The organism is Paraburkholderia sp. CNPSo 3281 (assembly GCF_024206515.1).
Lineage (GTDB): Bacteria > Pseudomonadota > Gammaproteobacteria > Burkholderiales > Burkholderiaceae > Paraburkholderia > Paraburkholderia nodosa.
Genome location: NZ_JAMBPS010000051.1, coordinates 1 through 56,148, shown reverse-complemented (window position 1 = coordinate 56,148; position 56,148 = coordinate 1). Strand labels below are relative to the sequence as shown.

The following is a 56,148-nucleotide window of genomic DNA, read 5'->3' as shown; positions in this document are numbered from 1 at the left end:
GGCGCCGTGGCCGGCGACGGCGTGAGTTTCTGGATCGGCCATCGCTACCGCGGCTCGCTGGCCCAGATGTGGCCGTTCAGCCGCCACCCCGCCATTCTCGAGCGCGCGCATGCCTACTTCGTGAGCCACGGCACGCGCAGCGTGATCCTCGCGCGCTTCATCGCGCCGCTGCGCGCCGTCGTGCCGATCGTCGCGGGCATGGCCGGCATGAAGCCCATGCGCTTCTTCATGATGAACGTGATTTCCGCGCTCGTCTGGGCGCCCGCGCATATCGTGCCGGGCGTCGTGTTCGGCGCCTCGCTCCAGCTCGCGGGCGCGGTGTCGTTCCGGCTGGTGGTCGTCATCGGCATCGTCGCGCTCGCGGTCTGGCTCATCTGGCGCTTCGTACGCATGCTGCTGCTGCACATCGACAACTGGGCGGGTGCGTCGCGGCGCAGCGCGGCACAGTGGGCGGCGCAGCATCCCGGGCTCGCCTCGAAGCGCATCGCCCGTCTGCTCGACCCGGCGCAGCCCGCGCTTGGCCCCGTCATCGTGATCACGGGCCTCGTGCCGGTCTGCGCGGCCGTATTTTCCTATGTGCTCGGCAACGTGCTGCGCGGCGCGCCGCTCGTGCAGATCGACCAGTCCGTGCGCCAGTTCCTGCAATCGATCCGCACCACCTGGGCCGACGCGGCCCTCGCGCGCGTCGAAACGCTCGGCAGCACCTGGACGCTCGCGGCGCTCGTCGCGACGGTTGGCATATGGATGGTGCTGGAGCGGCGTTGGCGCACAATCGCTTACTGGATGATCGCGGCGGCCGTTTCGCAGTTGCTCATCCTCATCCTGCGCTTCGCGATCCACCATACGACGCCGGGCGGCGGCCAGGCCGTCGAGGCCTATGTGTTCCCGAGCGACCGCGTATCGTCGATGGTGATCGTCTACGGCTTCGTGATGTTCCTGCTCGTGCGGCGCGCGAGCATGCTGGAGGCCGCGCTCGTCGCCGCGCTCGGCAACGGGATCATCGTCGCCGTGGCGTTCGCGGGGCTCTACTTCGACCGCTTCCTGTTCTCGGACGCCATCGGCGGCGTGGCCTTCGCCGCGATCTGGGTGGCGATCGTGGTGCTCACCTCGCTCTGGCGCTACCCCAAGCGGCCGCCGCAACGCGCATACGTGCCGCCCATCGTGCTGATCGTGCTGGTCGGCGCCGTTCTGCTGCAGACGGTGCCGGCCGGGCGCATGCCCGCGCCGCCCACGACCGCCGCGACGGCGCCTGTCGTCCTCTCGCAAATGCAGTGGAGCGATTCGCTGTGGAGGACGTTTGCCTGCTATCGCTTCGACATGAAAGGCGCGCGCCGCGAGCCGATGACGATCCAGTGGGCCGCGAGCGCCGACGACCTGCGCGCGGCGCTGCGCGACGCGGGCTGGGCCGAAGGTCCGCAGATTTCGGTGAGGAGCGTGCTATCGCTTGTCGCACCGAACGTGGACGTGATGTCGCTGCCGCTGTTGCCGAAGCTGAATAACGGCCTGCCCTCGCCGCTCGTGTTCGCCCGCGCGCGCCTCGCCGGGAAGCCGGGCGACGCGGGCGAGCCGGGCAGCCGCCGCGACGTGCTGCGCTTCTGGCCTTCGGGCTACGCGCTCGCGCCGCGGCGCAATGGAAACGGCAATGGCGATGGCCACGCGGGCGACGGCGAGCCCACGCCGATCTGGGTCGGCTCGCTCGTCCACGAGCGGCTGCGGCGCGGGTCATGGCCGTTCAACGTGGTCACGACCTATCCCGACGACGCTTCCGACCTCAGCGCCCCCGGCCAGCCGGCGGGCTGGCGCACGCTCGCGCTGCCGGGCGACGTGGGCTGCGAAGGGCGGCCCGTGAAGCTGATCGTGCAGGGCGGCCGCTGAAAGGGTAATTGAAGGCTCAGGCCGTGCTCTCGCCCCAGCTTCCCGTGGTATGGAAGCGGTCGATGCGCTTGCGCGCGTCCGCGTAGGCGGCGTCGAGCGCGGCGTCGGGGCCCGTGTAGTTGCGCATCATGTCGTGAAAGCGCACGCTGCGCCCTTCGACATGGGCGTCCGCGCCGTGGCGGCAGATGTAGCCGCTGTAGTGGAACAGCGGCTCGGGCGCGCGCGGCCCGAACGCCGGAATCGGTAGCACCCAGATCTCGAAGCCTTCATGCTCGGTGTGGTCCCACATGGTGTGTCTCCTGTCGATCCGGAGTTAGCGCTTCAGCGCTTACTCCGGTCCCATGCAAAGCTGTCGATCCGGAGTTAGCGCTTCAGCGCTTACTCCGGCCTGCCCGTCAGGGCACGTCGATATCATGGTGAGTATCCTCGCACGGCACCCCTCTCGCCTGCAAACGGCCGTTTTCCCCGAGTTTGGCTAAACTATGCGGGCACAGCAGAACCCAAACCCGACTCAGGACTCACGAGCGATACCCCACATCATGACGCCGGCCTCTCTCACGCAGGAACCGCAGTCCGTCTCCAGCGCCGTCACGCGCAACGCCTTCTTCATCGTCGCGACCGTCAACGACGACGCCGCGAGCCGCGCCACCGTGCGCGGCTGGTGCGCCGACGTCGCCAACCTCGTGCGCGCGGTCGGCAAGCGCGTGCCCGCCGGCAATCTGTCGTGCGTGGTCGGCTTTTCGTCCGACGCATGGGACAAGCTGTTCGGCGAACCGCGCCCAGCCGGCCTGCACCCGTTCCGCGAATTCGGCACGGGCGAGCGCAAGGCCATCGCAACGCCCGGCGACATCCTGCTGCACATTCGCGCCGACGAAACCGACCTGTGTTTCGAGCTGGCCACCCAGCTCATGACGCGCCTGGAAGGCGCGGTCACGACCGTGGACGAAGTGCACGGCTTTCGCAACTTCGACATGCGCGCGATGATCGGCTTCGTCGATGGCACCGAGAATCCGACGGGCAACGAAGCCGTCCATTTCACGGTGATCGGCGAAAGCGAAGATCCCGAATTCTGCGGCGGCAGCTACGTGCTCGTGCAGAAGTACATGCACGACATGAAAGGCTGGAACGCGCTTGCCGTGGAGGCCCAGGAGCACATCATCGGCCGCACCAAGCTCCAGGACATCGAACTGGACGAAGCCGTGAAGCCGAGCTGGTCGCACAGCTCGCTCACCACGCTCGAAGACGACGCGGGCAACGAGATCAAGATCCTGCGCGACAACATGCCGTTCGGCCGGCCCGGCTCGGCCGAATTCGGCACCTACTTCATCGGCTACGCGCGCTCGCCCGAGCCGATCGAACAGATGCTCGAAAACATGTTCGTCGGCCTGCCGCCCGGCAACTACGACCGGCTGCTCGACTTCAGCCGCGCCGTCACGGGGGGCCTCTTCTTCGTGCCGTCGCAGACGCTGCTCGAAGCGCTCGCCGAAGTCGACCCGGGCGCCGCGCCCACCATCGAGATGAGCGCCGACCATGCATCGGAAACAGAAACCGAGCCTGCCGCCGCGCCCAGCGCGGACGGCTCGCTCGCCATCGGATCCCTCAAAGGAGCACCCCGGTATGAATAACCTCCATCGCGAGCTGGCGCCCATTTCCACGGCCGCGTGGTCGCAAATCGAAGAAGAAGTTGCGCGCACCTTCAAGCGCTCGCTGGCGGGGCGCCGCGTCGTGGACGTCGAGGGCCCCGGCGGCCCGGCGCTCGCGGCAGTCGGCACCGGGCACCAGAACGGCATCGAAGCGCCGCTCGAAGGCATCCGTGCGCGCCAGCGCGAAGTGAAGGCGATCGTGGAATTGCGCGTGCCGTTCGAACTCTCGCGCGACGCCATCGACGACGTGGAGCGCGGCGCCGAAGACTCCGACTGGCAGCCGGCCAAGGACGCGGCCACGCACCTCGCGTTCGCGGAAGACCGCGCGATTTTTGACGGCTACACGGCCGCGCAGATCACGGGCATTCGCGAAGGCTCGTCGAACCCGATCCTGCCGATGCCGGCCGATATCGCCGACTATCCGACGATCATCGCCAAGGCGCTTGAACAACTGCGCCTGCAGGGCGTGGACGGCCCGTATGCGGTGCTGCTCGGCTCCGATGCGTACACGGCGGTGAGCGAAGCGAGCGACATGGGCTATCCGATTCTCGAGCACATTCGCCGCCTCGTGAACGGCGAGATCATCTGGGCGCCGGCCATCGAGGGCGGCGCGATCCTGAGCACGCGTGGCGGCGATTTCGCATTCCACCTCGGGCAGGATTTGTCGATCGGGTATTCGTCGCATGACGACAAGAGCGTGAAGCTGTATCTCCAGGAGAGCTTCACGTTCATGATGCTGACTTCCGAGGCGTCGGTGGCAGTGAAACCGGAGTGAGCCTGCGCTGATTCTTGCAGGCCACGAAAAAGGGGCGCTTCCTGGCGAGCGCCCCTTTTTTCATGCCTCGCCGCGAGCGGCGTTCGCGATCACTGATAGAAGTTCACCGTCACGACCGCCGAGCGGCCCGGCGCCCAGGTTGCGTAGATCGGGTACGCGCTCTGGTAGTACTCCTTGTCGAAGATGTTGTTCACGTTGAGCTGCAGATCGATCTTCTTCGACACACGCCACGTCGCCGCAGCGTCGAAGCGCGCATAGCCCGGCGTCCACTTGCGCGACGTCGCCGAAACCGATGCATACGTCAGGCTCGAAACCGTTGCGCCCGCACCCACCGTGAGCTTCGGAAGCACGTCGTAGCTCGTCCACAGCGTGAAGTTGTGCTTGGGCACCATCACCATCGGCAAGCCGGAGAGCGCGGGGCTGGCAGGGCCCGCATCGGTCGTGATCGCATCGAGGTACGAATAGCCGCCGAACACCGACCACTTGTTCGTCACGTTGCCCGCGAAACCAAATTCGAAGCCGCGCACGCGCTGCGAGCCCGCATTGATCGTGCCGCCCAGGCCGTCGCTCACGCGCGCGTTGGTCTTGTCGGTCTGGAACAACGCCGTGGTGAGCGAGAGGCGCTGATCGAGCACGTCCCACTTCGCGCCCACTTCGATATTGCGCGAGCGCTCGGGCGCGAGGTCCTTGTTCGTGGCCGTGATCTGGTCCGTGCCGCCGCCAAGACCCGAATTCGAGCCTGGCGGATTCGCCGAAGTGCCGTACGACGCATAGAGGCTCAAGGTCGGCACGGGCTTGAACACGAGGCCGAACTGGTAGCTGAAGAGATTCGACGTGTTCGACAGATCGGCCACGCCCGCCTGCTGCGCGCTCACGTCATAGCGGTCGAAGCGCAAGCCCGCGTTGAAGATCCAGCGCTCGGAAAGCTGCACGCTGTCGAACAGGTACGCCGACGCGATATTCGTCTGCGTATGCGTGGCAGGCCCCGGGAAGCCCTTGTCGCCATTGAGGACGATGCTGCCCGTCCACGGATTGTTCGGGTTCCAGTTGTTGATCGACGCGCAGTTGTACGCAACCGGGCACGGGCCGCCCGAGCGGATGTTGTTGCCCGCCGAATCGCTCACGAGATAGCCCTCGTACAGGTCCTGCTCGTGGCTGAATTCCACGCCTGCCGTGAACGTATGGCGCATGCCGTACAGGTCGAACTTGCCGTTCGCCTCGGTCTGGTTCGCGACGCTGTTGGTCGCGTACTTGCCGCTCTTGGCCTGCAGGCTGAGGATGTTCGAGGCCGCGCTCGTCAGCTGCGGATTGGTCGCCACGTAGTCGAGTGTCGAGCGGCCGAACATCGTCGTGTTCTTGATCTTCCACGCATCGTTGATGCGGTGCTCCACCTTCACTTCGCCCGTATCGGTCTGGCCGTAGCGGTAGTCGCGCGTGTTCAGGCCGTAGAACTGGCCGCGGTTGGACGACACCGGTGTGCCGCCCGTCGAGCGGAACGGCACGCTGAAGTCGGGCATGTCGTAGGTGTTCAGGTGGTAGTAGCTCACCGTGACCGTGGTCGGCGTGTTCAGGCCGAACGCGATCGAGGGCGCCACGCCCCAGCGTTTGCTGTACACGTCGGTGCGACCCGCCTGGTCGGCATCGTGGCCCATGGCGTTCAGGCGGAACGCGGTGGTGTCGTTGAGCGTCTGGTTCCAGTCGATGGTGGCGCGCCTGTAGCTATCGGTACCAAGGCCCACGCTGCCGTTGATGAAGTTGTCGGCCTGCGGCGTTTTCGTCGTGATGTCGATGCTGCCGCCGACCGACCCGCGCCCGGCATACACCGAGTCCGGACCCTTGATGACGCTGATGTTCTGCACGTCGAAGGTTTCGCGGTTCTGCACGCCCGAGTCGCGCATGCCGTCCACGAAGATCGAATTGCGCGACTCGAAGCCGCGGATCACGGGCCGGTCCGCAGACGGATTCGCCGCCGCGTCGCCGCCCAGGAACGTGATGCCGGGCACCGTGCGCAGCGCGTCCTGGAACGTCGTGACGTTCTTCTCCTTGAGCACTTGCTCCGGAATCACCGTGATGGAGCGCGGCGTGTCGATAAGCGGCGCGGTGAACTTGTACGAGTCGAGCGTTTTGGTCTGCATGTCGGAAGGCGCGGAAACGACCTTTACGGCGGGCAGCGTGCTTTCCGCGGCCGCGGTGGACGAGGCAGGCGTTGCCGCCGCTGCACTCGCGGCGGCGGGGCTATCGGCGGCGGGCGCGGTCTGCGCGTGTGCGAGAGGCGCTGCGAAGAAACCGGAGCAATAGAGCGCAGCGACGGAGGCGATGGCGCGCATCCGCGTCGGGAAATGGACGGACATGAGTAAGCGTGTTGGTCGGCGAATTGTCGTAGTTGCAAATGCGTATGATTCGCATTTGTGATAGCAATTGTAATAACTCGTCATTTTTTTGTAAACGTTCAATTCGCAATTCGTTTGGCGATGCCATGGGCCGCCGCGCCCGACTGCCGGTATCATGGCGGCCTCGCCCAGGACGATGTGTCGTCCGCGCGCCCGGTTCCATTCACGAAGACAGAGGAAGACCGCCATGACGGCAGCAGCACAATTCGACCAGGTTTCCGTAATCAAACGCGCCAACGTCTACTTCGACGGCAAGTGCGTGTCGCACACCGTGCTGTTCGCCGACGGCTCGCGCAAGACGCTCGGCGTGATCCTGCCGGGCACGCTGAACTTCGGCACCGACGCCGCCGAGCTGATGGAAGTGCAGGCCGGCCAGTGCCGCATCCGCCTCGAAGGCACCGACGAGTGGAAGACCTACAGCGCCGGCGAGTCGTTCTCGGTGCCGGGCAAGAGCCGTTTCGACATCGACGTGATCGAGACGCTCGACTACGTTTGCAGCTACCTGTAAGCGCGGCATCGATTCGAACGCCCGCCGCTTGATGCGCGGCGGGCGTTTTTGCTTTTGCCGGGCGCGCTGAACGTGCTGGACGCGCCGCCCTCATGCCTTCGCTAGAATGGGCGCCAGCCCGTCGCCTACGGCTACGGCGCGGGGCACATCATCGGTAGTGAGAGCTTTTTGCAGGGCGTGACGGATACCGCGCCCGGGCGGCGCGTGGCGGTGCTCGTGGCGTGCGGGCTGATCGGCGGAGGCGGATGGTGGGCGCTCTATCGTTACGCGCGCCCGCTCGTGAGCATCAGCGCGGCGATTAAGCCGGGCGGCAAGCGCACGCCCATTTTCGCGCCGACCGTGCACGCGCTGCTGCAGATCGTGACCGTCGCGATGGGTTCGCCGCTCGGGCGCGAAGTCGCGCCGCGCGAGATCGGCGCCGCGTTCGCGAGCTGGCTCGCGAAACGCACGGGCCTCACCGCCGCACTGCGCGAGCCGTCGGCGCGCGAATCCTCCGACTGAACCGCTAAACGCCCAGGTCCGCCAGTGGATGTGCCTCGCCGCGCCACGGCGACGCAAGAAAATGCTGCACGCGTTCGGTCCGCACTTCGACGAGCGTGGCGGGCGCCCAGCGCGGCTTGCGATCCTTGTCGACGAGATGCGCGCGCACGCCTTCGCAGAAGTCGCCTTCCTCGATCGCACGGCCAACGATGCCAAGCTCCATGCGAAAACACTCGGCGAGCGTCATCTGGCGGCCTCGCAACAGCGCTTCGCGCGTGACTTCGAGCATCGTGGGCGAATAGTGCGTGAGCGCTTCGAGTGTGGCTTCGAGCCACGCTTGTTCCGCTTGCGAGGGTTCGCGTTCGAGGTCGCCGCGCAGCGATGCGACGATCTGCTCGACACGCAGGCGGCGCTCGAAGTGCCGAACGATGAGCGGCGTGAACGCAGCGAGCGCGCCATCGTCAGCCTCGTGACACGGCGCGACGAATACTTCGCGCAACGAAGCATGCAGATCGCCTGACCACTGCGCGGCCAGCAGACGCGCCTCGTAGCCGTCGAGCCATTCATCCGGCACGCAGGCATCCGCAAGGCCGCAATGCAGCGCGTCCGCGCCGCTGAGCATTGCGCCGGTCAGTCCCGCGTAAAGCGCCATTTCCACCGGCATCTTCGCGAGGAAGTGCGTCGCGCCCACATCGGGCAAGAGCCCGATGCGCGTTTCCGGCATCGCGATCTTCGTGCGCGAAGTCGCCACGCGCAGCGCCGCCGCCTGGCCGAGACCCATGCCGCCCCCCATCGTCACGCCGTCGAGCAGCGCGACGAGCGGCTTGGAAAACGTGTGCAGCGCGTAGTCGAGACGATATTCGTCGACGAAGAATTGCTGCCAGCCGTTCGCGCCTTCGCGCGCTTTCTCGCGTGCGAGCCGATAAATCGCGCGCACGTCGCCGCCCGCGCAAAAGCCTTTCGGGCCCGCACCTTCCAGCACGAGTGCGACGATGTCGTCGTCCGTGCGCACGCGTTCCAGCAGCACGGCCAGCTCGCGCACCATGGCGTGCGAAAGCGCGTTGAGCGCACCCGGCCGGTTGAGCGTGACGATCGCCACGCGATTGACCACGCGAAACAGCACGTCCTGTTCGGCTTCCGTTACGGCCTGGGTGGAAGCGGGTGATGCATTCATTGCCTAGTTCTCCGTTTCAATATGCCAGCGCGGTTTGCGTTTTTCCAGAAACGCGTTGACGCCTTCGCGCTGGTTGGGCGAATCGAACAGATCGACGAAGCGCTCGCGCTCGACGGCGAGCGCGGCGCCGCGCGGCACGCCATTGCGCGCCTGATGGATCAACGACTTGCTGAAGGTGACCGCTTGCGGGCTCAAGCTCGCAACACGCGCTGCCATGGCGAGCGCGGCCTCTCGCGCGCCTCCGGTTGCGACGACTTCCTCCACCAGACCGATGCGCAGCGCCGTTTGCGCGTCCACGCGTTCGCCCGTGAGGATGATGCGCTTAGCCCAGCCTTCGCCCACGAGCCATGGCAAGGTCTGCGTGCCGCAGCCGGAGGGCAGCAGCCCCACGGCAGGCTCGGGCAGCGCGAGTTGCGCATGCGCTTCGGCAATGCGGATATCGCACGCGAGCGCACACTCCAGGCCGCCGCCCATCGCATAGCCGTTGATCGCCGCGATGACCACGGGCCGCGCCTTCTGCAGCGCCTCGAATGCCGCGCCGAACGCGCTCGCCGCCGTGCGCGCGACCTCGCGATCGCCACTGGCGAAGGCATTGAGGTCGGCGCCCGCGCTGAAAAATTTCGGCCCGCTGCCGGTGATGACGACCGCGCGCACCTGCGGCTCGCGGTCGAACGCTTCGACGACCTGCTGGAGCTGACGCAAACCATCGGTCGTAAAGGCGTTCGCCGGCGGCCGCGACAGCGTGAGCAGGGCCACCGCGCCTTCATGCGCGTACTCGAATTCGATCATTTCGGACTCCGTGTGGATATCAGCGCAACTCGGGGAAATCCTCTTCCCAATACTCGTCGGGCTGGCGCGCGGGTTCGGCGCTGCGCTCCATTTCGCGTCGGCGCAGCTCTACGCGGCGGATCTTGCCCGAGATGGTCTTGGGCAAGTCGCTGAACTGCAGGCGGCGAATGCGCTTGTACGGCGCGAGCTTTTCGCGCGAGAAGCGGAACACCTCGCGTGCGAGTTCGGGGCCCGCCTCAAAGCCCTGACGCACGATGACGAAGGCCTTCGGCACCGAGAGGCGCAGCTCGTCCGGGCTCGGCACGACCGCCGCCTCGGCGATCGCCTCGTGCTCGATCAGCACGCTTTCCAGCTCGAACGGGCTCAGACGGTAGTCGGACGACTTGAACACGTCGTCGGCGCGGCCCACGTAGACGTAAGAGCCGTCGTCGCGACGCAAGGCGACATCGGACGTGTGGTAGTAGCCGTTGCGCGTGGCGTATTCGCTCGCCTTCGCATTGTTCGCGTAGCCCGTCATCAGGCCGAGCGGACGGTGTGCCGAATCTCGCCCAACCGGTAGCGCGATTTCGCCCTCGCTCGCGGGATGATCGTCGGCATCGACGAGTTCCACGCGATAGCCCGGCAACGGCCGTCCCATCGAACCCGCCACCACGGGCTGGCCCGGCGAGTTGCCGATCTGGCAGGTGGTTTCGGTCTGGCCGTAACCGTCGCGGATCGTAATGCCCCACGCGTGACGCACGCGCTCGATGATCTCGGGATTGAGCGGCTCGCCCGCGCCGACGATCTCGCGCAGCTTCACTGCATACGTTGCGAGCGGCTCTTGCACGAGCATGCGCCACACCGTGGGCGGCGCGCACAGCGTGGTCACACCGCACTGCACGAGTGCGGCGAGCGTGTCTTTGGGCACGAAGCGCGCGTAGTTGTAGACGAACACGCAGGCCTGCGCGTTCCACGGTGCGAAGAAGCAGCTCCACGCGTGTTTGGCCCAGCCCGGCGAACTGATGTTCCAGTGGACGTCGCCGGGCATGAGGCCGATCCAGTACATCGTCGAGAGGTGGCCTACGGGGTAGCTCTCGTGCGTGTGTTCGACGAGCTTGGGCTTCGAGGTCGTGCCCGAGGTGAAATAAAGCAGCAGCGGGTCGCTGGCGCGCGTCGGGCCGTCGGGTTCGAACGCGGGGCTCGCTTCGTACGCACGCGACAGGTCGATCCAGCCTTCGCACGCATTGGGCGCCGCGCCTACCGCTATGCGCTTCACGCCCGGGTCGAGCGCATCGAATTTGCCGAGTTCGGCGGCATCCACGACGACGTAGCGCGCACCGCCCGTTTCCACGCGTTCGCGCACGTCGTCGGGCGAGAGCTGCGTCGTGGCGGGCAGCACGATGGCGCCCAGCTTCATCGCCGCCAGCATCACGTCCCAGAGTTCGACGCGATTGGGCAGCATCAACAGCAAGCGGTCGCCACGTGCAACCCCCTGCTCGCGCAGAAAATTCGCCATGCGCGACGAGCGGCCGGACATCTGCGCGAACGAATAGCGCGTGCCGCCGTTCGCGAGGTCGTCGACGATCCAGAGCGCCGGGTTGTCGTTGCCGCGCGCCATCACGTCGAAGTAGTCGAGCGCCCAGTTGAACGTGTCGAGCTTCGGCCACGCGAATTCTTCGTACGCGCGTGCGTAGTCGGTACGGTGACGCAGCAGCAGTTCGCGTGCGTCGATGAAGGCCTGCGCGGAAGGGGTGAACCCGGTCATCGTCGTCTCCTGTCGAGCCGGAGTTAGTGCTTTAGCTGTCGCCCGGAGTTAGTGCTTTAGCACTTACTCCGGGCCCATGCAAAGCACTTACTCCGGTCCCATGCATAGCTTTGGCGCATACGCGCTCGCTTATTATTGCTTCGTCTTCCTCATTTCTTTTCAAAGCTGCCGTGCAATCACCATCCGCTGCACTTCGCTCGTGCCTTCATAAATCTGCGTGATGCGTGCATCGCGATAGTGGCGCTCCACCGAATAGTCATTCAGAAAGCCGTAGCCGCCATGAATCTGAATAGCGTGGGAGCACACTTCCTCGGCCATTTCGGAAGCATAGAGCTTGGCCTGCGAAGCCTCGGAAAGACACGGCTTGCCAAGCGTGCGCAGCCGCGCCGCGTGGTGTACGAGAAGCCGCGCGGCGTTGATGCGCGTGTGCATGTCCGCGAGCATGTTAGCCACGCTCTGATGCTTGATGATGGGCTCGCCGAACTGCACGCGTTCGTGCGCATACGCACGCGCCGCGTCGAAGGCCGCGCGCGCGATGCCGAGCGCCTGCGCGGCAATGCCAATGCGTCCGCCTTCGAGATTCGCGAGCGCGATCTTCAACCCTTCGCCGCGCTGGCCGAGCAGATTCGCTTCGGGAATCGCGCAGTCCACCAACGAGATCGGGCAGGTGTCCGAAGCGCGAATGCCCATCTTCTTCTCGTGCGGCCCGACGGTGAAGCCCGGCGTCTCGGTCGGCACGATAAAGGCCGAAATGCCGCGCTTGCCGGCGTCGGGATCGGTCACGGCGAACACGATGGCAATGTTCGCGCGCGAGCCGTTGGTCACGAATTGCTTGTTGCCGTTGAGCACCCACTTGCCGTCGCGCAGCTCGGCGCGCGTGCGCAGGTTGTTCGCCTCGGAGCCCGCGTGCGGCTCGGTCAGGCAAAACGCGCCGATCAGCTCGCCGCTCGCGAGCTTGCCGAGCCAACGGTCCTTTTGCGCGGCGGTGCCGAACTGCAGGATCGGCCCGCAGCCCACCGAGTTGTGCACGCTCACGAGCGTCGCGCACGAGGCGCAGCCGGCCGCGATCTCCTCCATGGCGAGCGCATAGGCCACGTAATCGGTGTACGAGCCGCCCTGCTCCTGCGGCACGATCATGCCGAGAAAGCCCAGTTCGCCCAGTTGCTTGACGACCTCGTCGGGCAGCCTGCCGTCGCGGTCCCATTGCGCCGCATTCGGCGCCAGCTGCTCGCTTGCGAAGTCGCGCGCCGCGTCGCGAATCATGCGCTGGTCGTCGGTGTAGAACTCGTCCATGTGTGTCCCCTTCCTGTGTCTCTTGCGCTTGCCTTCCACTGTGGCGCGATGCGGCCCCGGCTGCAAGGCTTGCGAAAAGTGTAGGCACGCGAGCGACTGTATTCGATGCCCGCCACGCTCAAATTCGCTGATCGGATTTACCATATAAGCTGTGATAACCCCTTGGTAGGCGGATCTGTGCAACCAGCAAGAATCCATACACTGAGCGAAAAAGGCACGATCTCGATGAGCCTCGTGAACGAGACGCTCGCGCTGGCGCGCGCCGGCGGCCTCGAAACCGCGGCGCTCACCGATGCCGCCGGCATCGCGCCGGCCGTGCTACTCGCGCCCGAGGCGCGCGTGAGCGCGGCGCAATACGGCCAGTTGTGGTCGGGCATCGCGCGCGCGCTCGACGACGAATTCTTCGGCCAGGATTCGCACGCGATGAAAAGCGGCAGCTTCATCGCCATGACGCACTCGGCGCTCGGCGCCAGCACGGGCCGCCATGCGCTGCAGCGCGCCGTGCACTTCATGCGGCTCGTGCTCGACGATCTGTCGGGCGAGATCGACATCGACGCCACGCGCGTGCGCGTCACGCTCTCGCATCGCGCAGGCAAACCCACGCCCACCCTGTTCGCGTACGCCACCTGGTTCATCCTCGTCTACGGGCTCGTGTGCTGGCTCGTGCGGCGGCGCATTCCGCTTCTCGCGGCGCGCTTTCGCTGCCCGCAGCCGGGCGCCGCGCACGAATACCAGCTCATGCTCTGCGACGACATGACGTTCGATCAGCCGGCCACATGGTTCGAATTCGCGCCCGGCTTTCTCGAACTGCCCGTGATCCAGACCGCCAGCTCGGCGCGGGCGTTCCTGCGCAACGCGCCCGGCAACTTCGTCGTGAAGTACCGCAATCCAGGCTCGTTCGCCGCGCGCGTGCGACGCGCGCTGCGCGCACTGCCCGTCGCCGCGTGGCCCGATGCCGACGCCATCGCGCAACGCCTGAACGTGGCGCCCGCCACGCTGCGCCGGCGGCTGAACCAGGAAGGCCACAGCTGCCAGTCGATCAAGGACGAATTGCGCCGCGACCTGGCGATCGCGGCGCTGCAGGAACCGGGCCGCTCAGTCGCCGATGTCGCCGCCGCTGTCGGGTTCGCGGAGCCGAGCGCGTTTCATCGCGCGTTCCGCAAATGGACCGGCCAACGCCCGACCGACTACCGCACGGCAAACGCTCGCAACGACTTTTCGAAGCGTCGCGGGTAACCCAGGAAGCCCCCGATCCCCCTTTGACTTAATGAGATAGCGCCTATACTTTTAGGGATATCCCTAATATGAAAGGCCCTGCCATGAACTCCCTTCCGCGTGTAGCGCTCGGCGTCCTCGCCGCAGCGTGCTGCTTCGCGTCGGCTGCGGCGGTGGCCCAACCGTACGATCCCTCACAACCGCTGACTCGAGCGCAGGTCCGTGCGGATCTGATCGAATGGCGGCAGGCGGGCTACGACCCGCTCGACTGGATCGACTACCCGGAAAACGCGCAACGCGCGGGCGCGATCGTCGCGCAGCGGCGTGCGGCGCGCGCCGGATATGGCGCTCCCGCCGGTCAAATGCAGCAGTAATCGCTTGATTGCAGCACGGCCGCAGTAACCCGGCACCGGGCGAAGCAACGCCAGGCGCCTGCAAGCGGTCGTGCCCATCGCCTCCCGCCACGGGCGCACTCGCCGCGCCCTCTCACGCTTGCTACCGCAACGCGCGCTGTTGTAACCGTTCCACGCTCACGACGACGGCTTTTCTGCGCTCGACGAACAATTGTTTACAATCGCGCCCGTAGCCGCACGCTGCGGCATGCGCGCGCGTGCATGGGCACATCAAGGACCAGCCGCGCCGGCTACACGCAAGACACCACACCAACAAGCAGCGAACAACCCGCTCGACTCTCAAGGGCCCGATCTTCATGGACGCCATCAAACGCTATTTCGGTTTCGAAGAAGCAGGCACCAACCTGCGCACCGAACTGCTCGCCGGTATCACGACTTTCCTCACGATGGCTTACATCATCTTCGTGAATCCGGCCATTCTCGGCGACGCCGGCATGCCGAAGGAAAGCGTATTCGTCGCCACCTGCCTCGTCGCGGCGCTCGCCTCGCTCGTCATGGGCCTCTACGCGAACTACCCCATCGCGCTCGCGCCCGGCATGGGCCTGAACGCATATTTCGCCTATACGGTCGTGAAGGGCATGGGCTTCACGTGGCAGGCCGCGCTCGGCGCGGTGTTCATCTCCGGGTGCCTGTTCTTCATCGTCACGCTGCTGCGCGTGCGCGAAGCCATCGTCAATGGCATTCCGCATTCGATCCGCGTGTCGATCACGGCGGGTATCGGTCTCTTCCTCGCGATCATCTCGCTGAAGACCTCGGGCGTGGTGGTCGGCAGCCCGGCCACGCTCGTCGAACTCGGCAACCTGCACGATCCGCACACGATCCTCGCGATCATCGGCTTCTTCGCCATTGTCACGCTCGACGTGCTGAAGGTGCGCGGTGCGATCCTGATCGGCATCGTGGGTGTCACGATTCTCTCGTTCTTCTTCGGTGGCAACCAGTTCCACGGCGTCTTCTCGCCGCCGCCGTCGATCATGCCGACTTTCGCGCAGCTCGACATCAAGGCGGCGCTCTCCACTGGCGTGCTCAACGTGGTGCTCGTGTTCTTCCTCGTCGAGCTGTTCGATGCGACCGGCACGCTGATGGGCGTGGCCAACCGTGCCGGCCTGCTCGTGCACGGCAAGATGCACCGCCTGAACCGCGCGCTGCTCGCGGATAGCACCGCGATTCTCGCGGGCTCGATTCTCGGCACCTCGTCGACCACGGCGTATATCGAAAGCGCCTCGGGCGTGCAGGCGGGCGGCCGCACCGGCATGACGGCGCTCACCGTGGCCGTGCTGTTCCTCGCGTGCCTGTTCGTCGCGCCGCTCGCGGGCGTCGTGCCGGGCTACGCCACGGCGCCGGCGCTGCTCTACGTCTCGTGCCTGATGCTGCGCGAACTCGCCGATCTGCCCTGGGACGACGCTACCGAAGTCGTGCCCGCCGCCCTCACGGCGCTTGTCATGCCGTTCACCTACTCGATCGCCAATGGCGTGGCGTTCGGCTTCATCTCGTATGCGGGTCTGAAGCTCCTCACGGGCCGTGTGCGCGACGTGAAGCTGATCGTGTGGATCATCGCCGCCGTGTTCCTGTTCCGGTTCTTCTATCTCGGCAACGCGTAAAAGCAAAAGGGTGGCTTCGCGCCACCCTTTTCGTTTCGATTCGCCGCCGCCCCCTCAGAATTAAACTTCCCAGCCGCATAACTGCCCCGCACGGCGCGTCCTCCTTATCATAGGGAACCATCGTCAGATTCCCCGTACACGGGAGCCGCCACGTGGCAACTTACCCCGCCGCAACCGAACGCTACACGAAACCCGCCGTATTCTTTCACTGGGTCATTTTCCTGCTCGTCGCGCTCGCCTATCTCGCGATCGCGTGGCGTCTTTGGCGCGGCGCGCCCGCGGAGATCGACTCGAACGCGCTGCTGTCGTTTCTCTCGCGCCTCGTGCATCTCGCGCTCTACCTGTTCATCTTCGTGCAGCCGCTCCTCGGCATTTTGATGATCAACGCCGGTGGCCATCCGGTCACGCTCGCGCGCCTCGATCTGCAGATCACGCTCGTCGGCCCGGACCCCGCCGCGCGCAAGTTCCTCAAAGACGCGCACGTGCTGGTCGGCAACCTGTTCTATTGGGTGATCGGGCTGCACGCGCTCGCGGCGATCGCGCATCACGTCGTATTCCGCGATAACACGTTGCGCCGCATGATCTAGCGACAGGGCAGCACATGCGTAAACGAAAGCCGCGCCCTAACGGGCGCGGCAAAAAAATTCAGTTGAACCGAACGCGCCCGCGTCTTCCGGGCGCCTTTGCGTTAACTACGCGCTGGCGTGGGCCTGCACGAAACGCACGTAGCCGCTGCGCAGCACGAGACACTGCGCACGTGTTTCGGAGAGCAAACGGCGCGCGCAAGCCTCGATGCAGTCGCGATGATGGTCGAACGCGCTCAGCATGTCTTCGGCGCGCGGCGAAGCCGCCCCGAAGTGGTCTTCCAGCGCCGCCGCCGTGATCAGACACTCCACCCGCTCGCCATCGATCATCGCCGGAAACGCCAAGGTCAGGTCTGGGCCCGAGTACTCGGGCACCTCATTCGGAAACATGATCTGCATGGTGGTCGCCTTTGGTGGAGGGTGAAAAGGCCGCGTTCAACCGTCCTCGGACTGCCCCAACCTGGTGCCTGGGAACACCCGATCCAGCTCGCGCGGATCAACACCAACCCTGGCGAACGACACGTTCGCGCAGGTTGATTTGATTCACTTTAGACGACTTCCTGCCGCCCGCAAAGTCGACGTTGTCACACACGTGAAATAGCCAGCGGCGTCTTCGTCCGATCCCTTTTTCGCAGGTGCAACATGCGCGTGCGCCGTTGCGCGCACAAACACTCTCCTCCCCGGCCCTGCGCCAACGCGCTGCGCCGGTTGCCGCATCGCACCATGCGCGCCACCCGGGCGCGTCAGGTTTCGCGATGCCGGGGCTGATCGAGATCTTCGAGGTCCTTCGGATGCAGGGTGAGCATCACCACGAACGCGACGATTCCAAGGGCCACGGTCACCATTCCGGAGAGCACGACGTTGTTCTCGTCGAAGATCAATCCGTCAATCGCATACCCGAGGCCAAAGAGCGCAACGAACGTGGCGAGCACCGCCACCACGATCCTCAATTCGCCGTGCACCATGACGAACTCCGCTACTCAGCGGGGGCGCGACGCGAATGCGCCCTCACCTTCATCATGGCACCCGCGCCAGTAAACTCAAGGCGCAGTTGAGGCACCGTCGCGGCTTGAACCGGGCTGGAACCCGGCTTCAACCCGAATAGGCAGCCGCCGCGTATCCTGTACCATGAACTGCCCCAGAGGCGCCGCTCGCGCACTTGCCATGCTGCACCGCAGCGTAGCGCCCAAAACGACTGGAGACACGAGTGACCCGACGCCCCGTCACGCCGCACGACGCGGCCCGCGCGGACGCCATCGCGCAGGCTCACGCGCGCTCGCGCGCACTCGGGCTGCGCGCCACCGAGGCGCCCGAGTTCGACGCGCTGGCCGGCACCGACCTGCGCGAGCTGATCGACACGAACCGCACGCTCTATCATCAGGCGCGCCCCGTCATGGACGCCTTGCATGCGCAGATCGTCGATACGCAGAGCATGGTGCTGCTCACCGATCGCAACGGGGTGATCCTCCACAGCTTCGCCGACAGCGACTTCGTCGAGAAAGCGCAGCGCGTCGCGCTGCGCCCAGGCGTTTCCTGGGCCGAGCAGCATCGCGGCACGAATGCCATTGGCACGGCGCTCGTGGAAGGCCAGCCAACCACGGTGCATGCGGGCGAGCATTTTTTGCGCGCTAATCACATTCTCACCTGTTCGTGCGCGCCGATCGCGGATCCGTACGGACGCACGCTCGGCGCGCTCGACGTGAGCGGCGAGTCGCGCGGTTTTCACAAGCACACGCTCGCGCTCGTGCGCATGTCGGCGCAGATGATCGAGAACCATCTGTTCAACACCGAATTCGCCGATGCCATCCGGCTCCAGTTTCATGCGCGCGCGGAATTCATTGGTACGCTCTACGAAGGTTTGGCGGCATTCTCGGCCGATGGCACGCTCCTCTGTGCAAACCGCAGCGCCCTGTTCCAGTTCGGCGCGCCGCTCGCCGAGCTGCAGCAGCGCGAGTTCGCGGCGCTCTTCGGCCAGCCGTTCGCGGCGTTCATGCAGCAGCTCATGCGCGCGACCGGCGAGCCGCTCACGCTCACACTGCCAAGCGGCGTGCGCGTGATCGCGCGCGCCACGCCCGGCGCGGCCACGTCGGGCGTCGCTACGTCGGGCGTCGCTACGTCGAGCTTCGCTACGTTCGCGCACAGGAGTGCCTTACCCGAGACGTCCCGCTCGCCATACGCGCCTGCGCCCGCCCTGGCGAAAGCGCCCAACGCCGCCGACACCACGCCGCAGCCCACGCTCGCCGAACTCGACACCGGCGACGCGCGGCTCGCCGCCGCCCTGCAGCGCGTGGCGCGCGTGCGCGGCCGCGACATTCCCGTGCTCGTGCTCGGCCGCACCGGCACCGGCAAGGAATGGCTCGCACGGGCGCTGCATCGCGATTCGCCGCGTCGCGACGGGCCGTTCGTCGCGCTCAACTGCGCCGCACTGCCCGACACGCTGATCGAAGCGGAGCTGTTTGGCTACGAGGACGGCGCGTTCACGGGCGCGAAGCGCCGCGGCAGCGCCGGCAAGATCGCGCAGGCGCATGGCGGCACGCTGTTTCTCGACGAGATCGGCGACATGCCGCTGGCGCAACAGGTGCGGCTCATGCGCGTGCTGCAGGAGCGCGCCGTCGTGCCGCTCGGCGGTACCCGCGCCGTGCCGGTGGATTTGCGCATCGTCTGCGCGACGCACCGCGATCTGCGCGCGATGATCGCCGAAGGCACGTTCCGCGAGGATCTCTACTACCGCATCAACGGCCTCGTCGTCACGCTGCCGGCGCTGGCCGAACGCACCGACCTCGACGCGCTCGTCGCCCGCATGCTCGAGATCGTGCGGCGCGAGGCGCCGGGCGCGCCCGCGCGTCTCACGCCGGCCGTTCGGGCGTGCTTCGCGCGCTGCCGCTGGCCGGGCAATCTGCGTCAGCTCGCGAGCGCCCTGCGCACGGCGGCGATCATGGCCGAAGGCGAAGACGCCATCGACATGGAGCATCTGCCCGAAGACCTCATGCACGATTGCGACCCCGCGAGCGACTGCGCGGAGCCGTCCGCCGATGCCACGGCTGAATACCAGACGAGCGACACGGAACACGAGCCCGCGCGCCTCTCCGTCTGGCAGTCGCGGCTCATCGAAGAGACCCTCGCGCGCCACAGCGGCAATGTTTCGGCGGCGGCTCGCGAACTCGGTCTCGCACGCAACACGGTCTATCGGCATCTGCGTCAGCGCCGCTGAGCGCACCGGACAGGCAGGAGCGAAGCAGGAGGCGAGGCGCGGCTTCTGCCCACAGCGACGCCAGGGTAAGCTTGACGGATCGCTTCCCGCACCGCGCCCATGGCCTCCGCTCAGGAAATCAACCGCTTCCGGCGCAATCTCGCCGACGAGCTCGACAGCGCCGCTGTTTACGACACGCTATCCGCGGTCGAGAAAGACGACGAGCGCCGCCGCATCTTCGCCGAACTCGCCGCCTCCGAGCGCGAGCATGCGAGCGTCTGGCGCGAGAAGCTCGCGGCCAACGGCGTCACGCCCCCGCCGCATCGGCGCAGCGCAAAAACTCGCTTGCTGCAAACGCTCACACGCTCGTTCGGCCCTTCGCTCGTGCTGCCCACCGTCGCCGCCGCCGAATACGCCGACCGCGACCGCTACGCGCGCGAACCCGGCGCCGAGAAGCTCTCCGCCCAGGAGCAGCAGCACGCCGCCATCGTGCAGGCGATCGTCGCGAAGAAGCGCGAGCCCGAACACGGCCACGGCCACGGCGAAGCGATCGGCGCCGCCGAGTCGTGGCACAAGAGCGCGACGTCGGGCAACGACCTGCGCGCAGCGGTGCTGGGGGCGAACGACGGGCTCGTCTCGAACTTCTGCCTGATCATGGGCGTGGCGGGCGCGGGTAGCGTCAATCGCACAATTTTGCTCACGGGGCTTGCGGGCCTCGTGGCCGGCGCCTGCTCCATGGCGCTCGGCGAATGGCTCTCGGTGACCAACGCGCGGGAGCTCGCGCGCACGCAGCTCGCGAAGGAAGCCGACGAACTCGAGCACACGCCCGACGCCGAGCGCCACGAGCTCGCGCTGATCTATCAGGCGAAGGGCGTCGACCCCGATGAAGCACGCCGCGTGGCCGCCCAGATCATGCGCAACAAGGACGAGGCGCTCAATACGCTGGCGCGCGAGGAGCTTGGCATCGACCCTAAAGAGTTGGGCGGCAATCCGTGGTCGGCCGCCGTCGTCTCCTTTTTCCTCTTCTCGCTCGGCGCGGCGTTTCCGACCGCCCCGTTCCTGTGGGCGCACGGCGTCACGGCCATCGCGCAGTCGGTGGCGCTGAGCGCGTGCGGGCTCGCCCTTGTCGGCGTGTTCACGTCGCTTTTCAATGGGCGCAGCGCAACCTTCTCGGCGTTCCGGCAGATCGTGATCGGGCTCGCCGCGGCGGCGTTCACGGCGGGCGCGGGGCGGCTGCTCGGGGTGTCGCTTTCATGAGCGATATGAGCCACGAAAGCGAGCAGGACGGCCCGCCACATGTGCCCGTCGTCCGCTTGGAACCGCTCGGGCGCAGCTTCGAAGCGCCGCCCGAACTGACCTTGCTCGAAGCGGCAGCGTTCGAGGGCATCCGTCTGCCGCGCATGTGCCGCAACGGCACCTGCCGCGCCTGCCTGTGCCGCGTGGTGAGCGGCGAAGTGAGCTTCACGATCGAGTGGCCCGGATTGAGCCGCGAGGAAAAAGCCGACGGCTATGTGCTGACCTGCGTGGCCGTCGCGCGCACGGATCTCGTGCTCGACGTGCCAGAGGCGGAAGCAATGTAGCGGCTGCAAAACGCAGAGCCCGTATGCGAAACGGCCCGCGAATTCGATTCGCGGGCCGTTTTTATCTGCGTGCTGCCGACAGGCTTACTGACCGCCGAAGTACACCGATTGCGGACCGGTGCGAGCCGCTTCCGACACATAGCGAGCGCCCGCAACCGACGTCGAGTTGCTCACGCCGCCGAAGGAGCCATCGGTCTGGGCGACCGGCGCGGCCGTCTGGGTGGCGACTGCAGCCTGATTGCGGCTCGTTTGCTGGAATTCAACGAGTTGCTCGCGCACTTGCTCGCGGGTCAGACCTTGATCGGCCTGGGCGAAAGCGGCCAGCGGGGCGGCCAGAGCAACGGTGACGGCAACAGCCTTGAGAAGCGACTTCATGGTGACAACCTCCGGAATTATTTGACGTCGATGCGCAACGACGGTGCATACCCTGTCGTGCTCCGCCGGCTCGCTGCGACTCGCCGCATCGGCTGGCTGTGAGTGGATTCTAGGCAAGCGCCCCGGCCGGATACAGACTGATTCAGGCGAATTGGAATTACGGATTTCGCAATAATCCGGCGAGATTTTAGGGCCGGGTGTTCCACGGCCTTCACGCCTTATTGCACGTGCCTGGCGCAATACTTCAGGAGATTTCGAAACCGATTGTTGTCGCAAAGAGAACACTGAATTCGTTTTCTAAGTATTTACCCTGACCCTCGGCCCGCATACATTATCGGGATGGGCCACGCCGATGCGATGGCTCCTCACAAAAATCGGAGGTTAGTCGTGAAGTCGATTCTGAAGGCAGCTGTGCTCGCCGCCATCGTCGCCGTGCCCGCCGCTGCGTTCGCGCAGGCACAACCCCAGCAACAACCTGTGACCCGTGCCGAAGTTCGGGCCGATCTCGCGCAACTGCGCGCCGCCGGCTACGATCCGAGCGACTGGATGCACTACCCGGAAAACATTCAGGCTGCCGAAGCCAAGATCGCAGCGCAGCGCGCTACGGCTTATGGCCCGTCGACGAATGGAACGTCGCAGTCGAGCCAGTAAGTTTCGCGACAACCCCGGCTATGACGCCGGGTTCTCGTGCAAACCAGCAGGCCCGCCCTCGTGAGAGTGGCGGGCCTGATTCGTTTTGAAACGGATTTCCGGCTCGGCGCGGATGATGGCGCACCACGAAGCGGCGCCTAAGCGGCAAGCCCGCATCAACGGCCGCCCGGTCCGCCGCCACCGTGACCGCCACCGCCGTGGCCTCCGCCACCATGGCCGCCGCCGGGGCCGCCCCCATGACCGCCGCCCGGCGGCCCCCAAGTCGCACCGTGACCACCCGGAGCGCCTCCGTGCCAGCCACCGCCGCCCCCGTGCCAGTCGCCGCCGTGATAATCGCGACCGCCGCCACCGCCCCAGACGCCGATGTTCACGCTGCCATATGTCGGCGCATAGCCCGGCGCGTAGCCGCTGTAATAACCGGTGGAGTACGGCTGGCCATAGCCGCCGTGACCATAGTCGTAGCCCGGGCCCACCGCACACCCGGCAAGGAGCGCGATGGCGCCCACCGTGAGAACGAACTTGAACATAGCGAACCCTCCTTTCTATTTGTAAGAAAGAAGAATCAGCGTTAAGTTCTTATTGAATTGTGAGCACGGGTTACCGCTGTAACGCTGAACGCGCCTCTACGCGGCGCGTAGACGCCCGCTCCGGGATTTAGCCGCGACGGCCGAGCGCGTCCTCTATTTTCCGGTCGGTCTTGAACTGGCTGAGCGAATACACGGCCCAGATCGCGGCCGGAATCCACCCGACCAGCGTAACTTGCAGGATCAGGCAGACGATGCCCGCAATCGGACGCCCAATGGTGAAGAACAGGAGCCAGGGCAGGATCAGCGCAATCAGTAAACGCATTCGGCGAAACCTCTAAAGCGTGGAAAAAGACGAGTGTGAAAAGAATCAGTTGACGGGCGCGAAGCGCGGCACGAGTCCGCCTTCATACTCGACGAGTTCGAAGAACACGTTGGAGGGCCGCGTCCAGATCGTACCGTTCGCCGCGCGATACACGATCATCGTGACGGAAGGATCCGATTCGAGCGTGGCCTCGCAAACCAGTTCGTAAATGCCACCCTTGTAGTGCCTGTAGCGCACCATCGTGTTCCCCTCTTCGAGTGCGCAAGCCGTCCCTGCGCGACTGCACCAGTGTAACAAGGGAAAGCGGCATGCGGACCCGTGTAGCAGACGCCGGCAGGCGAGCTTCAGCGTGACATCACTTCGCGCGACGCCGGCCACCACCATGGCGCGCAGCGAGGCCCGCGAATCGCCGGCACGCGCGCGCAGCGCCATGCTGTGCAATAGCGCGGAGGCGAGGCGCGCCAGCATCGGCGCGCTGGCATCGGGCGGCGGCTGGCGTGCTCGCTCGCCACGCGCATCGCGCTCTACGAGGCAGGCGCGCAGGCACGCTACATCCAGGTCGATACGCTCACGAAGCAGCTCGCCGAAGGCGGCGACTTCTTCGCCGTCAACGCACTCGGCCAGGTGCCGGTGCTGCGCGAGGACGACAGCTGGACGCTCACCGAAAACTCGGCGGTGCTGCCGTGGGTGGCCGACCGTTTTCCCGAGGCACGGCTCGCGCCGCCAGCGGGCACGCGCGAGCGCGCGCCTGCAGCAATGGCTTGGCTTCATCGGCACCGAGCTGCACAAGGCCGTGTTCGTACCGCTGCTCGGCAAGGACGTGGACGAAGCCGTCAAGGAGTATGCGCGCGGCAAGATCCCCCGCCGCTTCGGCTTGCTCGCGCAGCATCTCGAGCCGCGCACCTTCCTGCTTGAGGAGTACAGCGTGGCGGACGCCTATCTCGTGACCGTGCTGAACTGGGCGCCGTACGTGGGCATCGATGTGTCGCAATGGGAGGCCGTCGCGACCTACGCGCAACGCGTGCGCGAGCGGCCCGCTGTTGCGAGAGCCTTCGCCGAAGAGTACGAGATCTTCAGGCGCACGCGGCACTGAGGCGCGCTTTGCCGGCTATTTTTTTCGCCCGGCAAGCGCTTTTTTGTCGTGCGATAACGTTGCGGTCGCCACATTCGTCGGAGCCGCACAATGGCCACGCTCGAAGCCTTGCGCATCGTCCTCGACGACCCGCATACGCCCGAAATCATCCGCAATCACGTCATCGACTCATTGCAGTACGCGCTGCGCAATCATGGCCAGGTGTTCGCCGCGAAAGAGATCGAATGGCTCGCCACGTGGGACGATGCGCGCATTCCGCTCGCGGCTTCGAAGGAGCTGCGCCGGCGCGTAGGTCAGGGCTGACGCGCGCCTTGCACATTCAGCCGTTCGCGAGATCCGCGAACACCGTCTTGAGATCGCGGCCCGCGCGCGCACGCGCCTGCTGCACCACCCGCTCCTCCAGCTCGCCTAGATGCGCGCGCATCGTGGCGAGCGCCGCCGCCAGGTCCCCCGCCTCGAGCGCCTCGATGATCTGCGCGTGCTCGTCGGGCGCGCACATCGACGCCTTCGACGGATCGAACAAGGCCTTGTAAAGCTCCGTTTTCGCGACCAGTTGCGCCAGCGCTTCCACGAGCGCAGCGCCGCCCGCCTGCTCGGTCAGCAGCAGATGGAACTGCCCCGCGAGGCGCACCGCTTCGTCCACGCGCGCCTCGCGCAACGCCTTCTTCTCGCTGCGCACGTGGGCCGCGAGCTTGCGCCGCATCGCGGCGTCGAGCGTGCCGCACAGGCTCACCATGACGCCCGCTTCGGCCACCTGGCGCGCGCGGTACACGGCGCGAATGTCGTCTTCGGAGGGCGAAGGCACGAACGCGCCGCGATTGGGTTCGAGCACGAGCTTGCCTTCGAAGCCGAGGCGCGCCAGCACCTTGCGCAACGCGCCGCGCGTGCAGCCGAACGCCGCCGCGAGTTCGCGCTCCACCAGTTGCTGGCCCGGCGCGAGCTTGCCTTCCAGCAGCGCGGAAGAAATCGACGCATAGACATGCGCTTCGACATCGGACGGTTCGTCGGTATCGCGGGGCGGAGCGAGGCGGGAGGATTGGGCCATGGGCAGGCGCGCTAGCTGGGTTGGGTCGGTGGGTCAGGTCGCATTGTAGCGAGCCCCATGGCGAGGCGATATAGACGCGCGCCCATACTCGATCGCCCATGCCGGACATAGCTGGCATGGGCTAATTGTTAACAATTATTTTGTATAATGGTCAACCATAAAGCCACAAAAAGGTTGACCGCATTGAACCCTCTAAACCGCTCCATTCGTTCCCAGACGCCGTCCGGCGACTCGGCCAGCGTGCTTGTGTGGTATGCCGCGATCGTCGCGATCGGCCTGAATCTGCGGCCGCTGCTCACCTCGATCAGCCCGCTCATGACGACCATTCGCAACGACACCGGGCTGAGCTTCTACGGCGTATCGCTGCTCACGAGCCTGCCCGTCGTCGCGATGGGGCTCGGCGCGTTCGGCACCGGCCTGCTCGCGCGCCGGCTCGGCGAGACGCGCGGCGTCGCGCTCGGGCTCGTGGCGATTGCCGCGGCATGCGCGGCCCGCGCGTTCGCCGCCAGCGGCGGCGCGCTCATGCTCACGGCGGCCACGGCCGGTGCGGGCGTCGCGGCCATCCAGGCGCTGCTGCCCGCCGTCATGAAGCAACGCTTCGCCACGCAGGTGCCGCTCGCGATGGGGCTGTTCTCGGCGTCGATCATGGGCGGCGGCGGGCTCGGCGCGAGCCTGAGCCCACTCGTCGCGCGCCTCAGCGGTTCGTGGCATGCGGGGCTTGCCGTCTGGGCATTGCCAGCGCTGGTCGCGCTCGCGATCTGGGGGGTGTTGAACGGCGGGTTCGGAGCAGGCCGGCGCGCACAGCAGGCCGCCACCTCGCCCTCCCAGGAGCATGCCGACGCGGCAACGGTGCCGGTCTGGCGCAAGCGCCGGGCGTGGACGCTCGGTCTGCATTTCGGGCTCGTCAACGGCGGCTATACGAGTCTCGTCGCGTGGCTGCCCGCCTACTATCAGCAGCATGGCGCGAGCGTCGAAGCGAGCGGCTCGCTGCTCGCCGCGATGACCGTGTTCCAGGCCGCCAGCGCGCTGCTCCTGCCGCTCGCCGCGGTGGCGTTCACGGACCGGCGTCCGTGGCTCGTTCTGGGCCTGTGTGGCCAGCTCGTCGGCGTGATCGGCCTCGCCGCATGGCCCGAGGCCGCGCCACTGCTGTGGGTCGCGGCGGCCGGCGCGGGGCTCGGCGGCACGTTCTCGGTCACGCTCGTCACCGCGCTCGACCATTGCGCGGACCACCGCCTGGTCGCGCGCCTCGTCGCCTTCGTCCAGGGTCTGGGCTTCGTGATCGCCGCGCTCGCCCCCATCGTGGCCGGCCGCGTGCGCGACCTCACGGGCGGTTTCACGGGCGCGTGGATCATGCTCGCTGTATCGATCAGCGCGATGATCGTGCTCACGCTCGCGTTCTCGCCGCGCAGCTACGGGCGCTGGCTCGGCTCCCACGGCCCGGCCGGGGACGGCGCGATCGCGCAAAACCGCGCGGCGCTCGACGCCTGAGCCTCCCGCACACCTCAAATCGAGCGTCGGCGCAAGCCCTGCAAGGCGCCCCGCCGGGCCGCGGCGCACCCATGCAACACATCGCCCGCAGCACGTCGTGAAACGTTTGCATAAGCGCCTGTATGAATGTACAGTGCGTGCAGCCGGCCGTCCGTGCCGCCCGGTCGCCGTACCGGGTTACGCCGCTCCATCGCGCCCCGGTGCATGGTGCGGCCCCGGCCTGTATATCGAAACGGAGAACACGACGTGCGATTCTTCATCACGGGGACCTTGCTGGGCGTCCTCGCGTCCACCGCGGTCGCCGGGGAACACTACATCGAGATCTGGAATCCGCCGGAAGCGCGCACGCCCTCGGCGCATGCAGGCAATGCCGGCAAGAAGGCGCATCACGGCACCAAGCACAGGCTTGCCTCTGCCGACAAGCTCACCACCCGCAAGATCGCCGAACCGGCTGTGCGCGCTCCGGCGCCCACGCTGCCGGCCACGCCGGGCGCCCCCGGGCGCACCGCGCCGGGCAACGGGACCCTGCCGGAAATTCCGCCGCAAATCGGCCCCGATGGCAACGTGCTGACGGTGTGAGCTAGCGCGTCAAAGCACGACATACAGCGCGGCACGCAGTTGCCGCAATCACGGCCTCGAAGACCTCAAAGCGCCGCCCGTTCCCGTCTCCAGAAAAAAACAGCCCCGTCACCGGAGAAGTGCGGGGCCGAATCCCATGTCAAGGAGATGTCATGGAGGAGACGGCTTCATCTTAGCCACGGCCCGCCGCGTGTCCAACCAATGGTTTCGCATATGCATTTCGGACCGCATGGCGCAGCGCAACCTGGCGCTGCCGGCATATAGATAGAACAAAAAGTCGTTTCGCGCCGCGCAGCGGGCTCTCTAAGATGACCCTTTCCAGCCTGCCAGGCTTCGTGGCTGCGTTGCCCGATCACGCGCGAGCCAGGTCTCATCGCATTTCCGGGGGTCCCCCTTGAGCATTTCCGATTCGCATCGCCGCCCGCTCGTGGTGGGCATCGGCGGCACGACGCGCGCCGCCTCGTCGACCGAGCGCGCGCTCGCTTTCGCGCTGCGCGGCGCCGAAGACGCCGGCGCGCGCACGCAATTATTCGGCGGCACGTTCCTGCATACGCTGCCGCACTATGCGCCCGAAGACCCCGTTCGCACCGACGCCCAACTCGAACTGATCGAAGCCGTGCGCGCCGCCGACGCTGTCATCATCGCGACGCCCGGCTATCACGGCGGCATTTCCGGGCTCGTGAAGAACGCGCTCGACACGCTCGAAGAACTGCGTGCAGACAATCGCCCATACCTCGACGGCCGCGCGGTGGGCTGCATCGTCACGGCCTATGGCTGGCAGGCCACGGGCTCGGTGCTGACCTCGCTGCGCTCGATCGTGCACGCGCTGCGCGGCTGGCCAACGCCGTTCGGCGCGGGCATCAACACGCTGGAGACTCGCTTCGAGAGCGCGCAGCAATGCTCCGACGGCAAGGTCGCCGAACAGCTTGCCACGGTCGGCCGCCAGGCGGCGCAGTTCGCGCTCGCGTTCGGCGGCCAGGGCCAGGAACACTACGCGGCGCCGCTGGCGAGCGCCTTGAACAGCGTCGGCGGCGCGCAGGCCGCCAACGCGCCGCGCACCGACAAGCGCCTGAGCCTCGCCGTCTGACACGCTGCCCGACCTCTCCTGTTTGCCCACCCGCACGCCGTCGACGCGCGGGGCGGGAAACGTTCCCTAACCCACATTGCCGGCCTCGCGCGGCGCGCATCGCGTGCGCCATCCCACAGACGCCGCCTACCGCCCGGTCCACATTGAAGCCAGATTCACCCCCTCGCCTCATCCGGATCATTCTGCTGACCGTCCCAGGCCACACGTGATTTGCTTGCGACGAATGATTGGTTCCATCGACATACGGCGGCCCGTAGGCTGGTCCGTGTCGGCACCGTGAGTGAACAGCAAATACACGCGTCACTCCGAAAGAGAACCCGAGCAAATCAGCAGAAGATCAGCAGGAAGCGCGGCCATGAACACACCATTACGCTACAAAGGCTACGTCGTCGCCCCCAGCGCGCAGCAACTCCCGAACGGCCTTTTTGCCGCCAATCTCACCATTGGCACGCAGCCGGGCGCGCAGCATTCGTTCGACGAGCTCGATTACTTCTTCGAAGAAAGGCACGCGCTCGCCTACGCGTGCCGCTGGGCGCGCATGTGGATCGACCAGCAGCGGCGCTGCGCGTGAGGGCGCATGCTTCCTTACGGTTGTGACAGAATAGGAGTCATACCCCCTTCACGTTAGATGCTCATGTCCGAAACCCTGACGCATCGGGACGAAGGCGCAGCCTTCATCTCCGAGAAGGACGCCGCGCTGCGGCGCTGGACTCGCGACACGCCAGGGCCCATCAGGATCGGATCGGACGAACACCGCAAGCTGTTCTGCCGGATGCTGCTCGACACCCACGATCCGTACCGCCCCGCCGTGCTCGACTGGCCGAAGCTCGAGCCCGACGCGCTCAGCCGCCTCACGTCGCTGCCGATCTGGGACATCGCGGTACAGACCGAAGGCCGCGCCTCGATCCGCGTGCTGACCTACGCGCAAACTTTGAGCGACTCGCTCGACCCGCGCGAGATGATTGAACTCTGCCTCGAAGAAAACGACGCGCGCCTGTCGCGGCCAACGTTCGTGCCCACGCTCGCACGCTTGCACGCTTCGCGCTGCGCCGCTTGAAGAAGTAGCGCCACAACGTAGGACACGCGTAGCCTGCAGCAACGCGACACGCGTGTTGTTAGCATGGCTGCATAGCCGCACGAGGAGAACGCTGCATGACCTGGACTGTCGACCAGCAACTGGCACTGAGCGCAACGCAAGCCATCGAGGCTATCCACGCGGGGCAACTGAAGGCCGCCGACTACGTCGCCACGCTGCTCGCGCGCGCGCAGGCGCTCTCCAACCTCAACGCGCTAACCGCGCTCGACGTGGAAGGCGCACTCGCCGCCGCGCAGCGCATCGACGCGCTCGGCGCAAACGAGCGCGCGCGTCTGCCGCTCGCCGGACTGCCCGTGGTCGTGAAGGACAACATCAATACGCGTGGCCTGCAAACCTCGGCCGGCACGCCCGCGCTCGAAGGCTTCGTGCCCGCACGTCACGCGCCTTCGGTCCAGCGTCTCGTCGATGCCGGCGCGATCCTGCTCGGCAAGGCCAACATGCACGAACTCGCCTTTGGCATTACCAGTACGAATCTCGCGCCGCATGCGGGGCCCGTGCGCAACCCCTGGGATCCCGAACGAATTCCCGGCGGCTCCTCCGGCGGCACGGCGGCCGCCATTGCGGCGCGCATCGTGCCCGCCGGACTCGGCACCGACACCGGCGGCTCCACGCGCATTCCCGCCGCGCTGTGCGGCATTGTCGGCTTGCGCCCGAGCGTGGGCGACGGCGGCACGCAACGCCGCTATCACGACCCGCAGGCCGTCGTGCCGATCAGCCATACGCGCGACACGGTCGGGCCGATGGGGCGCACGGTAGCCGACGTCGCGCTGCTCGACGCCGTGATCACCGGACACGGCCCGCTCTCGCCGGCCGCCGTGACGAATCTGCGCATTGGCCTGCCCGCGCCGCTGTGGGAAGGTCTCGAAGCCGCGCTCGAAGACGTGGCGCGCGCCGCGCTCGCGAAGTTCGAAGCCGCGGGCGTCACGCTCGTGCCAGTCGAAATGAGCGAGCTGCTCGCGCTGAACGACCGCGTGAGCTATGCAATCGCGCTGCACGAGCCTATCGACGATCTCGCCGCATGGCTCGTTGCGAATCACGCACCGACGCGAACCGTGGCCGAAGTCGCCGCGCGCATTGCGAGCCCCGACGTGCGCGCGGCCTACGATGCCGTGCTCGCCGACACGCGCGGCGGCGACTATCACGCTGCGATGACGGTGTGGCGGCCGCGCCTGCAGCAGCTTTACGCGCAGACTTTCGCGGCCAGCGGCCTCGACGCGCTGCTCTTTCCCACGACGCGCCTTGCCGCCGTGCCGATCGACGAGCTGAACGGTTCGTCTCGCGTGTCGATCGACGGCGCGGCGCCGATCGACGAGATGGAGGCGTATCTGCGCAACACCGATCCCGCGAGCAACGCCGGCATTCCGGGCCTCGCGCTGCCGGCAGGTCTGGTCGACGCGCGCTTGCCAGTCGGGCTCGAACTCGACGGTCCGGCCGGCGGCGACCGCAGGCTGCTCGCGATTGGTCTCGCGTTCGAAGCGATTCTCGGGACGCTGCCTGCACCGGAGATTTGAGCGCACGGGCCACCCTGGCAACGAGCAAGCCACGCGGTGCATTCTTGCAGAGCCGATCATTCAATTAGCCATCCGGATTAAATGGCCTTGGCGCCGGGCACCCGCGCGCAGCCTGCGGCAAATAAGCGCACGCGCCACCGCTACCCCGCCTCGGCCGTGGGTTCCCCGCCCGCATCGACGGACTCAAGACGCATTTGCCGCCACAACTACGGCGCTGCCGCTACAATGAGAACAGTTCTCATTCGTTGTAAGCAAGCCCCTCACCTATGCGTCTGACCGATCTGTCCAAAGGAGCGACCGCCCTCGTGGAGCGTGTCGAGGATATCGATGCCCCCGACCCGATCGCGCAGCGTCTGCGCGACCTCGGCTTCGTTGCGGGCGAGCCCGTGCGCGTGGTTGCACGCGCACCCTGGGGCGCGGACCCGCTGCTCGTGCAGATCGGCTCGACCCGCTTTGCATTGCGGCGCGCGGAAGCGCAGCGCGTGAGCGTGACGACGAACGGGGGGACCGCCCAATGAGCCTGGCTCCTGTTACGCCGCTGCGCGTGGCGCTGGTCGGCAATCCCAACTGCGGCAAGACCGCGCTCTTCAATCTGCTGACCGGCGCGCGCCAGAAGGTCGCCAATTACGCGGGCGTGACGGTCGAGCGCAAGGAAGGACGCTTTGCCACGCCCTCGGGCCGCAAGGTGCAACTGCTCGATCTGCCGGGCGCCTACAGCCTCGATTCGACGAGCCCCGACGAGCGCGTGACGCACGACGTGCTGCTCGGCCGCTACCCGGGCGAGGCCGCGCCGGATCTGATCGTCTGCGTGGCCGACGCGACGAATCTGCGCCTGCATCTGCGCTTCGTGCTCGAAGTGCAGCGCATGGGGCGTCCGATGGTGCTCGCGCTGAACATGATGGACGCCGCGAAGCGCCGCGGCGTCGAGGTGAACGTTGCCGAGCTTGCGCGCCAGCTCGGCATGCCCGTGGTCGAAACCGTGGCCGTGCGGCGCGGCGGCGCGCAAGCGCTCATCGAGCTGATCGAGCGCACGACGGCTGAAAAACCCCAGACGCCAGCAGGAACCGCAACGGCGGCAGCGGCCAACGACGACCTGCACGGCACGGTCCGCACGATCCTCGCGAGCGCCGTGACGATGCCGCGCGCCACCGACGCGCGCGACGACGCCATCGACCGCTTCGCGCTGCACCCCGTGCTCGGCCCGCTGATCCTCGCGTTCGTGATGTTCCTCGTGTTCCAGGCCGTGTATTCGCTCGGCAAGCCGCTCACCGACGCCATCGGCGACGGCTTCACCTGGCTCGGCGCGGCCGCCGGCGCGGCGCTGCCCGACGGCCCGCTGCGCAGCCTCGTGACGGACGCCCTGTTCGGCGGCGTCGGCACCGTGCTCGGCTTTCTGCCCGAAATTCTGGTGCTGTTCTTCTTCATCCTCGTGCTGGAGGAGTCAGGCTATCTGCCGCGCGCGGCCTTTCTGCTCGACCGCATGATGGTGGCGGTGGGGCTCACCGGGCGCTCGTTCATTCCGCTGCTGTCGAGCTTCGCGTGCGCGATTCCCGGCGTGATGGGCACGCGCAGCATTTCCGACCCGCGCGACCGGCTCGCCGCGATTCTCGTCGCGCCGCTCATGACGTGCTCGGCACGCTTGCCCGTCTACGCGCTGCTGATCGGCGCGTTCATTCCACACCGCATGATCTTCGGCGTATTCAACCTGCAGGGCCTGGTGCTCTTCGCGCTTTACGCCGCCGGCATCATCGGCGCGATGGCGGTAGGCTGGGTCATGAAGACCCTGCGCCGCGATCACCGCGAACACGCGCTCCTCATGGAACTGCCCTCGTACCGGCTGCCGCGCGCACGCGACGTCGCCATCGGCCTGTGGGAGCGCGGCGCGATCTTCCTCAAGCGCCTCACGGGCATCATTCTCGCGCTCACGGTGCTGATGTGGTTCATCTCCACCTTTCCCTCGCCGCCCGCAGGCGCGACGCTGCCCGCCATCGATTACTCTATCGCCGGCTATCTCGGCCGCGCGCTGCAATGGCCGTTCGAGCCGCTCGGCTTCAACTGGCAAATGAGCCTTTCGCTGATCCCCGCGTTCGCCGCGCGCGAAACGGCGGTGGCCGCGCTCGCCACGGTGTACTCGGTGGCGGGCGGCGACGCGGATACCGCCGCGCTCGGCCACACGCTTGCGCAGAACTTCTCGCTCGCCAGCGCCCTCTCGCTGATGGTGTGGTTCGCGTTCGCACCGCAATGCATGTCCACGCTCGCCGTGATTCGCCGCGAAACGCGCTCGTGGCGCGCCGTCGTGGTTTCGTTCGGCTATATGTTCGTCGTGGCCTATGCGGCCTCGTTCGTCACGTATCAGATCGCGAGGCACTTCGTATGAGCGCCGGACTCGTCGCTCAATATGCGGTGATCGCGCTGCTCGTGGCCGCGAGCTTCGTCTATACGCTGCGCAAGCTCGCGCCGAAAACGGCCACGCGCCTGCAAGCCGCCGTGGCCGCCATACTGTTGCGCCCGCAACGTGGTGCATTCGCGCAGCGCCTCGGGCGCTTCGTGCAGCCCAAGGGCGCGACCGGCGATTGCGGCACCTGCGGCACCTGCGGCACCTGCGGACCGACGCCTGCGGCAACGGACACATCGAGCACGCAGCCGGTCACGTTGCATCGGCGCCGCAAATAAGCCGCGCCAACCGCGCACAAGCGACTGTCACGGCCATTGCGCTACACTGCGCGCTGCGTCGCGCCGCGACGCGTGCAGGCTTCGCAGTGCGGCGCGTTCGATCGAATGAACCCAGACTTCGTACCGATGCGATCCTTGCGCGTTACCCCTTTCATGCGGATGTCCAGGCTTGCCGTCGCCACGACGGCAGTCGTGGCGCTCGCCGCCACCGGCGCCTGTGTGCGCCTCTCCGCGGTCGACTCCGACGGTCTCTGGAAAGTCGTCGGCGGCCAGTGCGTGCCGAACATGCGCGACAAGGGCAAGCCCGGCCCCTGCACCACCGTCGACTTCCAGAAGCGCTATGCCGTGCTCAAGGACATCGCAGGGCGAGCGCAGTATCTCGTGATCCCCACCGACCGCGTGGGCGGCATCGAGAGCCCCGAGATTCTCTACGGCGGCGCGCCCGAATACTGGGTAGGCGCATGGGGCGCGGGACGCTTCGTGGAGGCGAAGCTCGGCATGCCGCTTGCAGGCGATCAGCTCGGTCTCGAGATCAACTCCTCGGAGCGCCGCACGCAGAATCAACTGCATATCCACGTCGATTGCATGCGACCCGATATTACGAAGGCACTCGCACCGTATGGCGACATGGCGCCGGGCACGTGGCGCTGGACCACGCTCGACGGCTCGCGCTACCGCGTCACGCGCGTGACGAGCCTCTCGGACAACAACAATCCGTTCCGCGTGGTCGAGCGCGATCTCGGCCCGAAACAGACCATGGCCGTGCAGACGATACTCGTGACGGGCGCCGGCCCCGATGCAAAGCGCAACGGCTGGCTCGTCGTGAACAGCGGGCTCGATGTCGACGGCGGAACCGGCACGGCGGAAGGCCTGCTCGACCATTCGTGCAGCCTCGCGCAAACGAAGAGCGCTTCGCAGTAGCGCGCAGTCGCGCCAGGGTGCATTCAGCGTGCGACGCTCACCAGCCAGCGTCGTATCACCTGCTCCTCTTCGGACGTGAAGCCCGCGGCCATGTGCGCCTCCAGCTTCTTCACGCGTGCGCGGCACTGCACCTTACCTGAACTCTTTCCTCGAATTACAAAGCCGCCTCCCGCGGCGAAGGACGGCATACGATTGGGCCGACTGAGTGGCCTGACCAGCCATCTCGGTCGGGCATCGACCATATCGCACATTCACCGGGGGGTTAGACATGTCGATAAGCGAGGTCGAATACAGTGAATTTGAGTTCGTCGAGCGGCACGACGTCCGAGCTTCAGCAATTACTCACGACGCTCGCGAGCAACCTGCAGCAGCAGGGCCCGGGCGCCGCGAGCGGCCTGTTCGTCAGCACGACGGCCTGACCCAAGACGTCCACGAGCGCCCGCTTTTTCAAGCGTTGGCACGTTTGCGCGCCGGTCCGCAAGGGGCTCGGCGCGCTTTTTTTTCGTGGCGGCGTATCAGCCGTGGGTGACAGGAAAGTTGAGCTTTACGAGCAGGCCGCCGTCGGGATGGTTCTCGACGTCGCATTGGCCGCCGCTGTCGCGCGCGAGCCGTGCGACGATGGCCAGTCCGAGGCCGCAGTGACCTTCGCCGCCACGCGCCGCATTCAGGCGTACGAACGGCCTCATGGCGGCGGGAATGCGCTCGGGTTCGATGCCGGCGCCGTGATCGCGTACGCGTATCAGGAACGCCCCGTCTTCGATCGCCGTCGAGATTTCGACCGGCGGGGCGCCATACTCGAGCGCGTTGTCGACCAGATTCGTGACGAGCCGGTCCAGCGTGACCTGCGGCAGCTTGAACCGGGGACCGGCGCGCAGATCGAGCACGAACAGCGGCCCGTTACCGCCCTCGATTTCGTCAGGATTGCCAAACTGGCTTTGCAGAAAACCGTCGACGCCCAATAGCCTGCCCGCGTCGGGCGACTGTTGCGCGAACTCCAGAAACTGCTGGACGATGTGGGTGAGCGAATCGACGTCGCGCAGCATGCCGTTGCGCTCCGCCTCCTCGGCCATCAGGGTCGCGCGCAGCTTGAGCCGCGTCAGTGGTGTCTTCAGATCGTGAGCAATGCCGCTCAGCATCACCACGCGGTCATCTTCGGCCTCGTTCACGCAGCGCATCATGTCGTTGAACGATGCGCTCACGTCGCGCAGTTCGCGCGGCCCCTTGCCTTCGAGCGGCGCAATGCGCTCGCCGGTGCCGAACCGCCGCGCCGCCTGGGCGAGGCTCGCGAGCGGCTTCTGGATCTGCCAGGCAGCCAGGAACGACAGCGTGAGCGCCGCCAGCAGCATCGAAATCCCTTCGATGACAAAGCGCGGCGGCGGCGGAATATCGACCGGCACGACGACCCAGCTCGTGCTGCCCGGAAAGCGCACCCACAGTTGCGGCGGGCGCGCGTCGTCCACGGCGAACTGCGTGCCGGGCGGCAATTGTTCGCGCAGATGACGCGTCAAGTCGACTAGCGGCCTGCGCGTCGGTTCGTGCAGATGCGTGTCCTTGGGCACGTTCCACATCGGCACGCGGTGCACGCGCAACACGTCGCTCAGGTCGCCGCCCTTCGGCGGCTCGAGCGAACCGCCGAGATGCACCGGGGGCGGCAGCGTGCCGCCCCCGACGTGCTCTTCGCTGGCCACCCGCAGCGCGAGCAGGACACCACGCGCGAAACCATCGACTTCATGGCGCGGCGGCTGGCGGGCAAGCAGCAAAAACCAGCCGAGCTGCATGGAAAGCAAAACCGCCGCCGAGAGTAATGCCATGCGCCCGAACAGCGTATTCAACGGACTTCTCACTGAATTGCTGCGCCGTGCGCCTCCGAATAATTCGCCGGGTCCGGCACGAATACATAGCCCTTGCCGCGCACGGTCTGGATATGGCGCGGATTCGACGGATCGGCCTCGATCACGCGGCGCAGGCGCCAGATCGGCACGTCGAGGCTGCGTTCGTGGAACTCGCGCTCGTCGCGATGCACGATATCGTGGATCAGCGTGCGCGAAAGCACTTTGTAGGGATGCGTGGCGAATACCTTCAGCAACGCGAATTCGCTTTCCCTCAGCGGGATTTGCGTGTCGCCGCAGGAGAGCGTGCGCATCGTGAAGTCGAGCTCGAAGTCGCCGAACCGGTAGCGCCGGCGTGCCTCGGGTGCGCTGGCGGTCGAGGGGCCGCGCCGCCGCAGGATGTTCTGGATGCGCACGAGCAGTTCATGCGGATCGAAGGGCTTGGGCAAGTAGTCGTCCGCGCCCAGCGAGAGCCCGCGAATGCGGTCGCTCACGGCGCCGCGCGCGGTGACGAAAATGACGGGAATGTCGTCGCCGGCCGCGCGCAAGGCGGCAATGGCCTCGAGGCCGTCGGTCTCCGGCATCATGATGTCCAGCACCACAATGGACGGACGTTCGCGCTCGAGGCGGCGCTGGAGGTGGACGCCGTCATGCAGCACGGCCGTATCGAAGTTATGCGAGCGCAGGAAGCGGCTCAGCAGATCGCGCACGACGGGATCATCGTCGACAATGAGGACGCTGGGGTTCATGCCGCGATTTTAAAGCAGTGCGGGGGGCGGAACCTTGCACCGTTTCTTACCAATCCTTTCTTCGCATCGTCTTGAAAAAGGGTGACATCGTCAGATCCCACCCGGCCAAAACGACGTCAGGTTATCGAGGCTGCGCGTTCGCGAGTATCGTTCAATTCTCCTATGCAACTGGCACGGCTTCAATGCGCGAGCCCGGGCGCGACCGGTGCCGGTTGGCTCAGCATCGAACTCGCGGCCCACGCACCCAGTTGCGCCGCGCCAATGCGCTCACGCAGCCACGCGTCGAAGGTTTCCTGCAATTCCGCATGCCGCAGGGCGAAGTCGACCGTCGCCTGAACATAGCCGAGCTTGGTGCCGCAATCGTAGCGTTTGCCAACGAACTCGTAGGCCAGCACCTGCTCCTCTTCGCGCATTGAATGAATGGCGGGCGTGAGTTGAATCTCGCCGTTCATATCGGGTTTCAGCGCGCGCAAATGTTCGAAGATGCTTGGCATGAGCACGTAACGTCCGGCCACACCGAAGCTCGACGGCGCCAGTTCGGGCGTAGGCTTTTCAATGATGCGGCTCACGCTGATCACGCGCTCGTCCCAATGCCGGCCGTCGATCACGCCATGACTCGTCGACTCGCACGACTCGAATTCTTCTACGGCGAGAACCGAGGAATCGTAATGGCTGAAGATATGGACCATTTGCGCGAGAACCGGAGGCTTGCCGTCGAGCAGATCGTCGGCGAGCACGACCGCAAACGGTTCGTCGCCAATCAGCTTTTCCGCGCAAAGCACGGCGTGCCCGAGACCGAGCGGTTCGGCTTGCCGGACATAGACGCACTCGACATTGGCCGGCTTGATGCTCTGCACGAGTTCGACGAGATTCTGCCTGCCGCGCGCCCTCAGCACGTGTTCGACCTCGTAGGACCTGTCGAAATGATCTTCGATGACGCGCTTTCCGCGGCCCGTCACAAAGATCAGTTCGGTAATGCCTGCACCGATGGCTTCTTCAACGGCATATTGGATGAGCGGCTTGTCGATGACCGGCAGCATTTCCTTCGGGCTCGCCTTCGTTGCCGGCAGAAAGCTCGTATCGATTCCCGCCACCGGGAACACAGCTTTACGAACACCAAGCATGATGACCTCACCTGTCTCGTAGAGGGGCGATACGACCATGGTGAAGGACGCGGGTTTTGCATTCCGACCCCGTACCCCCCATGGCGAGTCAGCTCGGCGACAAGTTCCCAGGGTTCGGCCGGAAAGGTCTGCCGAAAAGCCAAACTCAATCATCGCACTGTTTTTGCGCGACGTGCGCGCGAGTGATGCCGGCCGCATGCGGCGCAAGCAAAGCGCGCGATTCCTGCGCCGCCCGCCGATTACATCGCATGTAATTGGCGAGCCGCGCATCTGCGCCTATCCTCAACACATGATCGAGTCAGCAGCCAACCTCGGAGAACCGATGAACTCCACGCGCCCCGACCCAAACCCGCCACAAAGCGAACTTGGCGCCCTGCTGCGCTATTGGCGGGATGCGCGTGGCGTGAGTCAGCTCGATTTGTCGCTGGACGCCGGGATTTCCCAGCGGCAAATCAGCTTTATTGAAAGCGGGCGCAGCGTGCCGGGCCGTGACACGCTGCTGACCCTTGCACAGGCGCTCGACGTGCCGCTACGCGAGCGCAACGCCCTGCTGCTCGCCGCCGGCTACGCGCCCGTCTATTCGGAAGCGCCGTGGAACGCACAGGAAATGCAGCACGTCGTGCGCGCGCTCGAGCGGGTCATTCGCCAGCACGATCCGTTTCCGGCCATCGTCATGGACCGGCACTGGAACGTGCTGATGACCAACGACGCCGCGCCGCGCTTCTTCGGCCACTTCATCGACATGGCGGCGCACCCAAGCCCGCGCAACTTGCTGCGTTTGATGTTCGATCCTCAGGGCATGCGTCCATTCCTCGCGGACTGGGAGAACGTTTCGCGTAGCTTGCTGCAACGCGTGTATCGCGAAGCGGTCGGCTGTGTGATCGACGAAGAAACACGCACGCTGCTCGACGAATTGCTCGCGTACCCCGGCGTGCCAGGCGACTGGAAAGCGCGTTATGGATCGGCCGGCACGCCCACCATGCCGGTCATTCCGCTGAGTTTCATCGACGACGGCAGTGTCCTTCGCTATTTCTCGATGGTGACGAGCGTGGGAACGCCGCAAAACATCGCCGCCCAGGAATTACGCCTCGAATGCATGTTCCCCGCCGACGACGCCACCGAAGCGCGACATCGGGAACTGCTCGCGGCGCATGCGAAGGAACACTGAGCGGTTCTCATCCGCAAGCGCGAAAAAAAGGGCGCTCCGCTTTAGCAGAGCGCCCCAGGGCAAAACTCTCACGGCGTTCTCCGGCTACACGGGAAGCCGGAAGGAACTCATGGTCCAGCAAGTCAGACCTCAAGCGGCCTCAAGCGTCCTCAAGCCGCTTCGAGCACGAGCAATTGCGCGCCATCGGCCACCTGGTCGCCTACGCCATACAAGACTTCGGTGACCTTGCCAGCCGCAGGCGCGCCAATGGTGTGCTCCATCTTCATCGCCTCCATGACGATGAGCGGCGCGCCCTTCTCGACCACAGCGCCCGGCTCGACCAGCACGGCGATCACCTTGCCCGGCATGGGCGCAGTCAGACGGCCCTCGCCGTGCTCCGTGTCGGCCGCATGCGCGAGCAGGTTCTGCCACTCGAACGCCATCGCCGTGCCGAGGCAGAACACATGAAACACGTCGCCGTCGATGAATACGCGGCCCGATACGCGCTTGTCGCCGATGGTCGCGCCGTATTCGTCCACGCCCTCGCCGCGCCACCACGTGTAGCGCGCCGCGTGCGCCGCATAGGCCAGGGTTTCCTCGCCGCCGTCATGCGTATGCGCCACCGTGAACGCGGTGTCGCTTTCGATGTCGCGCCAGGAGAGTGATTGCGCGAAGCCGCTATTCAGGCGCCAATGCGAAAGCGACTGCCACGGCGACGCACCATGCGCCGCGCCGCCCTCACGGCCAAGCAGCGCCGCACACGCGAGCGCGAGCGCTTCGCGAACTGGCTTCTGCTGCGCAGAGAACAACGCGTCATGGTTACGCTCGATCAGGCCCGTGTCGAGATCGGCGCTTGCGAAAGGCTCACAGGTCACGAGCCGCTGCAGAAATTCGACATTCGTATGCGGCCCCACCACCTCGCACGCTTCGAGCGCACGCTTCATTCGCGCAAGCGCGTCCTCGCGCGTGGCGCCGTGCACGATCAGCTTCGCGATCATCGGATCGTAGAACGGCGTGATGGTGTCGCCTTCGCGCACGCCGCTGTCGATGCGCACGCTCGCGCGCTGGCCCGCGTCGCCGAGCCGGAACTCGACGCCCTCCGGCATGCGCAGATGCTTGAGCGTGCCCGTGGAGGGCAGGAAGCCGCGCGCCGGATTTTCCGCGTAAATGCGCGCCTCGAGTGCATGGCCCGTGATCGACAACTGCGACTGCCCGAGCGGCAGCGGCTCGCCCGCCGCCACGCGCAACTGCCATTCGACGAGATCGAGGCCCGTGATCATCTCCGTCACGGGGTGCTCGACCTGCAGGCGCGTGTTCATCTCCATGAAGTAGAAGTCGGTCCCCGTCATGATGAATTCGACGGTGCCCGCGCCCTCGTAATGCACGGCGCGCGCAGCGGCCACGGCCGCCTCGCCCATGGCGCGGCGAACGCCGTCTTCGAGACCCGGCGCGGGCGCCTCTTCGAGCACTTTCTGGTGACGGCGCTGCACTGAGCAGTCGCGGTCGAACAGGTAGACGGCGCCGCCATGTTTGTCGGCGAACACCTGAACTTCGACGTGACGCGGCCGCGTGAGGTACTTCTCGATCAGCACGCGGTCGTTGCCGAAGCTGCTGGCCGCCTCGCGCTTGCACGAGGCGAGCGCCGCCGCGAAGTCCTCGCTGCGCTCGACCACACGCATGCCCTTGCCGCCGCCGCCCGCGCTCGCCTTGAGCAGCACGGGGTAGCCCATTGTATCGGCTTCGCGCTGCAGGAGCGCGGGGTCCTGGTCGTCGCCGTGGTAGCCTGGCACGAGCGGCACGGCCGCCGCATGCATCAGCGCCTTCGCGGCCGCTTTCGAGCCCATGGCGGCGATCGCCTCGACCGGCGGCCCGATGAAGACGATGCCGGCCGCTTCGCACGCGCGGGCAAAGTCTTCGTTCTCCGAAAGAAAACCGTAGCCGGGGTGAATCGCTTGCGCACCCGTGGCGCGCGCGGCTTCGATGATGCGCTCATAGCGCAAATAGCTTTGTGCCGCGGCCGCTTCGCCGATATGCACGGCTTCGTCGCAGGCCGCGACGTGCTTGGCGTTCGCGTCGGCGTCCGAGTATACGGCCACGCTCTTTACGCCAAGCCGCCTGCACGTCGCCGCAACGCGGCACGCAATTTCGCCGCGGTTGGCGATCAGGATTTTGTTGAACATGTGCTGTCCTCGCTTCGTTTCCTGCTTCTTGCCTTATTGATCGCGCCAGCGCGGCGTGCGCTTTTCAAGGAACGCCGACACGCCGTCGCGCCCCTCCTCGCTCGCGCGAATACGCGCGATGCGAACGGCGGTGTCTTCGATCAAGGCGTCGTCGATCGTCTGGCCGGCGATGTCCTGCACGAGCTGCTTGCACTCGCGCACGGCATTCGGGCTGTTCGCACAGAGCGTTTCGGTGATGCGTTGCACGGTGGCGTCGAGGGCTTCGGCGCTCACGGCCTCGCTCACGAGGCCAAGCCGCTGCGCGGTGGCGCAGTCGAAGGCTTCGGCCGTGACGAAGTAGCGGCGCGAAGCCTGCTCGCCCAGCGCGCGGATCACATAAGGTGCGATCGTGGCGGGCATCAGGCCGAGGCGCGCTTCGGAAAGGCAGAAGTGCGCGGTCTCCACGGCCACCACGATGTCCGCCGCACACACGAGGCCCATGCCGCCCGCGTAGGCGTCGCCATGCACGCGTGCGACGACCGGCTTCGGGCAGCGGTAGACAGCCGAGAGCATCTTCGCGAGACGCATGGCGTCCGCGCGATTCTCTGCGTCGGAGTAGCCGGCCATCTTGCGCATCCAGTTCAGGTCCGCGCCTGCGCAAAAGGCCTTGCCGTTGCCGGCGAGCACGATCGCGCGCACATCGTCGCGCGCGCCGAGCGCGGTGAACGCAGCCGTGACGTCTGCGATCATCGCTTCGTTGAACGCGTTGCGCACCTCAGGACGATTGAGCGTGACAGTCGCCACGTGTCCGGCGAATTCTACGGTAAGCGTTTCGTATTGCATTGTCTGGTCCTCAATGCATCACATGCGGAACACGCCGAAGCGCGTCTCTTCGATCGGCGCGTTCATCGTGGCGGAAAGGCCCAGGCCGAGCACGTCGCGCGTTTGCGCCGGGTCGATCACGCCGTCGTCCCACAGGCGTGCGCTCGCGTAATACGGATGGCCCTGCAGTTCGTACTGGTCGCGAATCGGCTGCTTGAACGCATTTTCCTCTTCGGCGCTCCACGTGCCGCCCTTCGCTTCGATGCCGTCGCGGCGCACCGTGGCGAGCACCGATGCGGCCTGCTCGCCGCCCATCACCGAAATGCGCGCGTTCGGCCACATCCACAGGAAACGCGGCGAATACGCGCGGCCGCACATGCCGTAGTTGCCCGCCCCGAACGAACCGCCAATGATGACCGTGAATTTCGGCACCTTGGCCGTGGCCACTGCCGTCACCATCTTCGCGCCGTTGCGCGCAATGCCCTCGTTCTCGTACTTGCGGCCCACCATGAAGCCCGTGATGTTCTGCAGGAACACGAGCGGAATCTTGCGCTGGCAGCACAGCTCGATGAAGTGCGTGCCCTTCAGCGCCGATTCGGAAAACAGAATGCCGTTGTTCGCGATGATGCCGACCGGGTGGCCCCAGATGTGCGCAAAGCCCGTCACGAGCGTGGTGCCGTAGCGCGCCTTGAATTCATCGAAAGCCGAGTCGTCGACGATGCGGGCGATCACCTCGCGCACGTCGAAGGGCTTGCGCGTATCCACGGGAATCACGCCGTAGAGGCTTTTCGCGTCGAAGCGCGGCGGCAGCGGCTCGCGCAGCACCACGGGCGGCGTTTTGGTGCGGTTCAGATTGCCGACGATCGAACGCGCGATGGCCAGCGCATGCGCATCGTTCTGCGCGAGATGGTCGACCACGCCGGAAAGGCGCGTGTGGACGTCGCCCCCGCCCAGGTCCTCGGCGCTCACTTCCTCGCCCGTCGCCGCTTTCACGAGCGGCGGGCCGCCGAGGAAAATCGTGCCCTGGTTCTTCACGATGATCGACTCGTCGCTCATGGCCGGCACATACGCGCCGCCCGCCGTGCACGAGCCCATCACCACCGCGATCTGTGGAATACCCTGCGAAGAGAGATTCGCCTGGTTGTAAAAGATGCGGCCGAAGTGATCGCGGTCCGGAAACACCTCGTCCTGGTTCGGCAGGTTCGCGCCGCCCGAATCGACGAGATACACGCAGGGCAGGTTGTTTTCCTGGGCGATTTCCTGCGCGCGCACGTGCTTCTTCACCGTGACCGGATAGTACGTGCCGCCCTTCACCGTGGCGTCATTGCAAACGATTACACATTCTTGCCCCGCAATGCGGCCAATGCCCGTGATGATGCCCGCACCCGGCGCGTCGTCGTTGTACATGCCGTAGGCCGCGAGCTGCGAGAGCTCCAGAAACGGCGTGCCCGGATCGAGCAGCTGCGCGATGCGATCGCGCGGCAGCAGCTTGCCGCGCGAGAGGTGCTTGTCGCGCGCAGCCTCGCCGCCGCCAAGCGTTAGCTTCTGGATCTTCTCGCGCAGGTCCGCGACGAGCGCTTCCAGTGCCGCCGTATTGGCCTTGAAGTCTTCCGAACGCGGATTGAGCTTCGATTCGATGACCGGCATCCCGTCCTCCCTTCGTTACCGTGAGTTGCTTAGGATTACATTGTTTCCGCGAACAGCTCGCGGCCGATCAACATGCGGCGAATCTCGCTCGTGCCCGCGCCGATTTCGTAGAGCTTCGCGTCGCGCCAGAGACGCCCGACCGGATACTCGTTGATATAGCCATTGCCGCCGAGGATCTGGATCGCTTCGCCCGCCATCCACGTAGCCTTTTCCGCGGTGTACAGAATCACGCCCGCGCAATCCTTGCGCACCTGGCGCACGTGGTCCCGGCCGAGCGTGTCGAGCTGGCGTCCCACCGCGTAGAGATACGCGCGGCACGCCTGGTAGGTTGTATAGAGGTCCGCGACCTTGCCCTGGATGAGCTGGAATTCGCCGATGGCCTGACCGAACTGCTTGCGGTCGTGGATGTACGGCACGACCGCGTCCATGACCGCAGCCATGATGCCGGTGGGCCCGCCTGCCAGCACGGCGCGCTCGTAGTCGAGGCCGCTCATCAGCACTTTCACGCCGCCGTTGAGCTGGCCGAGGATGTTCTCTTCGGGCACTTCCACGTCCTGGAACACCAGCTCGCCCGTGTGCGAGCCGCGCATGCCGAGCTTGTCGAGCTTCTGCGCAACCGAAAAGCCCTTCATACCCTTCTCGACGATGAACGCCGTAATGCCGCGCGAACCCGCTTCAGGGTCGGTTTTCGCGTAGACGACCAGCGTGTCGCAATCCGGGCCGTTGGTAATCCACATCTTCGTGCCGTTGAGCACGTAGCGGTCGCCCTTCTTTTCGGCGCGCAGCTTCATGCTCACGACATCCGAGCCGGCGTTGGGCTCGCTCATGGCGAGCGCGCCGATGTGCTCGCCGGAAACGAGCTTCGGCAAATATTTGCGCTTTTGCGCCTCGCTGCCGTTGCGGTGGATCTGGTTGACGCACAGGTTCGAATGCGCGCCGTACGAAAGGCCGACCGATGCGGACGCGCGCGAGATTTCCTCCATCGCGACCATGTGCGCCGTGTAGCCCATGTTCGCGCCGCCGTACTCCTCCGAGACCGTCATGCCGAGCACGCCCAGGTCGCCGAACTTGCGCCAGAGGTCCATCGGGAACTGGTCGGTGCGGTCGATTTCGCCCGCGCGCGGTGCGATTTCCTTCGCCGCGAAGCCGGCGATGCTGTCGCGCAGCATTTCGACTTCTTCGCCGAGCGGGAACTGCAAACCGGGTACGTTGCTCATGTGTGTCTCCAGGGAATCTCGAACCGGGCGTAGCTTCGCCCCATGGACGCACATTTCACGCCAGATTTACGTTAACGTCAATAGGTATTTCTGAGTGACACTCAAGTTTTCATGAAGATGAAACTTCCTTGTCCGACGGCGTTTTTTTCGCGCATAATCAATTCCATCCTGACGTAAATTGAATCAAGCTCAATATGGAAGCCGTCGCCCAGAAAGCCGTCCTGCCCGCATCGCGCCGCCAGCCGGCGGGCCGCAAGTCGCAGCAGCGCGTGCGCGAGATCCTGCAGGCGGGGCGCGACGTGTTCTCGGAAAAAGGGTACGCACGTGCCACCACGGCCGAGATCGCCCAGCGCCTGGGCGTGTCCGAGGCGACAGTGTTCAGCTACTTTCGGGGCAAACGGGAGTTGTGCGCGCGCGTGATCGGCGACTGGTATGACGAATCGATCGCCGCGATCGAAGGCGGCCTGCCGCGCGACGGCACCGTGCGCCAGCAGTTTGCATTCATCGTGCGCATGCATCTGCAGTTGATGCTGGAGAGCGGCACCGGCATCTGCGAACTGGTGCTCTCGGAAGGCCGCACGCGGCATCATGATCTGAGCGAAGCGCTCACGGAAATGCAGCGCCGCTACACGGCGCCGCTCATGCGGGTTCTCGCGCGCGGCCAGGAAAGCGGACAGATCCGCAACGACCTGTCGCTGCGGCTACTGCGTTCGCTGGTATTCGGGCCCATGGAGCATGTGCTGTGGGACGCGACGCTCGCCAACCGCCGCACGGACATCGACGCCACGGCCGAGCGCCTCGTGGACGCCCTCTGGTCGGCGCTGCAGCCGCCCAACCTCGAACTCGCCGCGCTCGCGCAGTTCAGCCAGGACGTGGGCGAAGCCGTGCGCCGGCTCGAGCGCGAACGCGCCGCGCGCTAGCCGGCGCGCCCTGGCCGGCAGTCAGACCGCCGCTTGCCCGGCCACGCGCGCGCTATCTTCGGCCGCCATTCAGGTAGCAACTGCCGCAGATCGACCACGGGAATCGGCATGCCGGGCAGGTTGAAAAGCCCGGGCAGATACGGCGGCGCACCGGCAGCGCGAACCCGGTACGGGCCAGATGGAACGAGCCGTACAGTTCGACGTTCGGACCGGCGGCACGCGCAGTCCAGCGACGAGGCCAGCAGCGACATCGCGACAAGACAAGCAAGACTTTATTCATGTCGCAATCCTTATTAACTATGAAAGTACGCCATGGCGCACCACAGCGGTGAGGCGCGCGCGCAGTCTACTCAATCTGAGGAAGGGCCTGCGCCCAGAAGATCGAAACGGCGTTTCGATTTGTGATGGCCAGGCGGGCCGTCCATGTTCGTATCGGACGCAGGCGGCAAGCGCATCGATGTCCAATAATTACAACCGGGCGACGTACGCTCGCACCTCATTTCACGCATTTCTGCGAAATATGGGTCGCGAAGCGAGCCGATGCGCGCCGTACGCGCTCCGGGCTGCTTTTGCGCGCCATCTGCCCGGCACCTTCTGTAACAACTCGAAAAATCGGTGCAACTCGCGTAATTGCATTGGATCCGGCAATGTCATAGCGTTCGATAATTGGCTGGCGCGCGCCGTCGCTCCGGCCTGCCCGTTTCTGGAGATCGTGTGTGAGAAGGTCGAAACTGTTTCTCGGGGCCGCCGCGGCCGCGCTTATCGGCGCGTGCGGCGTAGCACACGCGGCACATGTCGGCGTGTATTTCGGCGCCGGCGTGCCGTATTACTACCCGGTCGCGCCCGCGCCCTACTACTACGCGCCGCCACCCGTCATCGTCGCGCCGCCGCCGCAGGCGCCCGACTACATCGAGCAGGGGCAGGCCGGCGCCCCCGCCATGGATCCGCAGCAGGGCCCCGTCAACGCCGCGCCGGGCGATGCAGCAGGCGACCAGCAGGCAAACGCCGACACCTGGTATTACTGCGACGAATCGAAAACCTACTATCCGTATGTAAAGCAATGTTCGTCGGGCTGGCGCGCGGTCCCCGCCCAGCCGGCGCCGTCGAACTGAACACCTTGAAAATATCGAGCCGCACATGAAATACACGTATCTCGCGCTACTCGCCGCAGCGGGGCTGCTGAGCGCATGCGCCGTGACGCCCACGGGGCCGAGCGTGATGGCCCTGCCCGGCACGGGCAAGACCTTCGATCAGTTCCGCGCCGACGACGCGAACTGCCGCCAGTTCGCCTTCCAGCAGGTAGGCGGCGTCACCGCGAACCAGGCGGCAACCGGCGCCGGCGTGGGCAGCGCCGTGGTCGGTACGGCGCTCGGCGCGGCCGCGGGCGCCGCATTTGGCGGCGGTCAGGGCGCGGCCATCGGCGCTGGCGCGGGCCTGCTTGCGGGCAGCGCGGTCGGCATGGGCAACGCACAGGGCTCCGCGTGGGACGTGCAGCGCCGTTACGACTACGCTTATCTGCAGTGCATGTACGCCACCGGCAACCGCATCCCGGCGCCGGGCAACATGACGATGTCGCAGCCCCAGCAGTTCCAGGCGCCGCAGCAGCAGTTCCAGACGGCGCCGCAACCGCGCTACTTGCCGCCGCCCCCGCCGGGGTCGCCGCCTCCGCCGCCGAGCGGATATTGAAGCTGAAGCGGATATAGACCGCATAAAGAAGAACGCGATGCCTGGCGCATTTGCGCCAGCCTCGCGTTTTGCTCTGGATTCCGAATAACCTGAATCAGTGCGTGTCGAATTCAAGCCCCTTGCCGTTCCACACCACACGGCGCATTTCGCCCGATTGCGGGTCGATGAGCGTCATCTGCTGCGCGGCGTGGACAGGATCGGGTTTCTCATCGCGGTCCGTCGCGGACCTGGATTCGAGCAGCGGTTGCAACACCGGCGCGAGCGACTTGAGCAGTTGCACGGACAGCGCACTCGTGAACGTATAGCGCGCCGCGTACGGCTCATGCACCCATGCCGTGAGCGTGCCGTAGAAGCGGTTGCCGATCACGAACACGAAGGTCGCGCTCCGGTTCACCTTGCGCGATTCGATGAGCCGCGCGCCCGGGGCGTACACGTTGAAGCGCTGGTCGCCGGTACCGGTCTTGCCGTACACGGGCAGCGTCTTGCCGTCGGGGAGCGTCATGCCGTCGGCGAGGCGCTTGGCCGTGCCGCCCTCCACCACCGACGTCAGCAGCTCGCGCACCACTTGCGAAATATCCGGCGAAACGAGCGCCTGCGGCGGCGTGGACGCATGAACGAAGTGCGTCTCGTACGGCGTGCCGCGCGCGAAGTCGAGCGACTCGAAGCTATGCGTCGGCAGCTTTTCGCCATTGCTCGAAATCAGGCCGATCAGCTGCGCGAGCGCCGCGGGCCGGTCGCCCGACGCACCGATCGCCGCGCCATAAGAAGGCGTGATGCTGTCGAACGGATAACCGACCGCGCGCCAGGACTTGCCGATCGCGTCATACGCGCGCAGCTCGATCATGTGGCGAATGCGCCGGTTCTGGGTCGCGTGATACTTCGTCTTGAAGAGCCAGCTGTAGGTGTAAAGGCGCGTGTCGCGGCTCTCCTGCTGGACCTGCGCGAGCGTCGCATCCGGGTGCACACGCAAGTCATTCAGCAGCCACAGCTCGAGCGGATGAATGCCCGCAATATAGCCGCGGTCGTTGAGGTTGAATTTGTCGATGGCGTACTTGTCGTAGTAGTGCGCGAGGTCTTCGTCGTCGAGCCACTGGAACTTCGTGTTCTTTAGTTGCGCGCGCATCTGTGCGTCGAACCACGGCAGTTTGCCGTCGGGTTTCACACTGCGCAGCACGGTCGCAATGCGCGCCGGACCCTTGCGCGTGTGCTGCAGCAAGATCGCCAGCGCTTCGTCGTTGCTCTTGCCCGCGTAGCGCGTGTAGAAGCGCTTCATGTAGACCTGGCTCTCACCATCGGCAAACTGCGTGAGAAAACGCGTGCGTACGACAGGATCGTCGAGCCATTGCGCGGGTGGCCCCGAAGTCTGGATCATCTCGTAGTGAACGATGTCGCGCATGAGCCGCACGAACACCAGATTCACCGAATGCTGGAACGCGCGATGCACGGTCAGAATCTGCGCGTTGTCGCTCGACTCGAAATTGTTGAAGCTCTGCGCGCCGCCGCCGGTGTAGAACGTCTCGCCCGGGTTGGCCGAGTACTTGCGCTCGACGGCCGCTTCCAGCATGGAATGCAGCGACCGGTCGGACGTCTTCGAAAGATAGTCGATCGCCCAGCGCGTGAGCGCGTCACTCGGATCGACTTGCGGCAGCATCGCGCGCAACGACTTCGCGTCGTCGGCCGCGTAGCGCGCGTGCAGCGCGCTCACGATCTGCAGATACGTCACGAGCGTGCGCAGCTTCGCCGTCGACCCCAGATTCAGGCGCGCGCCCGAATTGATGTCGAACGGCTGGTTCACGCTGTCCGTTTGCACGCGCACGAGGTTCTCGCCGCTGCTGCGCTCGAACAGCGTGAAGCTATACGCGATCTTCGAAGGATCGTCGGCGGGGCGCAGCATCTCGAAGCCGACCAGACCCGCCTGGCGTGCGCCGTCCTTCGTCGCGGCGTCGGCAAGGCGGTCGCCCACGGCCTGCTGCACGCTGTCGACGAGCGTGGCCGTGGCGGTGAGATCGAGGCGGTCGAGGTCGTAAAGCGTCGTCAGCCCCAGCGCCTGCATGAGCTGGGTGCGCAGCGTCAGCACCGCCTTGCGCTCCACGAATGAAACCGGCGCACGCTGCGACGGCTTCGAGCGGTCGAGCGTGAGTTGCGTGGCGAGCGCGGCGTCGCGCAGCGCCGGCGTAATCACGCCGCCGGCGCCGAGCAGGCGGATATAGCTGTCGGTCAGCTTCGCGAGTGCATCGTTGTTCTTTTGCAGAAAGTACGAAGGCGCGCGCTGGGCGATCAGCAGCGAGAGCACCTGGCGGAACGCCAGCGCCTGCGCGTCGAGCGTCTCTGGCGTAAGCGGCGCGCGCAGGATGCGATTGACGTCGCGGAAGTCGCGCCCGTACCAGGCGGCGAGGCCGTCGCCGAGACCGTTGACTTCGCCCACACCTGGCTTGGCGGAGAGCGGCACCGAATTCAGGTAGTGCACGAGAATCTGCTGGCGCGCGGGCATGGTCTGCGGGCCGTCCAGATAGGCGCGCAGCGAAGCGGACGCGATCTGGCGCAGCTTCTCCGGCGGCGTGGAGGTGCGGCCGCCCGTCGAGTGCCGGAACTTCTCGATCTGCGTGGCGAGCGTGCTGCCGCCCGGCGTTTGCTGATGCTGGTTCACGAGGCGCGCACCCTGGTCGACGAGCGCCCGGCTAAAGCGCCCCCAGTCGATCGCCGGGTTGCGGTTCGGCTGGTCCTGGGCCAACAGGTATTTGTCTTCGATGAAAAGCAGCGAGTCGCGCACCACGGCCGGCACCGCGTCGAAATTCTCGTAGGCGCGCTGCGGATAACGCGTATGGAAGAGCGTCGCACCCGACGCGTCGCGCAGTACGATCCCGGCCTGATCCTTTTCTTCGAATGGCAGGAAAAGCCCCTCGTCGGCCACGGCGATCATGCGATCTGAATCGCGCGCCTGCGCGGCGATTGCGAAACCGCGTTCCGCAAGCCGGTTCTCGAAGGTGGGCAGCTGCGCGTAACCGAGCCGCACGTCGTACGGCCCGTTGGAGGTGGGAAAGCGGATGTTGTGGCTCGGCCCGTTCTCGACCGTAAAGCCGATGTCGCGCGTGAGTTCGGAGAGGTAGCGCGCCTGCAGGCGCGACGTGTCGATTTCGATCTGAACGATGCGCGCGATGATGACGAGGGCGGCCAGAAACGCGACGACGAATCCCCACTTGACCCACCTGAAGAGTGAGCCGGCGCCAGCGGCGCGAAAAGGAAAGCGTACCGATGGGCGGTTCATGCGTATTCTCCTGACGTCACGTCAGATTTCCAGACGGCACCCCTTAAACAGTCTATCTCGCTCCGTAGGTTCTTGCGCGCCAGTATGTAGGGCTCCGCACGCACGTCGCACTGCCGCAACACCGATGCCCAGCGCGTGACAGTTTTGCGGCATTTTGCGCCAGCGCCGTGGCACGGCACATGCTCCCGATATAATGATTGACTATTTCGTTGGATACCGGGAAATATGAAGAAGCTTGCCGTGCCCCTTGCCCTTTCGCTCACGCTCGGCGCGTGCGCGTGGTTTCAGAGCAACCCGGACGCCGGTCAGCCGGTCATCGATTCCACAACCAACCGGTCGGTCCAGGACGTGATCTCGTGCCTGACCGTCGAAGCCTCGCGTCACGGCGCCAGCTTTACCACCTTGCCGCTGCCGCAAGGCCAGATGCTCGAGTTCGGCGACTCGAACGTCATCAAGGTTCGCACCGACAACGGCGCGACGACCTACCGCTATTACGCCGGCAAACGCCACGCCTCGAACCTGTGGATCGAGGGTGCGAGTAAAACCTGCGCGCCTTGAACATTTGACGGGCCGTTTTTGCCGGGCCGTCGCTGGCGGCCCTTCGTGCCCTTTCTATTACCGCTTTTTACATTGATGGGCGCCGTGTAGCGCGATGACACATTTTCGCCGGGCGTTTTAAGAATCGCTTAAGTCTTCGTCCGCATCATCGCTTCACTTAGAAGAAACGAACGCTGCAGGAGGTTTCGTGAAACAGCAAGACCCGCAAATCCAGCCGACAAGTCAGGTCGACAACGAGGCGACGCCCGGCGCGAAGCCCGCTCGCCGCACCTTGTTGCGCCGGTTGCTGAGCCACCACGAGCTCGCGACCCTCCTGTTGCTGCTGCATGCGCCGATCGACGCGCACGCCAAACCGGAGATTCCGATGCTCAAGGAAGCCGGCCTCGTCGAGCAGGTGCAGGACGACGCCGGTGACCCGCGCATCCGCCTCACGTCGGAAGGCAACGCCGTGCTGCAAGGACTCGGCCTCGCGCGCTGAGGTTGCCCCGCGCGGCGCGCAACGCATCGAACAATAAAGACGGCGGCACGCGTGGCGTGCCGCCGTCTTTTTTTATCGAACTACAGAATGAATCGCAGCGCTTCGCCTCAAGCCGACTCGAGTTCCGCGCCTTCGGCGGCGAGCGCCTCATTTTCGTCCTGCAGGCACAACAGCCGGTAGCCGCTCTTGTACACCGGCTGGAGCCGAAAGCCGTTCGGCGTGTCGATCTCCAGCAACAGACGCAGCCGCGATACGTGGCTGTCGATCGTGCGGGTCAAGGTGTGCAACTCGCGCCCCCACACCATCGCGTAAATGTGATCGCGCGAGAGCACGCGCCCGATATTCGAGAAGAACAGCGCAGCCAGCCGGTATTGCGTGGTCGAGAGCAGCACGGGCTTGCCGTGCACGCTGACAGCCTGATGCCGCACATCGAAGTGATAGGGGCCGGCGTCGATCGTCAGGTTCTCGTACCGGTCGGGAAACGCGCGGCGCAGGAGCGCGTCCACGCGCGCACGCAGCACCGAAGGACAGACGGGCAGGCACACGTAGTCGTCCGCGCCGATAGAAAACGCTCGCACCACGCTCTCGTCGGAGGCGTCCTCGGAGACGAACAGCACCGGAATCTGGCTGCCGTTCACGGCCCGCAAGGTTCTCAGCAGTTCCGAGCCGGCGATTCGCGAGCCCTGCCAGTCGAGCAGGAGCATATCGACAGTCGATGCGGCCAGCGTCCTGGCAAGCTGGAGTGCGTCGCTGGACGGCACGCAGGCGTGACCGCCTTGCGTCAGCACGCGCTCGAGCTGCTGGCGATGGTCGGCGTCGCGCTGGAGAATCGCGATGCGCATGGTGGGCACCTGATGGTTCGATGATCAAACCGGGCAATTTTGTGGATATGTGCAAAATCTGCCCATCGGACGAGTCCGAATTCCAGAGCGCTTCATCGTTTCCCTACAGCGGCGCGTGAGCGTCCTGACGGGCCGCGCATCGGGCAGCTTCCAGGCTTCCTGTAGAATCGCGCACTGGCCTGAAGTCGTCGCACGTCCGCCCACCCTCGCGGACGCGCTGTTGCCGTGCCCCACCCTTGCGCCCGCCTATCCGACGACCGCCGCCCCCGCGCCACGCGCGCACCAGGCAAATTCGGCCATCCCGGACGTCCACACGCGTTCCGCACGCGCTACATACAACGTCGTACATAACAACACCCTGGTTTTTCGGAAATGCAAGCAACAGATATTGGCGTGCGCACGCCTGCCGCTGCGCGCGCGCTCACCCGCAGCGACTACAAGACGCTCGGGCTCGCCGCACTCGGCGGCGCCCTCGAGTTCTACGACTTCATCATCTTCGTGTTCTTCGCGCCGGCTATCGGCCAGTTGTTCTTCCCCGCAACGATTCCCGACTGGCTGCGCCAGCTGCAGACTTTCGGCATCTTCGCGGCGGGCTACCTCGCGCGGCCGCTCGGCGGCATCGTCATGGCGCACTTCGGCGACCTGCTCGGCCGCAAGCGCATGTTCACGCTCTCCGTGCTGCTGATGGCGCTGCCCACGCTCGCCATGGGCTGCCTGCCCACCTATGCGACGATCGGCATCCTCGCTCCCGTGCTGCTGCTCGCGCTGCGCGTGCTGCAAGGTGCGGCCGTGGGCGGCGAGGTGCCGGGCGCGTGGGTGTTCGTCTCCGAGCACGTGCCGCGCCGCCATATCGGCTACGCATGCGGCACGCTCACGGCGGGCCTCACGTTCGGCATCCTGCTCGGCTCGCTGCTCGCCGCGGCGGTCAATCATCACTACGCCCCGAGCGACATCGCCGCGTACGCCTGGCGCATTCCGTTCCTGATTGGCGGGCTGTTCGGCATGTTCTCGGTGTATCTGCGCCAGTGGCTGCACGAAACGCCCGTGTTCGCGGAGATGCAGGCGCGCAAGTCGCTCGCCGACGAAATTCCGCTCAAGGCCGTGCTGCGCGACCACGGCCGCGCCGTGATCGTCTCGATGCTGCTCACGTGGATGCTTTCGGCCGCCATCGTCGTCGTGATCCTCATGACGCCGCCGCTCCTGCAGAAGCAATTCCATCTCGACGCCACCACGTCGCTGCTCGCGAACTGCGTGGCGACGCTCTTCCTCACGGTGGGCTGCGTGAGCGCGGGCGCGCTCGCGGACCGCTTCGGCGCGCGCCGCGTGCTGGCCATTGGCGGCATTGCCCTCGCGATCGCGTACTACACGCTGTTCCGCCAGATCGCCGTGGACAGCTCGATGCTCATGCCGCTTTACGCGCTCTGCGGGCTGCTGGTCGGCACAATCGGCGCGGTGCCCTATGTGATGGTGAACGCGTTCCCGCCCGTGGTGCGCTTCTCGGGCATCTCGTTCTCGTACAACGTGGCGTACGCCGTGTTCGGCGGCCTCACGCCGATCGTCGTCGCGCTGCTGATGAAGTCCGCGCCGCTCGCGCCGACCTACTATGTGGCCGCGATCTGCGTGCTCGGTGCGATCACGACGCTGTTCTTCAAGGACGCCCATCGCGAGCCGTAAGTGCGCCGCGGTGCGCATTGAATGCGCACGGGACGGCCGCCACTGGTCCGGCACCATTTTGCCGACGGCTTCGACGATTCACCTCGCGCTGAAACGTCGAAGCCGGCGAGCGCCCTACCATGGGCGCATGAATACCTCACACCCCACCCCCGCCCCCCACGTCCATTTCACGCCCGCGCTCACGCGTATCGTCGCGACCGTCAGCGTCGGGTTCGTCGTCACGCAGCTGGACGTCACCATCGTCAATATCGCGCTCGCGCGCATCGCAACCGATCTCCATGCGAACGTCGCGGGCCTGCAATGGATCGTCGACGCCTATACGCTCGCCTTCGCGGTGCTGATGCTCTCGGGCGGCGTGCTCGGCGACCGCTACGGGGCGCGCCGCCTCTACGCCATCGGGCTCGTGGTGTTCGCGCTCGCCTCGCTGGCCTGCGGACTCGCGGCCAATCCGGTCATGCTGGTCGCCGCCCGCGCGCTGCAGGGCGCAGGCGCCGCGGCCATGCTGCCCAATTCGCTCGCGCTGCTCAACGAAGCGTGCCGCCACGACCAGGCGCTCAGAGCGCGCGCAGTGGGTTTCTGGACCGCCGCTGGCGCCATCTCGATCGCCGCCGGCCCGGTGGCGGGCGGTCTGCTGATCGCGGCGCTCGGGTGGCGCAGCATTTTCCTCGTGAACCTGCCGCTGTGCGCAGCAGGCCTGTGGGCCGCGCTCGCGTGGATTCCCGCGCCGCGCCGCCATGCGCACGCCTCCAGCGCTGCCGGCGCGCCCGCCGTGCGCAGCCTCGATGTGCCCGGCCAATTGCTCGCCATCGTGGCGCTCACGGCCTTTACGGGCGCCGTGATCGAATGGCGGCCGCTCGGCTTGACGCACTGGGCCGTGGCGGGCGGCTTTGCGCTCGCGCTGGTCGCGGGTTTTGCGTTCGTCTCACTCGAGGCACGCGCACGCGACCCCATGCTGCCGCTCGCCATGCTACGCAACCGCACGTTCAGCGCAGCGGTGCTGTTCGGCATCTGCGTGAATCTCACGTATTACGGCACCGTGTTCGTGCTCGCGCTCTATCTGCAGCATGCGCGGGGAGAGACGCCACTCCAGGCGGGCCTCGCGTTCATTCCGCTTACCGCCGGCTTCCTGCTCTCGAACATCGTGAGCGGCCATGTGGTGGCGCATTACGGCACGCGCCGGCCGATGATCGTCGGCGCGCTGATTGCGGGTGCCGGCTACGCATTGCTGATCAGCGTGGACGCCTCGACGCCGCTCGCCTTCGTGCTGCTCGCCTTTCTGCTGATTCCCTCTGGCATGGGCCTGGCCGTCCCGGCGATGACCACGGCCGTGCTCTCCTCGGTCGAGCCGGCGCGCGCGGGGACGGCCTCTGCGCTGCTCAATACGGCGCGTCAGGCGGGCGGGGCGGTAGGGG

General features: G+C 66.1%; 54 protein-coding genes and 3 pseudogenes (1 of these 57 only partly in view). 35 read left to right on the top strand and 22 right to left on the bottom strand.

Annotation, left to right across the window (positions count from 1 at the left end; genetic code table 11):
• Nucleotides 1-1,875: the 3' portion of a VTT domain-containing protein gene (locus tag M3I56_RS32575; RefSeq protein WP_254357505.1), read on the top strand. 204 nt of this gene lie to the left of the window's left edge; the window shows 1,875 of its 2,079 coding nt (coding positions 205-2,079); its start codon lies beyond the left edge, outside the window; the stop codon is at nt 1,873-1,875.
• A 16-nt stretch (nt 1,876-1,891) separates the two neighbouring features.
• On the opposite strand, the gene M3I56_RS32570 is transcribed toward M3I56_RS32575, so the two are convergent.
• Complete coding sequence (locus tag M3I56_RS32570; RefSeq protein ID WP_051481238.1) at nt 1,892-2,164, bottom strand: hypothetical protein; 273 nt, start codon at nt 2,162-2,164, stop codon at nt 1,892-1,894.
• Nucleotides 2,165-2,414: 250 nt separating this feature from the next.
• Here M3I56_RS32570 and M3I56_RS32565 point away from each other — a divergent pair, with 250 nt between their 5' ends.
• Nucleotides 2,415-3,500, top strand: coding sequence for a Dyp-type peroxidase (locus tag M3I56_RS32565; RefSeq protein ID WP_254357504.1), 1,086 nt, complete (start codon nt 2,415-2,417; stop codon nt 3,498-3,500).
• Entirely contained in the window at nt 3,493-4,293 is an 801-nt protein-coding gene (locus M3I56_RS32560) for a family 1 encapsulin nanocompartment shell protein (RefSeq protein ID WP_254357503.1), read from the top strand. The genes M3I56_RS32565 and M3I56_RS32560 overlap by 8 nt, the downstream gene beginning before the upstream one ends.
• 89 nt (nt 4,294-4,382) lie before the next feature.
• Here M3I56_RS32560 and M3I56_RS32555 read toward each other — a convergent pair whose 3' ends face one another.
• Nucleotides 4,383-6,644 carry a TonB-dependent siderophore receptor gene (locus M3I56_RS32555; RefSeq protein ID WP_254357502.1) on the bottom strand — a complete coding sequence of 754 codons (2,262 nt, stop codon included), beginning with the start codon at nt 6,642-6,644 and terminating at the stop codon, nt 4,383-4,385.
• A gap of 226 nt (nt 6,645-6,870) precedes the next feature.
• Here M3I56_RS32555 and M3I56_RS32550 point away from each other — a divergent pair, with 226 nt between their 5' ends.
• Nucleotides 6,871-7,191 (top strand): pyrimidine/purine nucleoside phosphorylase, encoded by a 321-nt coding sequence (locus M3I56_RS32550; RefSeq protein WP_254337311.1) that lies wholly within the window; start codon nt 6,871-6,873, stop codon nt 7,189-7,191.
• A gap of 114 nt (nt 7,192-7,305) precedes the next feature.
• Nucleotides 7,306-7,656: pseudogene (locus M3I56_RS32545) on the top strand (chloride channel protein); the annotation flags it as partial.
• 40 nt (nt 7,657-7,696) lie between these two features.
• On the opposite strand, the gene M3I56_RS32540 reads toward M3I56_RS32545, so the two are convergent.
• The 4 genes from M3I56_RS32540 to M3I56_RS32525 all read right to left on the bottom strand — a co-directional run bounded on the left by M3I56_RS32540 (nt 7,697) and on the right by M3I56_RS32525 (nt 12,671).
• Complete coding sequence (locus tag M3I56_RS32540; RefSeq protein WP_254357501.1) at nt 7,697-8,845, bottom strand: enoyl-CoA hydratase/isomerase family protein; 1,149 nt, start codon at nt 8,843-8,845, stop codon at nt 7,697-7,699.
• A gap of 3 nt (nt 8,846-8,848) precedes the next feature.
• Nucleotides 8,849-9,634 (bottom strand): enoyl-CoA hydratase, encoded by a 786-nt coding sequence (locus M3I56_RS32535; RefSeq protein WP_254357500.1) that lies wholly within the window; start codon nt 9,632-9,634, stop codon nt 8,849-8,851.
• 19 nt (nt 9,635-9,653) lie between these two features.
• Nucleotides 9,654-11,378 (bottom strand): AMP-binding protein, encoded by a 1,725-nt coding sequence (locus tag M3I56_RS32530; protein WP_254357499.1) that lies wholly within the window; start codon nt 11,376-11,378, stop codon nt 9,654-9,656.
• Nucleotides 11,379-11,537: 159 nt separating this feature from the next.
• Entirely contained in the window at nt 11,538-12,671 is a 1,134-nt protein-coding gene (locus M3I56_RS32525) for an acyl-CoA dehydrogenase family protein (protein WP_254357498.1), read from the bottom strand.
• Between the two features lie 225 nt (nt 12,672-12,896).
• Here M3I56_RS32525 and M3I56_RS32520 point away from each other — a divergent pair, with 225 nt between their 5' ends.
• From M3I56_RS32520 to M3I56_RS32505, 4 genes are all read left to right on the top strand, one after another.
• Nucleotides 12,897-13,907 (top strand): AraC family transcriptional regulator, encoded by a 1,011-nt coding sequence (locus M3I56_RS32520; RefSeq protein WP_254357497.1) that lies wholly within the window; start codon nt 12,897-12,899, stop codon nt 13,905-13,907.
• 83 nt (nt 13,908-13,990) lie between these two features.
• Nucleotides 13,991-14,260 carry a DUF4148 domain-containing protein gene (locus M3I56_RS32515; RefSeq protein WP_254357496.1) on the top strand — a complete coding sequence of 90 codons (270 nt, stop codon included), beginning with the start codon at nt 13,991-13,993 and terminating at the stop codon, nt 14,258-14,260.
• Between the two features lie 335 nt (nt 14,261-14,595).
• A complete protein-coding gene (locus M3I56_RS32510) occupies nt 14,596-15,897 on the top strand; it encodes an NCS2 family permease (protein ID WP_254357495.1) in 1,302 nt (433 codons plus the stop codon).
• Nucleotides 15,898-16,049: 152 nt separating this feature from the next.
• Nucleotides 16,050-16,484 carry a cytochrome b/b6 domain-containing protein gene (locus M3I56_RS32505; protein WP_254357494.1) on the top strand — a complete coding sequence of 145 codons (435 nt, stop codon included), beginning with the start codon at nt 16,050-16,052 and terminating at the stop codon, nt 16,482-16,484.
• A gap of 105 nt (nt 16,485-16,589) precedes the next feature.
• Here M3I56_RS32505 and M3I56_RS32500 read toward each other — a convergent pair whose 3' ends face one another.
• Nucleotides 16,590-16,880 carry a DUF1488 domain-containing protein gene (locus M3I56_RS32500; RefSeq protein WP_254357493.1) on the bottom strand — a complete coding sequence of 97 codons (291 nt, stop codon included), beginning with the start codon at nt 16,878-16,880 and terminating at the stop codon, nt 16,590-16,592.
• A 344-nt stretch (nt 16,881-17,224) separates the two neighbouring features.
• Complete coding sequence (locus tag M3I56_RS32495) at nt 17,225-17,446, bottom strand: DUF2964 family protein (protein WP_254357492.1); 222 nt, start codon at nt 17,444-17,446, stop codon at nt 17,225-17,227.
• Between the two features lie 242 nt (nt 17,447-17,688).
• Here M3I56_RS32495 and M3I56_RS32490 point away from each other — a divergent pair, with 242 nt between their 5' ends.
• The 3 genes from M3I56_RS32490 to M3I56_RS32480 all read left to right on the top strand — a co-directional run bounded on the left by M3I56_RS32490 (nt 17,689) and on the right by M3I56_RS32480 (nt 21,251).
• Nucleotides 17,689-19,692, top strand: coding sequence for a sigma-54-dependent Fis family transcriptional regulator (locus M3I56_RS32490; RefSeq protein WP_254357491.1), 2,004 nt, complete (start codon nt 17,689-17,691; stop codon nt 19,690-19,692).
• Nucleotides 19,693-19,791: 99 nt separating this feature from the next.
• On the top strand, nt 19,792-20,928 hold the full coding sequence (locus M3I56_RS32485; protein ID WP_254357490.1) for a VIT1/CCC1 transporter family protein: 1,137 nt from the start codon (nt 19,792-19,794) through the stop codon (nt 20,926-20,928).
• 5 nt (nt 20,929-20,933) lie between these two features.
• Nucleotides 20,934-21,251: a 2Fe-2S iron-sulfur cluster-binding protein gene (locus M3I56_RS32480; protein ID WP_254357508.1), complete on the top strand. Its 318-nt coding sequence runs from the start codon at nt 20,934-20,936 to the stop codon at nt 21,249-21,251.
• An 84-nt stretch (nt 21,252-21,335) separates the two neighbouring features.
• Here M3I56_RS32480 and M3I56_RS32475 read toward each other — a convergent pair whose 3' ends face one another.
• Nucleotides 21,336-21,626: a DUF4148 domain-containing protein gene (locus M3I56_RS32475; RefSeq protein WP_028202594.1), complete on the bottom strand. Its 291-nt coding sequence runs from the start codon at nt 21,624-21,626 to the stop codon at nt 21,336-21,338.
• 387 nt (nt 21,627-22,013) lie between these two features.
• Between M3I56_RS32475 and M3I56_RS32470 the strand changes: the two genes are divergently transcribed.
• Nucleotides 22,014-22,277: a DUF4148 domain-containing protein gene (locus M3I56_RS32470; RefSeq protein ID WP_254357489.1), complete on the top strand. Its 264-nt coding sequence runs from the start codon at nt 22,014-22,016 to the stop codon at nt 22,275-22,277.
• A gap of 155 nt (nt 22,278-22,432) precedes the next feature.
• On the opposite strand, the gene M3I56_RS32465 is transcribed toward M3I56_RS32470, so the two are convergent.
• From M3I56_RS32465 to M3I56_RS32455, 3 genes are all read right to left on the bottom strand, one after another.
• Nucleotides 22,433-22,804: a hypothetical protein gene (locus M3I56_RS32465; RefSeq protein ID WP_254357488.1), complete on the bottom strand. Its 372-nt coding sequence runs from the start codon at nt 22,802-22,804 to the stop codon at nt 22,433-22,435.
• 127 nt (nt 22,805-22,931) lie between these two features.
• Entirely contained in the window at nt 22,932-23,126 is a 195-nt protein-coding gene (locus M3I56_RS32460; RefSeq protein ID WP_028202596.1) for a YqaE/Pmp3 family membrane protein, read from the bottom strand.
• 45 nt (nt 23,127-23,171) lie between these two features.
• Entirely contained in the window at nt 23,172-23,366 is a 195-nt protein-coding gene (locus M3I56_RS32455; RefSeq protein ID WP_028202597.1) for a DUF1653 domain-containing protein, read from the bottom strand.
• Nucleotides 23,367-23,606: 240 nt separating this feature from the next.
• On the opposite strand from M3I56_RS32455, the pseudogene M3I56_RS41435 reads away from it, so the two are divergent.
• The 3 genes and pseudogenes from M3I56_RS41435 to M3I56_RS32440 form a co-directional block, all read left to right on the top strand.
• Nucleotides 23,607-23,762 (top strand): annotated as a pseudogene (locus tag M3I56_RS41435) (glutathione S-transferase); the annotation flags it as partial.
• A gap of 157 nt (nt 23,763-23,919) precedes the next feature.
• A complete protein-coding gene (locus M3I56_RS32445; RefSeq protein ID WP_254357487.1) occupies nt 23,920-24,219 on the top strand; it encodes a glutathione binding-like protein in 300 nt (99 codons plus the stop codon).
• A gap of 90 nt (nt 24,220-24,309) precedes the next feature.
• Nucleotides 24,310-24,522: a hypothetical protein gene (locus M3I56_RS32440; protein ID WP_028202600.1), complete on the top strand. Its 213-nt coding sequence runs from the start codon at nt 24,310-24,312 to the stop codon at nt 24,520-24,522.
• Nucleotides 24,523-24,538: 16 nt separating this feature from the next.
• Here M3I56_RS32440 and M3I56_RS32435 read toward each other — a convergent pair whose 3' ends face one another.
• Nucleotides 24,539-25,264, bottom strand: coding sequence for a GntR family transcriptional regulator (locus M3I56_RS32435; RefSeq protein WP_028202601.1), 726 nt, complete (start codon nt 25,262-25,264; stop codon nt 24,539-24,541).
• A gap of 183 nt (nt 25,265-25,447) precedes the next feature.
• Here M3I56_RS32435 and M3I56_RS32430 point away from each other — a divergent pair, with 183 nt between their 5' ends.
• The 11 genes and pseudogenes from M3I56_RS32430 (at nt 25,448) to M3I56_RS41200 (ending at nt 35,038) form a co-directional block, all read left to right on the top strand.
• Complete coding sequence (locus M3I56_RS32430; RefSeq protein WP_302057089.1) at nt 25,448-26,752, top strand: cyanate transporter; 1,305 nt, start codon at nt 25,448-25,450, stop codon at nt 26,750-26,752.
• Between the two features lie 246 nt (nt 26,753-26,998).
• On the top strand, nt 26,999-27,331 hold the full coding sequence (locus M3I56_RS32425; protein ID WP_254357486.1) for a hypothetical protein: 333 nt from the start codon (nt 26,999-27,001) through the stop codon (nt 27,329-27,331).
• Between the two features lie 394 nt (nt 27,332-27,725).
• Nucleotides 27,726-28,418, top strand: a complete 693-nt coding sequence (locus M3I56_RS32420; RefSeq protein ID WP_254357485.1) for an NADPH-dependent FMN reductase — start codon at nt 27,726-27,728, stop codon at nt 28,416-28,418.
• Nucleotides 28,419-28,773: 355 nt separating this feature from the next.
• Complete coding sequence (locus M3I56_RS32415) at nt 28,774-28,989, top strand: hypothetical protein (protein WP_028202602.1); 216 nt, start codon at nt 28,774-28,776, stop codon at nt 28,987-28,989.
• Between the two features lie 63 nt (nt 28,990-29,052).
• A pseudogene (locus M3I56_RS32410) lies at nt 29,053-29,364 on the top strand (ferritin-like domain-containing protein); the annotation flags it as partial.
• 206 nt (nt 29,365-29,570) lie between these two features.
• Nucleotides 29,571-31,025, top strand: a complete 1,455-nt coding sequence (gene iaaH / locus M3I56_RS32405) for an indoleacetamide hydrolase (protein WP_254357484.1) — start codon at nt 29,571-29,573, stop codon at nt 31,023-31,025.
• A 266-nt stretch (nt 31,026-31,291) separates the two neighbouring features.
• Nucleotides 31,292-31,543 (top strand): FeoA family protein, encoded by a 252-nt coding sequence (locus tag M3I56_RS32400; RefSeq protein ID WP_302057088.1) that lies wholly within the window; start codon nt 31,292-31,294, stop codon nt 31,541-31,543.
• Nucleotides 31,540-33,402, top strand: coding sequence for a ferrous iron transporter B (locus tag M3I56_RS32395; protein WP_254357482.1), 1,863 nt, complete (start codon nt 31,540-31,542; stop codon nt 33,400-33,402). The genes M3I56_RS32400 and M3I56_RS32395 overlap by 4 nt, the downstream gene beginning before the upstream one ends.
• Complete coding sequence (locus M3I56_RS32390; protein WP_254357481.1) at nt 33,399-33,698, top strand: DUF6587 family protein; 300 nt, start codon at nt 33,399-33,401, stop codon at nt 33,696-33,698. Before M3I56_RS32395 ends, M3I56_RS32390 begins: the two co-directional genes overlap by 4 nt.
• A gap of 153 nt (nt 33,699-33,851) precedes the next feature.
• On the top strand, nt 33,852-34,619 hold the full coding sequence (locus M3I56_RS32385; RefSeq protein ID WP_375541827.1) for a CDP-diacylglycerol diphosphatase: 768 nt from the start codon (nt 33,852-33,854) through the stop codon (nt 34,617-34,619).
• A gap of 293 nt (nt 34,620-34,912) precedes the next feature.
• A complete protein-coding gene (locus M3I56_RS41200) occupies nt 34,913-35,038 on the top strand; it encodes a hypothetical protein (RefSeq protein WP_302057087.1) in 126 nt (41 codons plus the stop codon).
• Between the two features lie 96 nt (nt 35,039-35,134).
• On the opposite strand, the gene M3I56_RS32380 is transcribed toward M3I56_RS41200, so the two are convergent.
• From M3I56_RS32380 to galU, 3 genes are all read right to left on the bottom strand, one after another.
• Nucleotides 35,135-36,463, bottom strand: coding sequence for an ATP-binding protein (locus M3I56_RS32380; RefSeq protein ID WP_254357480.1), 1,329 nt, complete (start codon nt 36,461-36,463; stop codon nt 35,135-35,137).
• Entirely contained in the window at nt 36,460-37,197 is a 738-nt protein-coding gene (locus M3I56_RS32375) for a response regulator (protein ID WP_028202613.1), read from the bottom strand. The genes M3I56_RS32380 and M3I56_RS32375 overlap by 4 nt, the downstream gene beginning before the upstream one ends.
• A 179-nt stretch (nt 37,198-37,376) precedes the next feature.
• Entirely contained in the window at nt 37,377-38,321 is a 945-nt protein-coding gene (gene galU, locus M3I56_RS32370) for a UTP--glucose-1-phosphate uridylyltransferase GalU (protein WP_254357479.1), read from the bottom strand.
• A 322-nt stretch (nt 38,322-38,643) separates the two neighbouring features.
• On the opposite strand from galU, the gene M3I56_RS32365 reads away from it, so the two are divergent.
• Nucleotides 38,644-39,489: a helix-turn-helix domain-containing protein gene (locus M3I56_RS32365; protein WP_254357478.1), complete on the top strand. Its 846-nt coding sequence runs from the start codon at nt 38,644-38,646 to the stop codon at nt 39,487-39,489.
• A gap of 149 nt (nt 39,490-39,638) precedes the next feature.
• Here M3I56_RS32365 and M3I56_RS32360 read toward each other — a convergent pair whose 3' ends face one another.
• Genes M3I56_RS32360 through M3I56_RS32345 form a run of 4 tightly spaced genes read right to left on the bottom strand, consistent with a single transcriptional unit; the run spans nt 39,639 to nt 45,313 of the window.
• On the bottom strand, nt 39,639-41,648 hold the full coding sequence (locus M3I56_RS32360) for an acetyl/propionyl/methylcrotonyl-CoA carboxylase subunit alpha (protein ID WP_254357477.1): 2,010 nt from the start codon (nt 41,646-41,648) through the stop codon (nt 39,639-39,641).
• 33 nt (nt 41,649-41,681) lie between these two features.
• Nucleotides 41,682-42,470 (bottom strand): enoyl-CoA hydratase/isomerase family protein, encoded by a 789-nt coding sequence (locus M3I56_RS32355; RefSeq protein WP_254357476.1) that lies wholly within the window; start codon nt 42,468-42,470, stop codon nt 41,682-41,684.
• 18 nt (nt 42,471-42,488) lie between these two features.
• Nucleotides 42,489-44,096 carry a carboxyl transferase domain-containing protein gene (locus M3I56_RS32350; RefSeq protein WP_254357475.1) on the bottom strand — a complete coding sequence of 536 codons (1,608 nt, stop codon included), beginning with the start codon at nt 44,094-44,096 and terminating at the stop codon, nt 42,489-42,491.
• A gap of 35 nt (nt 44,097-44,131) precedes the next feature.
• Nucleotides 44,132-45,313, bottom strand: a complete 1,182-nt coding sequence (locus M3I56_RS32345; protein ID WP_254316715.1) for an isovaleryl-CoA dehydrogenase — start codon at nt 45,311-45,313, stop codon at nt 44,132-44,134.
• 194 nt (nt 45,314-45,507) lie between these two features.
• Between M3I56_RS32345 and M3I56_RS32340 the strand changes: the two genes are divergently transcribed.
• From M3I56_RS32340 to M3I56_RS32330, 3 genes are all read left to right on the top strand, one after another.
• Complete coding sequence (locus M3I56_RS32340) at nt 45,508-46,233, top strand: TetR/AcrR family transcriptional regulator (RefSeq protein WP_254357474.1); 726 nt, start codon at nt 45,508-45,510, stop codon at nt 46,231-46,233.
• A gap of 716 nt (nt 46,234-46,949) precedes the next feature.
• A complete protein-coding gene (locus M3I56_RS32335; RefSeq protein WP_254357473.1) occupies nt 46,950-47,345 on the top strand; it encodes a hypothetical protein in 396 nt (131 codons plus the stop codon).
• Nucleotides 47,346-47,370: 25 nt separating this feature from the next.
• Complete coding sequence (locus M3I56_RS32330; RefSeq protein ID WP_254357472.1) at nt 47,371-47,919, top strand: glycine zipper family protein; 549 nt, start codon at nt 47,371-47,373, stop codon at nt 47,917-47,919.
• A gap of 94 nt (nt 47,920-48,013) precedes the next feature.
• Here M3I56_RS32330 and M3I56_RS32325 read toward each other — a convergent pair whose 3' ends face one another.
• A complete protein-coding gene (locus tag M3I56_RS32325; protein ID WP_254357471.1) occupies nt 48,014-51,184 on the bottom strand; it encodes a transglycosylase domain-containing protein in 3,171 nt (1,056 codons plus the stop codon).
• Nucleotides 51,185-51,409: 225 nt separating this feature from the next.
• On the opposite strand from M3I56_RS32325, the gene M3I56_RS32320 reads away from it, so the two are divergent.
• On the top strand, nt 51,410-51,742 hold the full coding sequence (locus tag M3I56_RS32320; protein ID WP_254357470.1) for a hypothetical protein: 333 nt from the start codon (nt 51,410-51,412) through the stop codon (nt 51,740-51,742).
• A 208-nt stretch (nt 51,743-51,950) separates the two neighbouring features.
• Nucleotides 51,951-52,220, top strand: a complete 270-nt coding sequence (locus tag M3I56_RS32315; RefSeq protein WP_028202623.1) for a hypothetical protein — start codon at nt 51,951-51,953, stop codon at nt 52,218-52,220.
• Nucleotides 52,221-52,327: 107 nt separating this feature from the next.
• On the opposite strand, the gene M3I56_RS32310 is transcribed toward M3I56_RS32315, so the two are convergent.
• On the bottom strand, nt 52,328-53,062 hold the full coding sequence (locus M3I56_RS32310) for a response regulator transcription factor (protein ID WP_254357469.1): 735 nt from the start codon (nt 53,060-53,062) through the stop codon (nt 52,328-52,330).
• Nucleotides 53,063-53,434: 372 nt separating this feature from the next.
• On the opposite strand from M3I56_RS32310, the gene M3I56_RS32305 reads away from it, so the two are divergent.
• Together M3I56_RS32305 and M3I56_RS32300 are read left to right on the top strand one after the other, a co-directional pair.
• A complete protein-coding gene (locus M3I56_RS32305) occupies nt 53,435-54,736 on the top strand; it encodes an MFS transporter (protein WP_254357467.1) in 1,302 nt (433 codons plus the stop codon).
• A gap of 127 nt (nt 54,737-54,863) precedes the next feature.
• The coding region (locus M3I56_RS32300) for an MFS transporter (protein WP_254357465.1) at nt 54,864-56,148 on the top strand (1,285 nt) is incomplete at its 3' end.

Excerpts from the sequence above, each read along its gene's own strand:
- M3I56_RS32520 (WP_254357497.1), top strand. The coding sequence starts at position 12,897 with ATGAGCCTCGTGAACGAGACGCTCGCGCTGGCGCGCGCCGGCGGCCTC.
- M3I56_RS32485 (WP_254357490.1), top strand. The coding sequence starts at position 19,792 with ATGGCCTCCGCTCAGGAAATCAACCGCTTCCGGCGCAATCTCGCCGAC.
- M3I56_RS32500 (WP_254357493.1), bottom strand. The coding sequence starts at position 16,880 with ATGCAGATCATGTTTCCGAATGAGGTGCCCGAGTACTCGGGCCCAGAC.
- M3I56_RS32310 (WP_254357469.1), bottom strand. The coding sequence starts at position 53,062 with ATGCGCATCGCGATTCTCCAGCGCGACGCCGACCATCGCCAGCAGCTC.
- M3I56_RS32555 (WP_254357502.1), bottom strand. The coding sequence starts at position 6,644 with ATGTCCGTCCATTTCCCGACGCGGATGCGCGCCATCGCCTCCGTCGCT.
- M3I56_RS32495 (WP_254357492.1), bottom strand. The coding sequence starts at position 17,446 with ATGGTGCACGGCGAATTGAGGATCGTGGTGGCGGTGCTCGCCACGTTC.
- M3I56_RS32350 (WP_254357475.1), bottom strand. The coding sequence starts at position 44,096 with ATGCCGGTCATCGAATCGAAGCTCAATCCGCGTTCGGAAGACTTCAAG.
- M3I56_RS32480 (WP_254357508.1), top strand. The coding sequence starts at position 20,934 with ATGAGCCACGAAAGCGAGCAGGACGGCCCGCCACATGTGCCCGTCGTC.
- M3I56_RS32365 (WP_254357478.1), top strand. The coding sequence starts at position 38,644 with ATGAACTCCACGCGCCCCGACCCAAACCCGCCACAAAGCGAACTTGGC.
- M3I56_RS32355 (WP_254357476.1), bottom strand. The coding sequence starts at position 42,470 with ATGCAATACGAAACGCTTACCGTAGAATTCGCCGGACACGTGGCGACT.
- M3I56_RS32415 (WP_028202602.1), top strand. The coding sequence starts at position 28,774 with ATGAACACACCATTACGCTACAAAGGCTACGTCGTCGCCCCCAGCGCG.
- galU (WP_254357479.1), bottom strand. The coding sequence starts at position 38,321 with ATGCTTGGTGTTCGTAAAGCTGTGTTCCCGGTGGCGGGAATCGATACG.
- M3I56_RS32550 (WP_254337311.1), top strand. The coding sequence starts at position 6,871 with ATGACGGCAGCAGCACAATTCGACCAGGTTTCCGTAATCAAACGCGCC.
- M3I56_RS32375 (WP_028202613.1), bottom strand. The coding sequence starts at position 37,197 with ATGAACCCCAGCGTCCTCATTGTCGACGATGATCCCGTCGTGCGCGAT.
- M3I56_RS32460 (WP_028202596.1), bottom strand. The coding sequence starts at position 23,126 with ATGCGTTTACTGATTGCGCTGATCCTGCCCTGGCTCCTGTTCTTCACC.
- M3I56_RS32465 (WP_254357488.1), bottom strand. The coding sequence starts at position 22,804 with ATGTTCAAGTTCGTTCTCACGGTGGGCGCCATCGCGCTCCTTGCCGGG.
- M3I56_RS32570 (WP_051481238.1), bottom strand. The coding sequence starts at position 2,164 with ATGTGGGACCACACCGAGCATGAAGGCTTCGAGATCTGGGTGCTACCG.
- M3I56_RS32560 (WP_254357503.1), top strand. The coding sequence starts at position 3,493 with ATGAATAACCTCCATCGCGAGCTGGCGCCCATTTCCACGGCCGCGTGG.
- M3I56_RS32390 (WP_254357481.1), top strand. The coding sequence starts at position 33,399 with ATGAGCGCCGGACTCGTCGCTCAATATGCGGTGATCGCGCTGCTCGTG.
- M3I56_RS32305 (WP_254357467.1), top strand. The coding sequence starts at position 53,435 with ATGCAAGCAACAGATATTGGCGTGCGCACGCCTGCCGCTGCGCGCGCG.
- M3I56_RS32510 (WP_254357495.1), top strand. The coding sequence starts at position 14,596 with ATGGACGCCATCAAACGCTATTTCGGTTTCGAAGAAGCAGGCACCAAC.
- M3I56_RS32440 (WP_028202600.1), top strand. The coding sequence starts at position 24,310 with ATGGCCACGCTCGAAGCCTTGCGCATCGTCCTCGACGACCCGCATACG.
- M3I56_RS32320 (WP_254357470.1), top strand. The coding sequence starts at position 51,410 with ATGAAGAAGCTTGCCGTGCCCCTTGCCCTTTCGCTCACGCTCGGCGCG.
- M3I56_RS32395 (WP_254357482.1), top strand. The coding sequence starts at position 31,540 with ATGAGCCTGGCTCCTGTTACGCCGCTGCGCGTGGCGCTGGTCGGCAAT.
- M3I56_RS32565 (WP_254357504.1), top strand. The coding sequence starts at position 2,415 with ATGACGCCGGCCTCTCTCACGCAGGAACCGCAGTCCGTCTCCAGCGCC.
- M3I56_RS32345 (WP_254316715.1), bottom strand. The coding sequence starts at position 45,313 with ATGAGCAACGTACCCGGTTTGCAGTTCCCGCTCGGCGAAGAAGTCGAA.
- M3I56_RS32435 (WP_028202601.1), bottom strand. The coding sequence starts at position 25,264 with ATGGCCCAATCCTCCCGCCTCGCTCCGCCCCGCGATACCGACGAACCG.
- M3I56_RS32385 (WP_375541827.1), top strand. The coding sequence starts at position 33,852 with ATGCGGATGTCCAGGCTTGCCGTCGCCACGACGGCAGTCGTGGCGCTC.
- M3I56_RS32325 (WP_254357471.1), bottom strand. The coding sequence starts at position 51,184 with ATGAACCGCCCATCGGTACGCTTTCCTTTTCGCGCCGCTGGCGCCGGC.
- M3I56_RS32515 (WP_254357496.1), top strand. The coding sequence starts at position 13,991 with ATGAACTCCCTTCCGCGTGTAGCGCTCGGCGTCCTCGCCGCAGCGTGC.
- M3I56_RS32475 (WP_028202594.1), bottom strand. The coding sequence starts at position 21,626 with ATGAAGTCGCTTCTCAAGGCTGTTGCCGTCACCGTTGCTCTGGCCGCC.
- M3I56_RS32330 (WP_254357472.1), top strand. The coding sequence starts at position 47,371 with ATGAAATACACGTATCTCGCGCTACTCGCCGCAGCGGGGCTGCTGAGC.
- iaaH (WP_254357484.1), top strand. The coding sequence starts at position 29,571 with ATGACCTGGACTGTCGACCAGCAACTGGCACTGAGCGCAACGCAAGCC.
- M3I56_RS32535 (WP_254357500.1), bottom strand. The coding sequence starts at position 9,634 with ATGATCGAATTCGAGTACGCGCATGAAGGCGCGGTGGCCCTGCTCACG.
- M3I56_RS32400 (WP_302057088.1), top strand. The coding sequence starts at position 31,292 with ATGCGTCTGACCGATCTGTCCAAAGGAGCGACCGCCCTCGTGGAGCGT.
- M3I56_RS32530 (WP_254357499.1), bottom strand. The coding sequence starts at position 11,378 with ATGACCGGGTTCACCCCTTCCGCGCAGGCCTTCATCGACGCACGCGAA.
- M3I56_RS32360 (WP_254357477.1), bottom strand. The coding sequence starts at position 41,648 with ATGTTCAACAAAATCCTGATCGCCAACCGCGGCGAAATTGCGTGCCGC.
- M3I56_RS32525 (WP_254357498.1), bottom strand. The coding sequence starts at position 12,671 with ATGGACGAGTTCTACACCGACGACCAGCGCATGATTCGCGACGCGGCG.
- M3I56_RS32455 (WP_028202597.1), bottom strand. The coding sequence starts at position 23,366 with ATGGTGCGCTACAGGCACTACAAGGGTGGCATTTACGAACTGGTTTGC.
- M3I56_RS32540 (WP_254357501.1), bottom strand. The coding sequence starts at position 8,845 with ATGAATGCATCACCCGCTTCCACCCAGGCCGTAACGGAAGCCGAACAG.
- M3I56_RS32340 (WP_254357474.1), top strand. The coding sequence starts at position 45,508 with ATGGAAGCCGTCGCCCAGAAAGCCGTCCTGCCCGCATCGCGCCGCCAG.